Genomic DNA, 49,886 nt, shown 5'->3' with positions numbered 1-49,886 from the left:
CGCGTGTACTTCGGTGCGTCGGGTGCGGACCGCCAAGGTGACGTCGTGCGAGTTCGCGAGGTCTGAGGCGACTTCCACCCCGGCGTTGCCACCGCCGACGATAAGTACCTGACCCGGCGGGATCTGCTCGGGCGTTTGGTAGGCGCTGGTGTGCATCCGAGCCCCTTCCACGTCGGCATCCGCGGCCCATTCCGGTAATCGGGGACGCGCTGCGGCACCGGTGGCGCACACGATGTTGCGGGTCTGCACCTCCCCAACGGTGGTGCTCAAGCGCAGCGTTGGGCCGTTGTTATGGGGGGTCACGGCGAGGGCGCGGACTCCCCAGACGGGTTTTACGCCAAGCTCTGCTTCGTATTCGTGGAGGTAGCTCTCGATGTCTCTCGGCGTGGGGTGCCGGTAAGGATCACCTTCCAGTGGTCGGCGCGGGAAGCTAGAGTGCTCGGCGCTGCTGAGCAACCGCATAAAAGGCCGACGTGCGCTCCACGCGCGTCGAGCCCGCGGGGAGCGATCGATGAGGACGAAGTCGCGTTGCGGCTCCATGCCGCGAGCGATCAGTGCTGCTGCGGTTGCCAGTCCAGCCTGCCCCGCGCCCACGATGATGACTCGTCGGTGTGACAGGCCCGCCATTAGGGGGTGTCATCCAAGCGGGTGGTGATGGCTTCTTCGAGGTCGTTCCATCGTTCGATGACGAGGGGTTCGCCGTCGACGAAGAACGTGGGGGTGCGGTTCACGCCGAGGGCACGTCCGTCGTCGAGGTCGGATCGGACACGCTCGAGAGTGATGGGGTCGGCGACCGCTTCGTCGTAGGCCGCCATGTCCAAGCCCAACTCGGTCGCGTACGAGCGAAATAGTTCCGCTTGGCTTTGCTGAGACTCACCCCATTGGGCCTGCGTCTCGAAGAGGCGTTTGTACATTTCTTCGAAGCGTCCCTGGCGTGCTGCGGCTTCCGCGGCGACCGCTGAGTTCTCGGAGTTGATGTGGCCGGGAAGAGGGAAGTAGCGGACGACGTAGTTGATCTGTCCCTCGTACTTCACACGGAGCTCTTCGACGATGGGGTAGTAGGCGCCGCAGGCTTCGCACTCGAAGTCGAGGAACTCCACGATGGTGATGGCGTCGTCGCCTGAGTCGTCAAGGACGTGGGAGTCGTCTCGTACGACCGCTATCGACCCGCCTCCCCTTTCTTCGGCGGCGACGCGGGTGTTGTTCTGATTAACGAGGACGTAGATGACAGCCCCCGCGACGACGGCGACGGCGGTGGCGGCGGTGATGACCGTCGCCTTCCAGTTGATTTTCATGGGTACTCCAGTACTTGGTGGCACGAGAAGGACCCGGGTTTACCCGGGATGAGTGTCGCCGCGGGGGCGACGTGCCGATGTCAGGTTCTGGAAATCCCGAGTTGCGCAATTGTGAGGGCGTGGCCTCCACTTCTGATGACCACCGCGTGGATGAGAGACGGCGGGAGGGCACGCAAGAGTGTGAGCCCGACACGTCCGCGGCGTACCAGGAGATGAATGACGAGGTACAGCACAAATCCGCAGACGACACCTAGAACGCACAGCGCCATTCCGGGTGACGCGTCGTACGCGCTCGCCTGGACAGCTGACGTAACGACGGATGCGGCCGGTTCTTGCGACGCAGCGTCAGAGGCGGTCGCGACTACACCGCTCGCCGGGCCGTTGTCGCTGTGGCTGAGCGCCACGAATCCAAGCAGCATGAGTGCCCCGAGGGCGATGATGGTAATGAATCGCGTTATCGTGCCGTGCTCGTTCTCTCGCGCGGAGCGCGGTGAGCGAGCGTCATCAGACATCGGTAGCCAGTGTACGTAGCGGTTCTGGGCGAATCGCTGGGAAAGGCTGGCGACGACGCTGGGGTGCGATCGGGACGCCACCGCACCCGTTCGAGCGATTCGACGCCGTTCGCGATCAAGCGTGGCGGACATCCCCGGGTTCCGAATCTTGCAGATCGACTGTCTCAATCTGGAAGGTGGAATGCAACACGGACACTTTGAAGTGCTGGGCCACACAGGCTCTGACGTCCTTGAGGACTGCAGCCGCGTGTCCATCCGTGAAACATTCGTCTTCGACGACGACATGCGCGCTGATCGTCGGTAGGCCGGTAGCGACCGTCGAGGCGTGCAGATCATGGACGTCTACGACGTGGTCGAGTTCGAGAATGTGTGATCGCACATCGTCCAGATCCAAACCGTCGGGGGTGAACTCCATCAACACCCGTGACGTTTCGCGCAGCAGCTTGAACGCACGCGGCACGATGAGTGTGGCGATGAAAAGTCCAGCGATGGCGTCAGCTTGAAGGAAACCCGTGGTCCAGATGAGAACGGCCGCAACAATGACCCCGAGCGACCCCAGCGCGTCGTTCAGCACTTCCAGAAACGCCGCCCGCATGTTGAAATTTGCTCCGCGGCTGGAGGAGAGCACGAAGATAGCGATGATGTTCGCGACTAGCCCAATCACTCCGAACACCAGCAGTTCGGTAGCTGGCACCTCAGGGGGCTCGAAGAGCCTGCGTACTCCCTCGATGGCGGCGTAACCCCCGACCGCCATCAATAGAGCCGCTTGGCCAAAGGCGGCGATGACTTCGATACGACGGAACCCCCAGGTGCGTTGCGCATCAGCGGGGCGCCGCATCAGCGTCGCGGCGATAAGCGCAACAAGAAGTCCGGATGCGTCAGTGAGCGCGTGGGCTGTGTCCGTAAGGAGGGCGAGACTCCCAGTGAAGAAGGATCCAACCGCTTGCGTTACGGCGATGGCCGCGGTGATTCCGAAAGCGATCCATAGACGCGCGCGGTGGTCGGTCGGTTGCCCGGCTATGCCGGTAGACGGTGCGTGCGTGTGACCGGCGCCCATCAGGCTGCGTCCGTTCCGAGGGCGAAGTCTTCGCCAGGCTCATGGAGGTGGGCGCATAACGTGGCGCGCGTGCCGGTGTCTTTCAACAGGAGTTCGGCGGCGTTGATGAGGGTCGCAGTCGCGCCAGGTTGCGCAAGGTCAAACCACGAAGCGCGCCCCTCCGAACGAACAGTGACTAGCCGGCAGTCCCGCAGGAAGCTGAGGTGCTTGCTTACGGTTGATTGCGCCAATCCGAGATGCTGAACGAGATCCCTGACGCGATGCTCACCAGAAGCCAGATGCTGGAGAACCGCCAATCGCGTAGGGTCCCCAAGCGCGTCGAATAGATGTGCATACACGGCGGTCGCGTGAGGGTCGAGCAGACCACTCTCGGGTTTCATCGTCACAGGGCGATGATATCGCCAGCTGCCGTCACGATCGCTTCTGAGACGTAATTAGGAATGATGCTCACCCTCGGTGGGACGTCGCGGGACACACCGCCACCCAGAGGCCGCTTCCTGGAATGGAAGCTCCTTGACCCCGCCGATTGGGCCGCCACTAAGGTGCGCCCACTCCGCGAAGCAGTCACCGCATGCATCCGCCGCGAGATCCTCGACTCAGAGCTGGGGGTCGGTGCAGAACCGATCGGTTTCGCACCACCCCCAGGGCAATCGACGAGGTGCCGAAATGTCGCGGATCGGCGCTGTGAGCTTTGGCGCTCCTCCGCGGCGTTCTGTGATCGCTTTATGTCGGCTGATTGGAGAGAGAAGTGTCCTGCGATGAAGGAAGTCGCTTCTACGGCGGGTTGACCGCGGCCGCCGTCCAAAGGCTTACGCCTCTGGCGATGGAGCGCGCCACGTCTTCACTCCGGTGACGTCGAGTGCAGCGCTTTGATCAGCGCCGCCTTATTGAGGCGGTAGTACTGGGGATTTTCTGCGCCTTGGCGCGCTCACGCAGCTCGGCCAGTGTCGACTCAGTGGGCATGTTCGAGGTCGACATGCGCGACGGCAGCGGCTACCGCAGCTTCTGGATCCACTCCGGCGTCCCGTTACAGTTCCTGTTCTTCGCCACCCAGTACCCACCCATCAACCGGGCCTGGGTGGAGGCGATGTTGACCGCGGCGAGCGGACCCCACGGCCTCACCCTGCTGCCGGAACCACCGGCCGAACAGCCTCCGCCTGCCTGAACATCGCCTCAACGCGGCTTGGCGTTCCAGCGGGGCTCGCCGGAACGGCGGGGACCTCATTGCACGGGTGCGGGGAGGACCGTCAGGTCTCGGAGCCCCCCTGACGACATGCTGCCTGGCCCGGGACCACTGGTTACTGTGACAGTTCGCGGTCGAGCCGGTCCAGGAGCACTTCGAGGGACACTTCGAATTCTTCTTGGCTGCGGTCCTGACTGAGCAGGGGACGCAGCCGCACCACTTCATCGGCGTTGTCCAGCGAGATGCTGCCGTCGTGTTGCGGGATGCTCGCGTCCCCTTCGTCCAGCGGTTCCTCCACCGGGCCCGTCTGAGCCCCACGGACCGCGGATTCCAGAAGGAGTTGTCCGAGCAGGAAGCTGCTGAAGGACCGGTAGGCGCCGACGGCCTGCGCGTCGGTGAACCCTTGGCCGATCAGGGCGGTCAGGAACGTGTTGACGACCTCGACGCTGCGCAGCGGAGGGCGCAGGCAGGGCGCCGCCGGGTGCCGGGTGGCCACCAGGGGGAAGGCCATGGGGTGGTCCATCGCGATCCGGCGGACCTCGTGGGCAACGGTCTGCAAGAAGGCCTGCCAATGCGCCCCGGTCTCTTTCTCGAGCGCGGATGTCAGGTCGCTCATCAGCAGCGCGACCACCGCCTCAAGGAGGTCCTCCTTGCCATGCACGTGCCGATACAGCGACATCGCTTCGGTATCCAGTCGGTGCGCCAGGGTCCGCATCGACAAGCCCTGCGCGCCCGATTCGTCGATCATCTCCAGCGCGTTCTTCACGATCAGCTCGCGGCTGAGTCCTTTGGGCGACGATCCCGCCGCGCTTTTACTCACAAAGCACCTCCATGTCAATCCTCGCCTCACGGTCGCCGCAGGCCGCTTACGGTGTACGCAGGGCGCGGACCCTCCGGAACCCGGCCAGCCGGAACTAGGTGCGAAGAGACGTTCGCACCTAGTTCACACGCATCACAAATGAATCACAACGTCAGCGACGCGCGGTCCTTCCCGGCGTCGTGATCCTCGACAAGGCAGCGTCCGCGTCATCTCGCATGGGCCGCGGAACGAGAAGTGAGAAGAGCTCATGTCAGATAACCGCACGAACGACTCTTACGACCGGCGGGACACGACGTCCCCGTCCGCGACTGCCGCTCATGCGGTCGGTGGCGGGGGCAGCACCCGTGAGGAGGTGCTGGAGAGGGAAAAGGAACAGTTCGGGGGGATGAAGTTCGGTTCCGCGTTCTTCGGCTGGCTGACCGCCACCGGCACCGCCGTCCTCCTCACCGCGCTGCTGGCTGCGACCGGCACCGCCGTCGGATTGGGCAACCAGGTCGACCCGGGCGAGGCCGCCGATGCCGCAGCGGAGAACGCGGCCACGATCGGCATCATCGGCGGGATCGTGATTGCCCTGATCCTGCTGATCGCGTATTTCTGCGGCGGATATGTCGCCGGGCGGATGGCACGTTTCGACGGCGTCAAGCAGGGAATCGCGGTGTGGCTGTGGGCCATCATCATCGCCGTGGTGCTGGCGATCATCACCGCCGTCGCCGGTGCCCAGTTCAACGTGCTCGGCAACCTGAACAGCTTCCCCCGCATCCCCATCGGCGAGGGCGATCTCACCGCGGGCAGCATCATCACCGCCATCGTCGCGGCGCTGATCGCGCTCGGCGGTGCGATCCTCGGCGGCCTCGCCGGGATGCGCTACCACCGCCGTGTCGATAGGGCCGGCCTCGGCCGCTGACCCACCACACCCTGAGCTCCCGGGCGCCCGTATCGGGAAGAAAGAAGAGAACCATCACCATGATTGACACCACCAACATCAACGACCTGATCGGCGCCGACGTGTACGGCTCCGACGACGAGAAGATCGGCTCGGTCGGCCAGGTATATGTCGACGCCGAAGCACAGACCCCGACGTGGGTCACCATCAAGACCGGCCTGTTCGGCACCTCGGAAACCTTCGCCCCGCTGGACGACGCGTCTTTCGATGGTTACCAGGTCCGTGTCGCATACCCGAAAGATACGGTCAAGGACGCCCCGCGAATTGACAGCGACGGGGAGATCAGCCGCGAAGAAGAAGACGCGCTATACACCTACTACGGCAACGGCACCGCCGCCCCTGACGCGGCACTGTATGACCAGGACATCGACCGGGGCAACGCCGCTCCCCGTGACACGGAGGGCTACGACACCTCCGGTCCCACCACCGGCGATGCGATGACCCGGTCTGAGGAGCAGCTGCACGTCGGAACAGAGAAGGTCGAGACCGGCCGAGCCCGGCTGCGCAAGCACATCGTCACCGAGCAGGTCACCAAGACCGTCCCGGTCAGCCACGAAGAGATCACCGTCACCCGCGAACCCATCACCGACGCCAACCTCGGCGACGCGATGGCCGGCGGGGAGCTCACCTCGGAGGAGCACGAAGTGGTCCTCACCGGGGAGCGAGTCGTCACCAGCAAGGAAACCGTCCCGGTCGAGCGCGTCAGACTCGGCACCGAGACGGTCACCGACCAGCAGCAGGTCACCGAAGACGTGTCTCACGAAGAGATCGAGCTGATCGACCCCGACGCGGACAGCACCCCTTCGAAGTAGACCCCCCCTGTCGTGCCGGTCAGTTCAGAGCGGGCTCCTGGCCGGCACGACTTCACCCACCCCTGACCCCGCCGCAACAATCGCAATTCCGTTGACACCCTCGAGCCCACTCGGTGTGCGTCACCAATCCCTCTGAAAGAGAGTCACCACTATGAATATCCCTGTCATCCTGCAGGACGCGTTGGCCGCGGTCATCACGTTCGTCCCGCTCGCCCTGTTGTTCCTGCTGATCCTGATCGTCGGCCTCATCGTCGCGAAGCTCATCTCCAAGGGGCTGGAGAAGCTCCTCGAAAAGGTCGGCTTCGACCGTCTTGTCGAACGCGGCGGAATCAAGAAGGCACTGGCCAAGTCGAAACTGGACGCGTCCGACATCGTCGGGAAGATCGTCTACTACACGCTCGTGCTGTTCGTGCTGCAGTTCGCGTTCGGTGTGTTCGGACCCAACCCGGTCAGCGACCTGCTGGAAGGCATCATCGGGTTCCTGCCGAAGATCATCGTCGCGATCATCATCATCGTGATCGCCGCCGCCATCGCCGCCGGCGCGAAGGGGCTCATCCAGAACACCCTGGGCGGGCTGTCGTACGGGAAGATCCTCGCCAACATCGTCGCGATCTTCATCCTGTTCCTCGGTGTCACCGCCGCGCTGAACCAGATCGAGGTCGCCACGACCGTCACCACCCCGATCCTCATCGCCGTGCTCGCGATCATCGCCGGTGTGATCATCGTCGGCGCCGGTGGTGGACTGATCAAGCCCATGCAGCAGCGTTGGGAAGCGATGCTGACCAAGGCCGAAGAAGAGGCGCCGAAGATCCAGCAGGAAGCCAAGAACGCGCCCAGCGTTACGGAGCAGGCCAAGCAGGCGAAGGACCAGGTCCAGAACGCCACCCGCACCCAGCCGCAGCGTCCCACGCTGCCGCCCCGGGTCTGATCGCCCCGGAACACCGCGTGGTGCTGGTCCCGCTCCCTGGCGGGGCCAGCACCACCCCTCTCTGACAGGAAACCACCCATGCACAAGCTGATCCGCTTACTTCCGATCCTTCTTCCCCTGGCGCTGAAGCTGTTCCGATCGCGGCCGGGTGGTCGCCAGGCCGGCCCGCCCGCACCGCGGCGATGACCCCGACCGACGATCCGGAACTGGTGCGACACGAGGAACACCTTCACGTCAGCACCGAAACAGTCCCCGTCGAGGCGATCCGAATCGAGAAGGTCATCGTCACCGAAACGCGCACGTTCACCGCAGACGTGCGCCGCGAGGAACTCCGCATCACCCGCGCACCCATCACCGGCCAGAACAGTCGGAGCTCGGTATCGTCGAACGCACCGACGCTACCGATCGTGATCGTCTTGCGCGAAGAACAGCTGACCGTCACCACCCGCATCGTTCCGGTCGAGAAGATCACCGTGAACGTCGCCAACGTCATTAGCGAACAGCACGTCAGCGAACCCATCCGACATGAACACGTCGACGTCGTCGAACACCGCCTTCCATGACCGCGGCGTGGGCTAGTGCCGCCGGCCATCAGTCGTCAGCTCCGCCCGGAGACCCGCGGAATCACCATGTCCGGGTGAGGTTCTACGAAGGTTGCAGGCAAGCATGGAACACCACCGGCTGGCACGGACGAGCGCGGGAGGCGAAATGAGTGCGCGCATCTACCAGGTCATGGTTCGTGGCCGGATGAGCCCCGCGCTGACGGACTCGTTCACTGCGTTTGAGATCGACACCGACACGGACGGACTGACACGACTGATTGGCGACGTGCCCGACCAGTCGCACCTCCTGGGGCTGCTTACCGCCTTGAACGACCTCCACATCGAGATCGTCTCCGTCAACCCCGTAGCCCGCTGACACCAAGACCTGCGCTGACAAACACCACCGCCCGCCGGACCCCATCGGTGTCTCGAATATGTACAGCTTTTCAAGACATCGGCCCCCACCTTTCGCCCCGGTCGGCGTCAGCGTGATTCCGCGGCGCGAGTCGTCTCGGAAAGTTGTCTTGCCGTGATCTGTCTTACCCCGCTGCGTTGCTGGGTTTATTGAGGCACACTGGCGGTATGAGGCTTTTGGGATACACGCGAGTGAGCACGTCCAGTCAGGATGCGCAGCTGCAGCTCGACGCGCTCGTCTTAGCCGGCGTGCAAAAGCGCGACGTGTTCGCGGACGTCACGTCGGGAAGTCGGGCGGCGATCGAACGCCCCGGGATGAAGAAGCTTCTCGAGCATGCTGCCGAGGGCGACACGGTGGTCGTCTGGCGGGTTGACCGTCTCGGCCGTTCTCTGATCGACGTGCTGAACACGGTGAACCTGTTGCGCGGGCGGGGCGTGCACGTCCGATCCATCTCGGACGGGATCGACCCTGCGACATCGACCGGGCGGTTGATGTTGAACATGCTGGCCACCCTCGCGGAGTACGAGCGCGAACTGATCGTCGAGCGAGTCACCGCCGGGATAGCGGCCGCCCGACAAAACGGGACACGGTTCGGCCGCCCCGTGTCCGACCCCGCGGTGATTGCGGACAAACTTCAGCTGGCAAGGGAGGCGCGGGCGAAGGGACGCACCGCTGAGGACGCTGCCCGCCTGGTCGGGTGGAGCCGCGCCACTCTCTACCGTCACCAGCAAGCGGACGCTGCGCGCGGAAGCGCCGCGATGTAGGTGAGGCGTGGACGCCGAGGAGCGGTGGCGGGTGCTTCGACTTCATGTCGAAGACCAGGTTCCACTCGCGGCCCTCGCCCGCGACACCGGAATCAGCGCCCGCACACTGCAACGCTGGCACCGCCGCTACCTGGACGGCGGGATCTCCGGACTGGACCTGCAGCCCCGCATCGACGCAGGAACCCGGCGCACAGCTCCCGAGACCGTCGCGTTCATCGAACGGCTCGCGCTGACCAGACCACGGCCGAGCCTCGCGACGCTTCATCGGCTGACCGTTGCGGAAGCGACCCGGGAAGGTAGGCCGGTCCCCAGTTACGCGACGGTGCGAGAAGTCGTGCGCGGGCTTGATCCTGCGCTTGTGACGCTGGCGCTGGAGGGGCCGGCGTCGTACCGCGACCGGCACGAACTTGTCCTTCGCCGTCGTGCTGACCGGCCGAACCAAACCTGGCAGTCCGATCACACCGAGCTAGACATCCTCATCGTCGGCTCCGACGGGAAGCCGGATCGACCATGGCTGACGACGGTAATGGACGACTACTCTCGTGCGATCTGCGGATACACCGTCTTCACCGGGGCACCCTCGGCGCTGAACACGGCACTCGCGCTCCGTCAAGCGATCTGGCGAAAGACCGACCCGGCATGGGCCATGTGCGGTCTCCCCGACATCCTGCACGTCGACCACGGCTCTGACTTCACCAGCCACCATCTTGAGCGCACCGCGATCGCGTTGCACATCCGCATCATTCACTCGATCGTTGGCCGCCCTCAGGGTCGAGGCAAGATCGAACGATTCTTCGGCACGATCAACACCGAACTCCTCGCCACACTCCCCGGCCACCTCGGACCAGGCAGCCGCACCCCTACACCGTCGATGGATCTACCCGCGTTGGATCAAGCGATTGGGGCGTTCATCACCGTCTACAACGACCGACCGCACTCCGAGCTTGGAGTTTCGCCGAGGGACGCATGGGTCGCCGACGGCTGGCTTCCGCGGATGCCCGACAGTCTCGAGTACCTCGACACACTCCTCCTTACTGTGCCGAAGAACCGGATCGTGCAAAGAGACGGGATCCACTTCCAAGGCCAGCGCTACCTCGCTCCCACCCTCGCCCCGTTCGTGGGACACCCGATCACGATCCGGTACGACCCGCGCGACATCTCCGAGATCCGCGTCTACGACCACGACACCTTCATCTGCGTCGCCATCGACGAAGCCCACCCGAACCTCAGACTGAGTCTCCGCGACGTCGAAACCGCCCGACGAGCACGCCGACGCGAACTGCGCAAGATCATCAACGAGCGCATCCCGACTACCGCCGCCCGACCTGAACTCCGCCGCGCACCTCAGCCGGCGCGGCGGAACAGGCTGCGCACCTATGAAGAGGACGAGTGATGGGCCAGGCATTCATCGTGACCAAGGAGCACCGACGCTTCATCGAGTTCGCGAATGCCGTCCGGAAAGAGCGAACCATCGGCATCTGCCACGGCGACGCTGGCGTGGGAAAGACCCAATCCGCCCGTAGATACGCCAACTGGGACACTCTCGAGCCGTACATCGATGAGTGGGGACCGCGCAGCGATGCGGACGATGCGTTTTACGCTCTGGCCAACCGGTCCCGCACTGTCTTCTACACGCCAGAAGTTCTGCCTCGACCAAAGGAACTCGTCCGCGAGATCGGTCATTGGCAGATCAAGGTGGACATCTGCGTGGAGGAACACCAACGCACGATCGGTAACGTCACCGGCCAGCGCTCACACAAGAATTCCTTCGTCGAGCTGCTCATCATCGACGAAGCCGAACGGCTCACCCCGATGGCCCTTGAACTGCTCCGGGACCAGCACGACCGCACCCACCTCGCCATCATCCTGGTCGGCATGCCCGGCATCGACCAACGCTTCAGGCACTACCCGCAGCTGTACAGCCGGCTCGGGTTCTCCCACCACTATCGAGCGCTGGGACGCGACGAACTGCTCTTCGTCCTCGACAGACACTGGAAACGAATCGGACGCACCCTCGACCCTGAAGACTTCACCGACGCCCAGGCCATCGCCGCCATCGAACGAATCACGCGTGGCAACTTCCGGCTTCTCGAGCGCCTCTTCCCCCAGATCGCCCGGATACTCAAGATCAATCAACTCGAAGCCATCACCGACGACGTCGTCGAAGCCGCCGCAAGCATCCTCGTCATCGGCGACTAGACGACACCGAGCAATCAAAATCCGCCGCCACCAAGACCTGAACTCCACAAAGCTGTTGCCGGAAGAACGTGACTGCGTCGTATAGGGGTGCTTATTCGGTACACTCCACCCATGCGTATCGGGTATGCACGGGTATCGACGATCGAGCAGGATGCCGAGCGGCAGGTTGCTCGGCTGCTCGAACTCGGCGTCGCCGAAGACCGGATCTACAAAGATGTCGGCTTCAGCGGCGCAAAGGTGACGCGCACGGGGCTCGACAACGCTCTGGCGGCCGTGCGGGAGGGCGACACGTTCGTCGTACCGGCTCTGGATCGTCTGGCGCGGAACACCGAGGGAGCCCTTGAGGTAATCCGTCGGCTGACGGAGTCCGGGGTGATCTTCCAGAACGGCACGACGCCCTATGACCCGAAGGACCCGATGGCAAAGCTGTTCTTCACGATCCTCGCAGCGGTCGCCGAGGCGGAGGGCGGATGGATCAGCATTCGCACGCGGGAGGCGATGGCCAGGCCCAAGGTGCGGGCGAAGCTGAAGGGCCGGCGCCCGAAGCTGACGGAGCGCCAGGACGCAAGTGTCGCCCAGCACATGGCCGCAGGGGATCTCGCGGTGGCCGAGATCGCGCACATGTTCAACACGTCACGCACCGGCGCCTATCGAGCTGTCGAGCGGCACAACAAGCGCCAGACACCGAAAGCGGGGGAGTGACCGTCCCCGACCTGTGCATGTCAGTAACCTGACATAAGATCCATTATCGGCTTTTCCTCTGTCACCTGCAGGATGTGCTCTCAGTTCCCGATTTTGGGCAGAGCTCTCCCTAGGGAGTGGCGTTTGGGCGAAAAATCGGTTCCTGCGACTACTTCCGCTTGGCGCGCTCCAGCTTCCGAGCGCGCTTGTTCACGCGGTCGGACAGCAGGGGTAGCGCTTTGCAGACGAAGAGGGTCACGGCAGTGACCGTCGCAGGCACCGAGATGTAGACGACAAAGTCCATCTCGCCACCTCCCTCCGGAGTGCCCGGCACGTAGCCGGAGCAGCCCACAAGGTGATGATCCCGGTGGGCATGAAAAAAGCCGGTCCCATGCGGGGCCGGCGTGAACGCTCCAAAAACAAAACCCGGTCTAGGACCGGGTTTTTGGGCGCGCTTCTCTAAGAAGCGAAACTTTACGGGAAAAGAAGGTGCCCGTCAATCCACAAGATCGGATTGGATGGGCCTTCACTGACCATCGGTTTCACCGATCGTCTGCCCTGAACGCGCGCGCTTGAAGAGCTGTGCGTGCGCTCCGGTACGAGGAAGAAGCCGCCGGCCGCTTGGGGCGAACCCGGGTCAGCACCGAAGGGTTATGAGGCGCGCGGTCGGAAGCCACGCAGACCCTCTATTTTCGTGGCCGCCTTTTTGTGGTACTCTTTTCTTGTGTCAGTTGAGTGGCGTAAGAGCGCAGCAAAGCATGGGATCTCGCGCGATGACGCCCTCTGGGCGATGACCCACGCCGAGGTCACAGCTGAGCTGGAAGGGCGTCCCGGGGAGAGCGTGGTTCTCTACATCGGTCACCCTCACGCCCAGACGGATCGATACCTGGAAGTGATCGCCGCGCACCAGCCGCCGCGCACAATCGTCATCTTTCACGTCATGGAACTCAGTGACTTGTACCGGCACCTGTTGAACGAAGGGAACTCGAATGACTGACTACGACGACCTCGCAGCTCGCGCCGAAGCGGGGCAGCTGCAGGTGAAGGCGGGCACCGTCCGCCGCGGACCCGCTGCTGCACAGGAAGCTCAGCAGCTGCTACTGGCCGCAACAGGTGCAGACAACCTCAATGACGCCGTGACAATCGCGCGGGGCCGCCCCCGGCTGGACGGGAGTGGAACAGTCGCCGTGACCTGGAAGGTCCGAGCCACAGAAAGTCTCGACCGCGAAGTGCGAACCGTGGCCAAGGCTCGAGGCGTGACCGTGTCTCAACTCGTACGCGAAGCTGTCGCGAATTACGTGCATCCCACCGAAGCGAACGCACCTGCGCTCCGACCCTGAGACGCATACGTCCCGTCATGACGAACACACCGTCCCCGCTCCGACGCCGCGCCGCGCAGCGGACCGAGGCGGAGCGATTCTGAGCATACGTGGTCAAGGGACCGGAGGCGGATGACTGTTGGCTCTGGACGGGCGCGATCGCCGACGACGGCTACGGCCGGTTCTGGACCGCCGGCGCTGACGGCCGGCAGAAGATCATCCGTCCCCAGCGGTACGCGTACACGGCCATCGTCGGCCGAGATCTCACACCCGATGTGCTGATTCTGCATCGGTGCGACGTACCCCTATGCGTGCATGCCGACCTCGACAGCGAGCGGTCTCACCTCCGGCCAGGGGACACCAGCGAGAACATGCAAGATCGTGCGCGTCGCGGCCGCCATCCGCGGCCGAGCGCGGCGCTGCGCTTTCGCGACCTGCCCCGCGCCGAGCGAGCTCGCCGCTCGAGGGACCTGCGTGACGCCGTTCTCGAGCGGGGATGGGATGCTGCCGCGATCCACGGAGTCCTCAGCGGCGTCAACGCCGAACATCCGACTCTCTTCTGACGAGCCGGAGCAGACCGCCCGCGAACCTAACGCCCACGCAGGGCCGATGAGGATCCACGCGTCCTCCTCATCGGTGCTGACGGCCCGGCGACGCGGCGAATTTTCGATTGAGGAATCCGGACGTGCCGATCGGTTGCCGAGCGAGCACCTTGACGGCGAGGTCGTTCGGGGTCCCCATCGCGGCGCTGTTCCGGTACACAGCCGGGATGCTCGCGAGTGGTTCGAGTTCGTACAGGTATCGCGGGATGTTCCGGCGACCTGCCATCGACTGAGCCCGCGCCTCTTTGCGCGTGGGCCGTGCAGGGAAGAAGTACACGAGGCGGGCGCGTCGGCGGCGCTTTCCCTCCCCTAGAAGCTGCAGGTGGCGACACCGGCTGACTTCGAGGACGACCGTCTCCCCGACCTCCCACAGCGCCCCGCTGATGTGAAATATCGAGTCCACCTGCACGTCGGAAACGAGTCGGTACGGGTACGACAGCCGGAACAGCCATCCCGCTCCGTCGCCTATGACCCGACTCACGTGTCGCTCACGTCCTGAATCCAGACACCACGGCGCAGGGTCCGCTTTCGTCGTTGCGGCCGATCGAACGGAAGGCGAACGCCGGAGTGCGCTGTCCCTGGCCGGCGCCGTCGCTTGACAAATTCCGCGCACCCTCGAAGAATCCTCAGTGAGATTCCAGCACACGCCCTGGCGGCGAGAGCACCTCGGGTCGGCCGCAAGGCTCGACTCCTGTGGCTCGAAAAGGGAATGCAACGCATTTACCGACGCCACCGAGGAGACGTGTCATGACTCATTCGTCCGCTGCAGCATCCGGATCTTCGCCTTACCCGCCCGTCGGCGAGCGGGAGTCGCTCCGCCCCGCCGGGGTGGCGCTGGCGGGGCTCTCGACGGTGTTCCTGTTCGAGATGCTCGACAATTCGATCCTGAACGTCGCGCTCCCCACCATCGGCCGGGAGCTGCACGCCTCCACGACCGTATTGCAGTGGGTCACCGGGGCCTACGCCGTCGTGTTCGGCGGGCTCATGCTGTTCTTCGGTGCGCTCGCCGATCGGGCGGGGCGGCGCCGCGTCATGCTCATCGGGCTCGCGCTGCTCGGGCTCGCCAGCCTCGCCACGGCCTTCGTGACCACGGCCGAAGAGCTGATCGCGGTGCGGGCGGTGATGGGTGTCGCCGCCGCGATGACCACGCCCGGATCCCTCGCTCTCGCCTTCCGGTTGTTCCGCTCCGACGACGCGCGCGTGCGCGCCACGACCCTCATCTCCACCGTCGGTCTGGTCGGACTGGCGATCGGGCCGGCCGTGGGGGGTCTCGTGCTGTCGTGGGCTCCCTGGCAGGTGCTCCTTCTCGTCAACGTCCCGATCGCACTCCTGGCGGGAATCGGCATCCGCGTCGGTATCCCCGCCGACGATCCCGCCGACCTCCACCGGGCCCCGCTCGATGTCGCGGGCGCGTTGACCGGGACCGTCGCGGTGGTCCTGCTGCTCGCCGCGCCGACGATGTTCGTCCAGGACGGCGTTGGTGCGCCGCTGCCGTGGGTGCTCCTCGCGGCGGCGGCCGGCGCGGTCGTGCTCTTCGTGGTGCGTGCCCGCAGGGTCGCCCACCCGATTCTCGATCTGCGTCTCGTGACGTTGCCGCTCGTGTCCAGCGGGCTCCTCTACAAGGCCGCCACCGGTCTCGCGACCGCCGGTCTCGGTTTCTCGGTCACCCTGCAGCTGCAGTCCGACTGGGGGTGGTCGCCGTTCTGGGCGGCGATCGGGATGCTCCCGCAGGTGGTCGTCCTTCTCGCGGGCGGGCTGTTCGTCGGGCCCCTCGTCCGCCGGCTCGGTCTCGATCGCGTCGCCTGGCTCAGTGCGGGAGCGGTCGTGGTCGGCTTGGGGATCTTCGCCGCTTTCGGGCGCGGGGGGTACCCGTGGGTCGCGGCGGCGCTCGTCCTCGTGGCGTTCGGCATCCGTCTGAACGGCGTCGTCGCCGGGACCAACGTCATGAAGGGGATGCCGAGCAATCGCACCACCATCGGCGCCGCCCTCGTGGACACCGCCACCGAGGTCGCGACCGGCGTCGGTGTCGCCGTCACCGGCACCGTCCTGGCCGTCATGTTCACCGGGAGTGTCACGGCCGGCGGCTGGACGCCCGCGCAGGACGCCCAGTTCGAAGCGGCGACCACGACCGGTGGCCTCGTCTTGGCCTTCGTCGCTGCGGGCCTGGTCGTGTGGGGGTACCGGCGATCCCGGGCCACCGATTCCTCCGACGCGACGCCGGCGCACGTCTCGGCGTGAGGGACGGGCGAGCCGGCCCGACGCGGTCGCCCGGCTCGGCCGGTGTCGGCAACACGACCCGCTCCTCCTCACGCACTTCCCAGGAGGTGCTCCCTAAACTGTCTCCGACCTGCGCTTCGTCGCGGTCGTGACGGGCCACCGGTGGCATCCGTCCTCCCGAAAGGACCCGAGTGAGCAAGACCACGACCCCGCGCGGCCGCAGGACCGTCGCGCGTCACGGACGCCTGCGATCGGTCGGACCGCTGGGCCAGCTGTTCCGCGGACTCGCCGTCGCCGTGGCCGTGCTGCTGGTGTCCGGTGCTGCCGTGACCGCGTACGCCGTGTACGACCTGTCGTCGAGCTTCACCGCCGACGCCGTCGAGCTGAAGAACCAGCCGGCCGTTCCGCCGGACCTCGGCGAGCTCAAGGGCGGTGTGAATCTGCTCATGGTCGGCACCGACGAGTGCGAGCCCGACTTCGCGCAGTACTTCGGCGACCGCTGCAGCGGACCCGACGCCGAGGGCAACCTCAACGACGTCAACATGCTCGTCCACATCTCCGACGCGCCCCGTCGGGTCACGGTGGTCTCGTTCCCGCGCGACCTGATGGTCCCGATCCCGTCGTGCACCGACGCGAACGGCAACGAGACCTCGGCGATGTCGAAGCAGCAGATCAACAGCGCGTTCATGTACGGCGGACTGTCGTGCGTGGTCGAGACGGTCTCCGAGCTCAGCGGCCAGGAGATCCCCTTCGCCGCGAAGGTCAGCTTCGGCGGTGTCATCAACATCACGGATGCCATCGGTGGCGTCGACGTCTGCATCGCCAACGGCATCAAGGACTCCTACACCGGCATCGACTGGCCCGCCGGCATGCGCACCATCAAGGGTCTGGACGCGCTCCAGTTCCTCCGCACCCGGCACGGTGTCGGCGACGGCGGCGACCTCGGGCGCATCTCGAACCAGCAGCAGTACATGTCGCGCCTGGCCACGAAGCTCAAGAGCGAAGAGGTGCTGTCGAACCCGGCGACGCTGTACAAGCTCGCCTCGACCGCCCTGCGCAACGTCGACCCGTCGACGTCGCTCACGAACCCCCTGACGCTCGTGCAGATCGCGATGGCCGTCAAGGACGTACCGTTCAACGAGATCGTGTTCGTGCAGTACCCCACGTACACCGACCCGTCCGACCCGAACCGCGTCGTCCCCGATCGAGAGGCGGCCGACGCCCTGTGGTCGGCGCTCGCCGCGAACCAGCCGATCCAGCTGTCGGGCGACCTCAGCGGTGGCGACGGCGTCGTCGTCGACGAGAACGCGACGCCCGCTCCCACCGCGCCCGAGACGCCGGCCCCCACCGAGAGTGCAGCGCCGACCCCGGAGCCCTCGTCGAGCGCGATCACGCTCCCGTCCGAGATCGCCGGTCAGACCGCCGCACAGGCGACCTGCTCGAACGGAAACGTCCGCTGACGCGCGGGGCGTGGCATCCCGATCCCGGATTCGGATGCCACGCCCCGAGCGGTTACTATGGACCGGTGTGCTCGCGCTCCGGCGTCGATCACCTGGAGACGTCGCATAGTCAGGCCTAGTGCACCACCCTGCTAAGGTGGAGTCCCCGTAAGGGGACCGAGGGTTCAAATCCCTCCGTCTCCGCCAAGAATCCCCCGGTAAATCGGGGGATTTTTTTGTGGATCGCGCGCTCGACGACACGGGTTGACGGGCAGCTGACGTGAGTCCAGGGCGCGTGTCAGGATTCGGAGGAAGCGAGTTCGTCGAGGTGGCGCGCGAGTGTCGTGAGCATCTGACCCGATCCGTGCGGATCTCCGCTCCACAGGCCCTGCATGGCGATTCCGTCGAGTAACGCTCGCAACCTCTGCGCCTCGTATTCAGGGTCGCGCCCGGCGTCGAGTTCGCCGACTGCCGCAAGGATCTCGATCGCGATTCGACACGCTCTGCTTACCGCTGCGTTGAGTCTGACGGCGGCCGGGCGAAGACTGCCATCGCTGAGGGAGAGCACGCCGAGTTGCACTTGCGCGATCAGCTCCGAGCGGCGCTCATCGTCCAGGGGAAGCAGCTGCGCGAGCAGCGCATCCGCCAGCGCGCGACCGGTGAGGTCGAGCGAAGTGATCCTGCTCGTCGCTCGTTCTTCGATGAGTTCAAGGCTGTACTCCCGAAGGGCGTGCTGGGAAGGAAATGCTCTCCGCAGCGAAGCGGCTGCGATGCCCGCCTCGGCTGCCACGCCACGCACCGACAAGCCGGTGAGTCCATCGCGTCCGAGGACGCGCAGAGCCGCCGCCGCGATCTCGGCGGTACGTGCCTCTGCATCGATTCTCCGCGGCATGGATTAGGCGGACGGGGCTCTCTGTGCCACGCCGGTGGGTCTCCGGGGCCAGACGGTGTAGCTGAGCGCCCAGACGAGATCGATGGCGAAGATGATCCCGAGTATGCCGAAGTACCCCGAGAGTGCCGCGGTGCGCTCGGGGGCGTTCACGACGAGGATGATCGCTCCGAGGATCGCCGCGGCGATGACGACCGCGAGACCGGTGAGTAGCACGTCCCGCCAACACTTGACGGTGTAGCGAGCCCCGGCGAGACGCTCCGGTGCGGGGCCACCGGCAAAGCGACGCTGGAAGCGCGCGTCAGCCCACGCGACCATTCGCTTGCCGTACGCGACGGAGACGCCGATATAGATCGCGGCCAGGCCGTGCTGCCAGGACGCTGTCCCGCCACCGAGCAGGTCGACGGCGACCAGTGCAAGAAGGACGACATCGATCACGGGGGCGAGAACGAGGAGCGCTGCGCCGAGGCGAGGGCGGTGCAGGAGGTACCGTGACGCGAGCCCCGCGAGAATCGCCACCCAGAATGCGATCTCGCACACCACGATCGCGGCCAGAATCATGCCCCCTCCTCACCCATTCCGTTCGTCTTGTTAGTACGAGCGTACTCAAACGTCCTTGCGTATTCTTCTCGCCGGGCGCGAAACATGATCTTCTCGCCCGGAAAACTGATTGACATCCGGTCGGAACCAACCCGAAACGGGCTGCTCTCGATACTGAGGGCATGAGCCCCGCTGACACGGTATCCACCCGCGTGAACATCGCCCTGCTCGGTGTCCGCAGCGACGCCCCGGTTCGTCGCACCGGCGGCGCCGGCCCGAGCGACGACGGACATTTCGTCATCGGTGGGGAGGGCGCCGCCATTCCCCTGAACCCGGACAGCCCGTACGTCATCCGCTCCGGGCGGTTGACCCTCGGCGGCGCCGACCTGGGCCTCGACGTCCAGCCGGTGCGGAGGCCGAAGTTCTACGACCTCGAGACCGCCGACGGCACCGCCTACGAGAAGATCGCCAAGCTGCACGGCCGGGACATCCTGGCCACGACCGTCGTTCAGACCTGCGTTCGCTACGACGAGAGCGAGCGGTGCCGGTTCTGCGCGATCCAGTCCTCGCTCGAATCCGGCGCGACCATCGCGGTGAAGACGCCGGCGATGCTCGCCGAGGTCGCCGAAGCCGCGGTGCGCTTGGACGGCGTGCGCCAGATGGTGATGACCACCGGCACCTCGAACGGCTGGGACCGTGGGGCCAAGCACCTCGCGCGCTGCGTCGCGGCGGTCAAGGCCGTCGTTCCCGAGCTGGAGATCCAGGTGCAGTGCGAGCCGCCGTCCGACCTACGGGCGATCACTGACCTGTACGACGCGGGTGCCCGCTCGATCGGCATCCATGTCGAATCGATGGATGACGAGGTGCGGCGCCGCTGGATGCCGGGCAAATCGACCGTGTCGATGGACGAGTACCGCGCAGCCTGGCGTGAGGCCGTGCGCGTGTTCGGGTACAACCAGGTCTCGACCTACCTGCTGGTCGGGATGGGTGAGGACCCCGACGAACTCGTCGCCGGGGCGCGCGAGCTGATCGAGATGGGCGTCTACCCGTTCGTGGTTCCGTTCCGCCCGCTCAAGGGCACGCTCGCCACCGACGTCGACAAGGTCCCCGCGCCGGATCGGCGCGTGCTGCACGACGTGACCACGCGGGTGGCCGAGCTCCTCACCGCCGCCGGGATGCGCGGCGAGGATCAGAAAGCCGGGTGCGCCGCGTGCGGTGCCTGCGGCGTGCTGAAGACCGCGGGAGCCTGAGATGCTCGACGTCACAGTGCTCAGCGGCACACGCACCGCGGTGCCCACGACGTGGTCGATCGTGCGGGCGGACGCCGCGCAGGCCGCCGCCTACCGCCGCATCCGCCGTGACGTCTTCGTCGACGAGCAGGAGCTGTTCCGCGGAGACGATCGCGACGCCGTCGACGACGACAGCCGGACGATCGTGCTCGTCGCGGTCGGATCCGACGGCACGGTGCTCGGCGGGGTGCGCCTCTCTCCCGCCGTCGCCGGGCGCGACATCGGTTGGTGGACCGGCAGCCGCCTGGCCGTCGCGCGCGGCGCGCGTCGCGCCGGCGGGATCGGCCCCGCTCTCGTGCGCGAGGCGTGCGCGACAGCCCTGGCCATCGGGGTCTTGCGATTCGAGGCGACCGTGCAGCGCGCGAACGTCGACCTCTTCCGCCGGCTGGGCTGGATCGAGTGGGGGACGCAGATCGTCGCCGGGGTGGACCACGCGCGGATGCGGTGGCCCATCGACCGGATCGCCGCCCTCGTCGCCGCGACGAAGACCCCGCTCGGCGACACCATCGGCATGTTCGCCGCTGACGGTCCGTCAGCGCTCGGCGGCGCCGGCTTCATCGGCGACGACGGCGCCCCGGTGCCCGGCACGGAGGTCATCGCCGCGTGCGACGCGATCCTGCCCGCCCTGCTCATGCGCGACCCCGAGTGGGCGGGGTGGTGCGGCGTGCTGGTCAACGTCAACGACCTCACCGCGATGGGAGCCCTGCCTTCGGGTCTGCTCAACGCCGTCGCCGCTCCCACCGCCTCGTTCGCGCGGCGCGTGCTGAACGGACTCCGCAGCGCGGCGATCGCATGGGACGTGCCCGTCCTCGGCGGTCACACGCAGATGGGTTCGGCCGCGCCGGCCCTGACCGTGACCGCGCTGGGACGGACCGCGCATCCCGTCCCCGGCGGGGGCGGCCGCCCCGGTCACGAGCTCTCCCTGACCGCCGATCTCCGCGGTCGTTGGCGCCGCGGGTTCGAGGGCCGCCAGTGGGATTCGACCTCCACCAGCGCCGGGACGGAGCTGCGCGCGATGGCCCGTTCGGTGCACGACGCACGTCCCGAAGCGGCGAAGGACGTGAGCATGGCCGGCATCGTGGGCACGGCGGCGATGCTCGCCGAGGCCTCCGGTGTCGGGGCGACGATCGACGTCGCCGGCATCCCCGTGCCCGACGGCGCGGCGATGGGCGACTGGCTGACGTGCTTCCCCGGATTCGGGATGCTGACCGCCGACGCGCCCGGCCGGAGCCGCATGCACGCCGGCCCGGCTCACACGGCCGCGATCGGTCGGCTCGACAGCAGGGCAGGCGTCCGCCTGCGCTGGCCCGACGGGGTCGAGACCGACGCCGTCGGCTCTACGGCGACCGGGCTCGGGCCCACCGCCGCCACGATCTCAGGCGCTCGCGCCTGACCACGGAGCGCCCGCACCCCGGGGCGTCCCACCGCCGTTCCGGCACCACCCCGAACCACCGAAACGACAGGAGAACACCATGAGCACCGCACACTTCGACGACGAGATCGCCGCGAACATCGAGAAGTCGCTGAACGAGATCCCGCACCCCTCGCTCCCCAAGGGCAGCAACCTGTACGGCTCCACCAAGGTGTTCCCCGACTACCAGGCGGAGAACGGAGAGGCGTACTTCACGCTGGTGCACGGCATCCCGCACGAGTCGTCGGTGAGCTTCGTCGCCGTTCTGCAGGCCACGCGCGCGCTGCGCAAGGGCTTCGAGTCCGCGATCTACTTCTACGGCCCGGGCACCCTCGCCGCGATGGCCACGCGCGGGTTCCCGACGACGGGCGACTCAGGCTTCCCGGGCGAGCTGAACATGAACGGCTCGATCGAGACGTTCATCAAGGAGGGCGGCACGGTCTTCGCCTGCCGCTTCGGCATGGCCCTGCACGGACTGCGCGAAGAGGACCTCATCGAGGGCGTCATCCCGTGCCACCCGCTGGACGTGCAGGACGCCCTCATCCATTACGCGCGGAAGGGCGCGATCATCAACTCGACCTACAACCTGTGAGGCCCGCCATGCCGGTCACCGTTGCCGCCGTTGCGGCGAATTTCACACGCGATCTCGATCAGAACTATGCGCTCATCGCCGATCTCGTCGCGCAGGCGCGCGACGCCGGGGTGCAGCTGCTCGCCCTCCCCGAGGCGGCGATCGGCGGGTACCTCTCGTCGCTCGGCAACCACGGCGACACCGTGAAGACCACGAGCCGCTCCCTCCCACCCGCGATCCGCCTGGACGGACCGGAGCTCCGGCGCGTGCAGGGGATCGCGGGCGACATGATCGTCGTCGTCGGATTCTGCGAGCTCGACGACGACGGCGAGACGCGGTACAACGCCGCTGCCTGCCTCGACGGCTCGACGATCTACGGGTCGTACCGCAAGGTGCACCAGCCGCTCGGCGAGAATATGTCGTACTCAGCGGGCGACCACTACGCCGCCTTCGATACCCCCATCGGGCGCGTGGGGCTGCAGATCTGCTACGACAAGGCGTTCCCGGAGGCGGCGCGCTCCCTGGCGCTGGACGGGGCCGAGATCATCGTGAGCATCTCGGCGTGGCCGGCGGCGCGCACCGCGACCGCCGAGAACCTCCAGGAGGATCGCTGGACGTACCGGCACAACCTCTTCGACATGTCACGGGCCCTCGACAACCAGGTGTTCTGGATCGCGTCGAACCAGGCCGGGACCTTCGGTTCGCTCCGCTACGTCGCGAACGCCAAGGTCGTCGACCCCGGCGGCAACGTGCTCGCAACGACGCTGCTCGAGGCGGGCCTCGCCGTGGCGGAGATCGACATCGCGGGGACGTTCCAGGCGATGCGCGGCGGAATGTTCCACCTGCGCGACCGCCGGCCCGACGCGTACGCGCCCGATCTCGTCACCGCTCGGGGGGTGCTCGTCGATGCCTGAGATGCGTTTCGCGGTGCGCTGGCCCGACGGGTCGGAGACCGACCACTACTCTCCGAGCCTGGTCATGCACGACCACCTCGCCGTCGGGGAGACCTACGCCGTCGACGACTTCCTCGCTCGCACGACCAGGGCGCTGGGCGAGGCGAGCGAGCGCGTGCGTGCCCGCTACGGGTTCGCGTGCACGTCGGCGATGGCCGAGGAGGCGGCGATCACCGAGGCGGCGAAGAACCGGGGCGACGGGGCGGTGCTGGTGCTGCGGATGGAGCCGCCGCTGGCGAGTTCGGGGGCGGCCTCGTGATCCCCGTCACCCTGAGCCCGGGGGATTCCTTCGACACCGTCATCGTCGGCGGCGGCCAGGCCGGCCTCTCGGTCAGCAAACACCTCGTCGAGCGCGGCATCCGGCACGTCGTGATCGAGCGGGACACCGTCGCGCACGAGTGGCGCGACGGCCGGTGGGACAACTTCACCCTGGTGACGCCCAATTGGCACTGCACGCTGCCGGGCTTCCCGTACGACGGGGACGAACCCGACGGCTTCATGAAGCGCGACGAGGTCTACGCCTGGGTGCGGCGCTTCGCCGACTCGTTCGACGCGCCCGTGGCCGAGGGGGTCGCGGTCACCGCGGTGCGACGGGAGGCCTCGGGGCGCTTCACGGTGGAGACCTCCCGCGGCGTCCTCACCGCGACCACCGTCGTCGCGGCGGTCGGCGGCTACCACGACCCCGTGGTGCCGGCTTGGGCGGAGGCCATCCCCGCGCACGTGCACCAGGTGCACTCGCACGAGTACCGGAACGCCGCGGCGCTGCCCCCGGGCCCCGTGCTCGTGGTCGGCACCGGTCAGTCGGGCACCCAGATCGCGGAGGACCTGCACCTCGAGGGCCGCGACGTGCATCTGGCGGTGGGTCGAGCGCCGCGCGTGGCGCGGTTCTACCGGGGCCGGGACTGCATGACGTGGCTGGCCGACATGGGCGTCTACGACGTGCCCGTCAGCACGGTGGGTCTGGCCAAGCGCGAATCGACCAACCACTACGTCACGGGCCGCGACGGGGGTCGCGACATCGACCTGCGCGCGTTCGCGGCGGCGGGCATGCGGCTGCACGGGCGTGCGCTCGGGGCCGATGGCGACGGCATCCGTTTCGGTGACAACCTCGCCGCCGATCTCGACCACGCCGACTCGGTCGCCGAATCGATCAAGAACGACATCGACGCGTACATCGCGAGGGAAGGGATCGACGCACCCGTCGAGGAGAGATACCGGCCCGTGTGGCTTCCGGCGGGGGGCGAGGATGCCGTGGCGTTCGACGACATCCGGACCATCGTGTGGGCCATCGGCTTCCGCGCCGACTGGTCGTGGGTCGGGGTCGACGTCTTCGACGTCGAGGGACACCCCGCGCACGTGCGCGGGACGACGACCGAGCCCGGCTTCGCGTTCATCGGACTGCCGTGGATGCACACGTGGGGCTCGGGGCGATTCCTCGCCGTGGCCGACGACGCGGAGCACGTCGCCGCCACGGTCGCCGCCCACGTCGGCGAGCAGTCGCTCGCTCGGTTGGCGGGGTGACCGGCCTACGCTGGACGGCATGTCCAGCCTGACGATGGGTGCGGTCGCGGCGCACTTCGGTCGCGACGTGGGCCGCACCCTCGTCAAGCTCCCCGGCATCCTCGAACACGCCCGCGCGGCGGGTGTCGAACTGCTCGTCCTGCCCGACGCCACGATCGGCGGGTATCTCCTCGACCTGCACCACCCGGCCGACAGTGCCGACGGCATCCCGCCGGCCATCGACCTCGAGGGGCCGGAGGTGCAGACGATCGCGGATGCCGCGGGTGACATGGTCGTCTGCTTCGGTATCGCCGAGCGTGCGCGCGACGATGCCGGTGAGCACCGGTACAACACCGCCGTGTGCGTGAGCGGCGGCGAGGTGCTCGGCACGCATCGCAAGGTGCACCTCCCGCTCGGCGAGTCCGAGGCCTATCGGGCGGGCGACGGGTTCGCGGCGTTCGACACCCCCAAGGGACGCGTCGGCATGCTCATCGACTTCGACAAGACGTTCCCCGAGAGTGCACGGTCGCTCGCGCTGGACGGCGCCGACATCCTCGCGTGCCTCAATGCGTGGCCCGCGAGCGTGACCGACCGCTCCGATCGCATGCGCAACGACCGGCAGGCGCACCTGTTCGACCTCTACGACTGCGCGCGGGCGGCCGAGAACCAGGTCTTCGTCGTGTCGGCGAACCAGACGGGCGTGCTCGGCGGCCTGCGCTTCCTCGGTCAGGCGAAGGTCGTCGATCCCGCCGGCGAGATCATCGCGAAGACCTGGGCCAAGGGTGGGCTGGCCGTCGCGACGGCCGACGTCTCGGCCGACGTCGCGCGTGCCCGGCGATCGCTGAACCACCTGAGCCAACGACGGCCCTCGGCCTACCGCGGGAGCTGAGCGTGCGCATCGAGCTGATCACCTACTCGACGAAGCCGCGCGGCGGCGTCGTGCACACGCTCTCGCTCGCCGAAGCGCTCGCCCGCCGCGGTCATGACGTCACCGTCTGGACGCTCGGTCGCGGCGGCGACCAGGCGTTCTTCCGCCCCGTCGACCCCGCCGTGCGCGTCCGGGTCGTGCCCTTCGCGCCGCGAGACGACGAGAGCGTGGGCGACCGGATCGAGCGTTCGATCGTCACGATGCGCGCGGAGTTCGCGGCACCGGCCGGCGCCGTCGTGCACGCCCAGGACTGCATCTCCGCCAACGCCGTGGGTCCCGCCATCCGCACCATCCACCATCTCGACGCCTTCGAGACGCCGCGGCTGATCGAGTGCCACGAGCGCGCCGTCGTCGAGCCGATCGCCCGCATCTGCGTGTCGCGAGCCGTCGCCGCCGAGGTACGCGAGAAGTACGGACTCGGCGTCACCGTCATCTCGAACGGCGTGGATGCCACCCGCTTCGCGGCCGCCGCGTCGCCCGGCGCAGCGGCGCTCCGCGACCGGTGGCGCGAGCGGCTCGGTCGCTACGTGCTGGCCGTGGGCGGCATCGAACCGCGGAAGGGGAGCATCGACCTGCTCGAAGCCTTCGCACGGGTGCGGGACCGGCATCCGGATACGTCACTCGTCTTCTGCGGGGGCGAGACGCTGTTCGACTACCGGGACTACCGCGCGCGGTTCGATGACCGCGCCGAGGAACTCGGCATCCGTCCCGTCGTGCTCGGCGCCCTCGCGCACGAGGAGGTGCCGCCGCTGGTCGCCGCCGCCGGGGTGATGGCGTTCGTCTCGACCAAGGAGGGGTTCGGGCTCGCCGCGATGGAGGCGCTCGCCGCGGGGACCCCGGTCGTGGCGCGCGACCTTCCGGTGCTGCGCGAGGTCTTCCGCGACGCCGTCCGATTCGCCGACGGAACCGACCCGATCGCCGCGGAGTTGTCGGCGGCGCTGGAGGGCGATCACGTCCCGGCGGAGGCCGGCGTCGCGCTGGCGCGCTCGTATTCGTGGGATGCCGCGGCGGAGCGCCACGAGCGTTTCTACGGTGCCGTCCTGCGAAACGGGGGTGATGGCGGTGCGCCGATCGATCTCGCGGATCTTCGCTGACGCGGCGGCCGACGATCCCTCGCGCGTCCTGCTCGTCGACGCCGACGGGGAGGTGACGGCCGCGGCGCTGGATGCGGCGGCGAGTCGTCTGTCGGCGACGCTGCGCGCGAGTGGGGTGGGTCGCGATGACCTCGTGGCGATCTCGCTCCCGAACGACCGCTCGTTCGTCGTTGCGGCCGTCGCCGTCTGGCGGGCGGGCGCCACCCCGTTGCCGATCGCGCCGCACCGGTCGGACGAAGAGCGCGCTGCGCTCGTGCGTGCCGCCGGGCCGACGGCGTTCGTCGGTGACGGTGCGGTCGACGCCTCGGTCTCGACGGTGCCGTCGGCCCGGGTCGCCGCCGCCTGGGTGGGGGCGCCGGTGCCGCCGACGGAAGACGTGTGGGCTGCGCACTGGAAGGCCGTGCCGTCGTCGGGAAGCACGGGCGAGCCCAAGATCGTGCTGGCCGCCGGACCCGCGCTCTTCGATCCGACCCGCCCGGTGGCCGATTTCCTCCCGCGTGAGGCGGTGCAGCTGGTGTCGGGGCCGCTGTGGCATTCCGCGGTCTTCACCTACGCGATGCGGGGCCTCATGACCGGGCACCGCCTCATCGTGCTGCCCCGTTTCGAGGAGCGCGCCTGGCTCGAGGCCGTCGCGCGTCACGGTGTGACGTGGGCGCTGCTGGTGCCCACGATGATGCACCGGCTGCTGCGGGAGCCCGCCCACGCCACCGCGGACGTCTCGAGCCTCGAGACCATCGTCCACATGGGCGCGCCGTGCCCCGTGGTGCTCAAGACCCGGTTCCTCGAATGGCTCGGTCCGCAGCGGGTCATCGAGGTGTATGCCGGCAGCGAGTCCAACGGCCTGACGATGATCGGCGGCGAGGAATGGCTGCGCCACCCCGGCAGCGTCGGCAGGCCGATCGGCGGGACCGAGGTGCAGATCCGGCGCGTGGACGGGACTCGCGCCGTTGTGGGCGAGGTCGGCGAAGTGTGGATGCGGCGCGGCGCCGACCCCGCGTACCGCTACCTGAACGCCCCGAGTCGCCGAGACGCCGAGGGCTGGGACACCCTGCGCGACCTGGGCACACTCGATGCCGACGGCAGGCTCTTCCTGCGGGACAGGGTCGACGACGTCATCGTGTGCGGGGGAGTGCGCATTCCTCCCGCCAAGGTGGAGGCGGTCCTCGAGAGCCACCCGTCCGTCCGCAGCGCTCTCGCGTTCGGGCTTCCCGACGGGCGAGGAGGCGAGCTCGTCGCCGCGGTCGTCGACGTCGCTGAGTCCTCGGTGGACGCGGAAGAGCTGGACCGCTGGGCGGAGGAGGAGTTCGACCCGGCCCACCGGCCGGTGCGGATCCACGTCGTTCGGGAACCTCTGCGCAACGACGCGGGGAAAGCCAGCCGGGGCGCGTGGGCGCGGAGGCTGCGCGAGGCGTGAGGGTGACGTCCGTGAGGCATCCGGTGCTACACCGCCCGCGGCGGCGCCGTCGACTCCCGCACGACGAGCTCGGCCGAGAGCTGCACACGGCGGTTGGCGATCGTCTCGCCGCGCGACATGGCCAGGGCCAGGCGCGCGGCTTCGGATGCCATGCCGGCGAGTGGCTGATGGACGGTGGTGAGCTGCGGGTTGACCCAGCGGCACAGGTCGACGTCGTCGAAGCCGACGACGGAGAGATCCTCGGGCACGCTCAGACCTCGCTCGCGCGCGGCCAGGTAGATGCCGTAGGCCTGCTCGTCGGAGCCGCTGATGATCGCGGTCGGACGGTCGGGGGCGTCGAGCAGTTCCCCACCGAACCGGATGCCGCCCGAGGTGAGCGAGTCACCGATGCGCACCAGTGACGGATCGGGGACGATGCCCCGGCGTCCGAGCGCCGACATGTAGCCATCGAGCCGGTCCTGATGACACTCGAGGTTCAGGGGACCGGTCACGAACCCGATGCGCGTGTGTCCGAGATCGAGCAAGTGGTCGGTGGCATCCCGTGCCCCGGACCAGTCGGCGGCAGACACCGTGACGAACGACTCGGTGTCGGTGCCCACGGGGTCGACCAGCACGACGGGCACGTTCAGCCGGGCGAGCTCGTCGCGCCCGACCGGGTCGATCTCGGTGACGACGATGACGATCCCGTCGGTGCCGCGTCCGGCGACGCGCTGCAGCCACTCGGGGGAGCCGGCCGGTGAGCCGTCGGTGGCGGTGACGACGAGATCGGCCCCCGCGCGGGCCGCCTCGGCCTGCGCCCCGCGCAAGAGCTCGGTGGCCCACTGCGTCTCGAGGCTCACGATCACGAAATCGAGCAGAGAAGTTTCGCGACGGGCTTTGCGTCGTTCGTAACCGCGCTCCTCGAGCAGCTTCTCGATCTCTTCGCGCTTGGGGGCGGAGATGCCCGGGCGCCCGTTGAGGACGCGCGAGACGGTCGGCACCGAGACCCCGGCGACATGGGCGATCTCCGCCAACGTGGCGGTGCGCTGCGACATGTGGTCCCTCTTCCCATCCGAGGCCCCCCGGGGCTCTTGACCGCGATGCGGCAATGGATCTACTATAACCATCACGCAAGTTGTGCAACAAGTTGCTTCCAGCGTCGGTAAAACTTGCGATGCAAAACGTGCACCACGCGACGATCGCTGGTGCACCTGCCCTGCAGCACAAGAGGAGAGAAGTCCATGTCAAAGAAGACATCCCCGTGGCGCCGTGTCGGCGCGACGGCTGTCGCAGGAATCGCCCTGCTGTCGCTCGTCGCCTGTTCGGGCGGCGGTTCGGGCGGCGGGAGCGACTCGGGTTCGGCGACCGAGGGAGATCTGGTGTGGTGGGGGTGGACGCCGGACAAGCCCGTGGCCGATCAGCTGATCGCGGCGTTCAACGAGGAGTACCCCGACATCAAGGTCGAGTTCGTCTCGAAGCCGATCGACAACTACGACTCGGTCATGGGACCCGCCATCACCTCGGCGGACGGCCCTGACATCTTCAACGTCGCTCCCGGTTCGGCCAACGGCGGCGTCGAGACCTTCCAGGCCGGTGCGATCGACCTCGGTCCCGTGGTCGAGGAGTCGCTCGGCGCGGATTGGCGCGAGAAGCTGTCGGCATCCGGAGTCGAGGGACTCGTGGTCGACGACAAGGTCGTCGGGCTCTCGGCGGGTTCGGTGTACTCGGGCAGCATCTGGATCAACAAGGACATGTTCGACGCTCAGGGGCTGACGCCCCCGACGACGCTGGACGAGTGGAAGAAGGTCTGCGCGACGTTCCAGGCCGCGGGCCAGGGCTGCTTCGTCCAGGGCGCGGGACAGTGGGCGTTCGACATGGACACCTTCGAGGCGATCATGGAGAACGTCGAGCCCGGTGCGTACATCGAGGCCTCGCTCGGCCAGCGGTCCTACACCGACCCGGCGTTCACCGAGGGCATGGAGATCTGGAAGTCGCTCTTCGACGACGGGATCATGCAGGAAGGCGCCGTCGGGCTCCAGCAGTACCCTGACGCCAGCAACGCCTTCATGTCGGGCCAGTACGCGATGGTCATGATGGGCACCTGGTACACGCAGTACACCGTGCGCGACACGATGATCGGCGCGATGGAGGCCGCGGGCGTGTCCAACCCCGAACCCTTCACGATGATCCCGATCCAGTTCCCCGACGTGGCCGGCACCGGCAACACCGGCAACATGTTCGGTGACGCCGACTACGGTCTCGCCATCAGCGCCCAGTCCGACCAGCAGGCCGCGGCCAAGACCTTCGTCACGTGGCTGACCACGACCGAAGCCGGTCAGCAGACGGTCGCCAACACGCTCAACGACATCCCGTCGCTGCTCGGCATCCAGCCCCAGTGGGACCAGATCGACCTGGTCACCCCCGCGGTCCAGCTCGAGGCGCTCCAGAAGTACACCGACGTCGCGGCCTCGTCGTCGCAGCCGCGGTTCGCCACGGTCTCGGCCGACTTGAACAGCGCCTTCCGGGACGCTCTCATCGGCGTCGCCACGGGTGACGTCACCATCGACGCCGCACTGGCCGGCCTGCAGTCCGTCGTGGACTCGCAGAAGTAACCAGTGCTGCCACCCCTCCGTGGGCGGGACGTCTCCCGCCCACGGAGGGGACCCCTGCCCGACTCAAGGAAGAGCACATGAGCACCCTCACAGAAACCCTCGTCACCGCGGGTCGGTCGCGACGCGACGCGAGACGCGGCCCGCGCAGCGGGCGGAAGTCCCCCTACCCCGGCGGTCTTCCCTGGATCCTCCCGGCTCTCGCCCTGGTCGTCGGGATGATCTACTTCTCGATCGGCTACACCGGATACGTCTCCACGCTGGACTGGAACGGCTTCATCCTCAGCCCGTCGGAGTCCGTCGGAGGCGACAACTACGTCGCGATGTTCGGCGACACCGTCTTCTGGCAGGCCATCTGGCACACCGCGATCTTCTTCGTGGTCACCTTCACCGCGCAGACCGTCATCGGCTTCGTGTTCGCGGCGATCATGCACTCGCGCATCCACCTGGCGCCCGTGTACAAGGTCATCATCTTCGTCCCCACCGTCCTCGCACCCGCGACGATGGCCCCCGTCTTCCGCCTGATCTTCGACGCGAACGGGTCGTTCAACGGCATCCTCTCGGCGATCGGCCTCGGCTCGCTCACCCAGCCCTGGCTGGCCGGCAACGTCACCGCGATGGCGGTCGTCATGCTCGTCACGATCTGGCAATGGACGGGTCTGACCTTCATCCTCTTCTACGCCGCGATGAGCCAGATCGAGCCCGAGATCCTCGAGGCCGCGCGGGTCGACGGGGCCGGCAACATCCGCACGCTCTGGTCGATCGTCTGGCCGATGTGCCGCGGCACCGCCGTCGCCCTCGCCGTGCTCGGCGTGATCGGCGCGCTGAAGACGTTCGACGTGCCGTACCTGGTGACCAAGGCCGGGCCCAACCACGCCACGGAGTTCCTCGGCACCTACATCTTCCAGACCATGGTCCAGGAGAAGCACTTCGGTTACGCCGCGGCGATCTCGATCGCCCTGCTCGTGCTGGCGGTCGGCGGCGGTCTGCTGATGAACCGGATCAACCGACAGTCCGAAGGAGCCTGATCCATGTTCGACATCCGCTCCCGATCCTCGCGCTGGGGCCTGCAGCTCCTCGCGACACTGATCGTGCTGCCGTATCTGTTCCCGCTCATCGCGATGGTGCAGGGGTCGCTCGCCGGCCAGGGCTTCGGCAACTACGCCAAGGTCTTCGCCACCGGCATCGTCCACGTCTACTTCCTGAACAGCATCATCATCGCCGCCTCGACGATCGTTCTCGTCTACGTGTGCACGATGCTCGCCGCGTTCGGCTTCGCGAAGCTGCGGATCGCCGGCAAGGAGATCTGGTTCTGGCTCCTTCTCGTCGCGCTGACGATGCCCGAGGCGGTCCTTCTGACGCCGCTGTTCGTCACCGCATCAAAGTTCGACATGTACAACGAGCTCATCGCCGTGATCCTGCCGCTCGCGGCCCTGCAGGTGCCCTTCACGGTGCTCCTCGCGCGCAGCTTCTTCAATGGCATCCCGACCGAGCTGATGGAGGCGGGCCGCATCGACGGCGCGAACATCGTGCGGGTGTTCTGGCACATCGTTCTCCCCCTCACCCGCCCGATCGCCGGCGCCATCGTCGTGCTGACACTCATCAACAGCTGGAACGCGTACCTGCTGCCCCTGCTGATGCTGAACGACCCGAACAAGCAGGTGGTGACGTTGCTTCCGACCTTCTTCATGAGCCAGTACACCAACGACCAGACGGGCGTCCTGGCGGCGGCGGTCATCACGGCCGTGCCGGTGATCGCGGCCTACCTGCTCCTCCAGCGCTCCTTCGAGCGTGGCCTCGCGGCGGGAGCGCTCAAGTGACGCGCGGGCTGCTCGCGGGGCAGTTCGCCGTGGTCACGGCCGGGACGTCCGGGATCGGTCGCGCCATCGTCGAACGCTTCGTGGCCGAGGGGGCCGACGTCCTCACGACCGGGCTCACCCCGGCGCGCATCGCCGAGGCGCGCGAGGCGTGGGGAGACCGTGTCCGGGTGCTGCAGGCCGACGCCAGCAGCCTCGACGGCCTCGACGAGCTCGCGGCGGCGGCGCGGGAGCGCAGCGGCGGCGTCGACGTCCTGGTCGCCAACGCCGGGCGCGACGTCGCGTCGACCCCGATCGCCGAGACGGATGCCACGACTTTCGACCACGTCAGCGACCTCAACTTCCGAGGGACGTTCTTCACGGCCCAGCGGTTCTCGCCCCTGCTGAACGACCACGCGCGCATCGTGCTGGTGTCCTCGATCGCGGGCACCAACGGCGGTCCCGGCCACGCCGTCTACAACGCGACCAAGGCGGCGGTCCGTTCGCTCGCCCGCACGCTGACGGCGGAGCTGGGGGAGCGCGGCATCCGGGCCAACTCGGTGAGCCCCGGGCCGACCGCGACCGCGGGCTTCGATCAGTTCACCGGAGGCTCCGAGGCCGTGGCGGCCGCGGTGGCCGAGATGGTGCCGCTCCGGCGGATCGGGCGTCCGGACGAGGTCGCCGCGGCCGTGGCGTTCCTCGCCAGCGCCGAATCGAGCTTCGTGGCCGGTGTCGACCTCGTCGTCGACGGCGGCATGAGCCAGGTCTGACCCTTCCCCCGTTCCCATTTCGTTCTCTCGTTCATCCCCCAAGAAGAAGGACTTCTTTTGAGCACTCCCCTGAAATTTGCCGTCATCGGCACCGGCTGGCGGTCCGATTTCCACATCCGCATGGCCGCCACCTCTCCCGAGCGCCTGGAGGCCGTCGGCGTCCTGGCCCGCAGCGATGAGGCCGCCGAGCGCATGGCTCAGCGGTGGGGGATCCCCGTCGTCCGCACGATCGACGAGATCCTCGCGCTCGAGCCGGACTTCGTGATCGCCTCCGTCTCGTGGCCGTCGATGCCCGGTGTCGTGACCGAGCTCGTCGAGCGCGGCGCCAAGGTCCTGGCCGAGACCCCGCCGGCTCCGACGGCGGACGGGCTGCGCGAGCTGTGGGCGGCGGTCGGTGCCTCCGGTCGAGTGCAGGTCGCCGAGCAGTACATGCTCATGCCGGGTCACGCGGCGCGGCTCGAGGTCGTGCGGTCGGGCGCCATCGGCCAGCCGACCGCGGTCGAGGTCGCCTCGACGCACCTGTACCACGCGACGTCGATCATGCGCGCCTACCTCGGTGCGGGCATGGAGGATGCCGTCGTCTCGGCGCGCACGTTCACGGCCCCGCTGGCCGACCCCCTCACGTTCGACGGCTGGGTCGAGAACCCGCAGCCGCAGCCGCGCACGACGACGATCGGCACGATCGACTTCGGCGACGGCCGGATGGGGCTGTACGACTTCGTCGACAACCAGTGGTGGAATCCGCTGCTGGCCCGGCGCCTCGTGGTCCGCGGATCGCTCGGCGAGATCGTCGACGACTCCGTCACCCGTCTGTCGAGCGAGGGCGTGCTGACCTCGCCCATCACGTACCGCCGCACCGGGGTCGACATGAACCTCGAGGGCAACGAGGTCGTCTCGGCCGCGTTCGAGGGGCGCATCGTCTACCGGAACCCCTGGGTCGGCACGCGCCTGTCGGAGGACGACATCGCGGTCGCGTCGTTCCTCGAGCTCACCGGGCGCTGGGCGCGCGGCGAAGCCGAGGGCCCCTACTCCCTGGCGGACGCCTGCCAGGACCATCTGCTCGGGCTCGCCATCGAAGAGTCCGCTCGTAACCGCGCCGACGTGCGCGTCACCAAGGAGGTGTGGGCCTGATGCCCCTCATCACGATCGAAGTTTCCGAGACCGTCCCCGTCGCCACGCGCCTGGCGTATGCCGAGGCCGTGCACCAGGGTCTCGCCGAAGGCCTGGGCATGGACATCGAGGACCGTTTCCAGGTGATCCACCCGCTGCCCGCGGATCACATCATCGCCGACCCCCACTACCTCGGCGGCGAGCGTCGGGACGTCCTCTACGTTCGCATCCTCATGGTCAGCATGTACGACGACGAGACCAAGGCTCGGGCGTTCCGCGCTGTCGCGCGCCGCTTGGAGGCGGAGGGTGTGCGGCCCGACGACGTCTTCATCGCGGTGACCGAGAACACGATTCCCGACTGGTACCCGGGCGCGCGCGGGGAGTCCACGCCCGATGCCTGATCTCTCGCAGCGCCGCGTCGGTGGACGCGTGCGTCTCGTCGACCCGTCCGGGCGTCCCCTTGCGGGCGCCCGGGCGCGGGTCGAGCAGACCGCGCACGCCTTCGGGTTCGGCAACATCGGTTTCGACTTCCTCGAGTGGATCGGAGGCGCGCCCGATCTCGAGGGTGCGCGCGAACTCGAGCACTTCGGGGGAGCGCTCTCGCCGGACCCCGAACGCCTGGCCGCCGACTACCTCGATCTCTTCAACGCGGTCACCCTGCCCTTCTACTGGCGCGGGTACGAGCCCCAGCGGGGGCAGACCGACGAGGTCCGCCTGAAGCGCACCGCCGAGTGGTTCGCCGCGCGCGACGTCCAGATCAAGGGCCACCCCCTCGTCTGGCACACGCTCACGCCGTCGTGGCTGCTCGACCTGAGCGACACCGAGGTCGAGGACGTCCTACGCGACCGCGTCCGCACGACCGTGGCGAACTTCGCCGGGGTGATCGACCTGTGGGATGCCATCAACGAAGCGGTGATCCTCCCGGTGTTCACCGCCGAAGAGAACGCCGTCACGCGCTTGGCACAGTCCAAGGGGCGCGTCGAGATGGTGAAGCTCGCGTTCGAGTCCGCCCGCGAGGCGAACCCCGACGCCCGCCTCGTGCTCAACGACTTCGACCTGTCGGCGGACTACGAGCGCCTCATCGCGGACTGCCTGGATGCCGGCATCCAGATCGATGCGCTCGGGGTGCAGACCCACATGCATCAGGGGTTCCGCGGCGAGGAGCAGATCGCGCAGATCCTGGAGCGCTTCGCCGCGTTCGGGCTGCCGCTGCAGATGACCGAGACCACGCTGCTCTCGGGGGACATCATGCCTCCCGAGATCGTCGACCTCAACGACTACATCGTCGACGAGTGGCCGAGCACCCCCGAGGGGGAGGCGCGGCAGGCCGACGAGATCGTGCGCCACTACCGCACGGTCCTCGCGAACCCGGCGGTCGAGTCGCTCACCTATTGGGGCATCACCGACCACGGTTCCTGGCTCGGCGCTCCCGCCGGAATCCTCCGCGCCGACGGCAGCCGCAAGCCGGCCTACGACGCGCTGCACGCGCTCATCCGCGGCGAGTGGTGGATGGGGTCGACCGACCTCACCGCCGACGCCGACGGGATCGTCGCCGTCGACGGGTTCGCGGGCCGGTACCGCGTCGACAGCGGCGCGGCATCCGCTGTCGTCGAGGTGTCGGACTCCACGCCGATCGAGATCGTGGTGGACCCCGATGCCCGGTGAGGCAGCAGAAACAGGCGTCGGCGGCGGGGTGAGCGACGTCGTCGCCCTCGCCGCCGGCGCGGCCCCGGCCGTCCGCGCCGCGAGCCGCGAGGTCCGGGCCGGGTGGCTGCGCGCCATCGCGGGGGCTCTGGATGCCGATGCGGACGCGCTCGTCGAGATCGCCGACCGCGAGACGCACCTGGGCGCTGAGCGCCTGCGCGGCGAGGTGGCCCGCACCACCGGGCAGCTGCGCCTGTTCGCCGGTGTGCTCGAGGAGGGTTCGTACCTCGAGGCGATCGTCGACGCCGCCGACCCCGCCGCGGTTCCGCCGCGTCCGGAGTTGCGCCGCTTCTTGAGGCCGCTCGGGACGGTCGCCGTCTTCTCGGCGTCGAACTTCCCGTTCGCGTTCTCGGTCGCCGGCGGCGACACCGCCGCGGCCCTCGCGGCGGGATGCCCCGTCGTGGTGAAGGGGCACTCCGGCCACCCGGAGCTGTCGCGGGCGACCGCGCGGATCGTGACCGACGCGCTCGCCGCGGCCGGTGCGCCGGCGGGAGCTTTCGGTCTCGTCGAGGGTCGCCAGGCGGGCCTGGATCTCGTGCGGGCACCGGTCGTCCGGGCCGCGGCCTTCACCGGGTCGCTCGCGGGGGCACAGGGGTTGATGGACGAGATCGCCCGGCGCTCCGACCCGATCCCGTTCTTCGGCGAGCTCGGGAGCACGAACCCGGTCGTCGTCACCCCCGGCGCCGTCGCGGCTCGTGGCGACGCGATCATCGACGGGCTCGTCGCGTCCTTCACCCTCGGCGGGGGACAGTTCTGCACGAAGCCGGGACTGGTGTTCGTACCCCGCGGGGTCGCGGACGACCCGCGCCTGCGCGCGCGCGTCGCGGAGCGCCCCGAGTTCACCCTGCTCACCGATCGCATCGCGGCGGCGTTCGCGCCCGGTGTGGATCGTCTGCGTGAGGAGGGAGCGGCGCGCGTCGTCGCGGGCGAGACCTCCGGGGCGTCCGGGCCCGTGCACGCGGTGATCGTCGCGACCGACGTCGCCACGTTCGTGGAGCGCTCCGACGCGCTCCTGGAGGAGTGCTTCGGCCCCGTCACGGTGCTCGTGGAGTACGACGAGATCGCCGAGGTCGTCGCGGCTCTCGCCCTCGTGGGTGGGTCGCTCACGGGCACGCTCCACGCGCAGCCGGGCGAGGCGATCGATGCGGTCGTCGCGGCCCTGGAAGAGCGCGTGGGTCGCGTCGTCTTCGACGGCTGGCCCACGGGCGTCGCCGTCACCTGGAGTCAGCACCACGGGGGTCCCTGGCCGGCGACGACGAACACGTCCACCTCGGTGGGAGCCACCTCGATCCGTCGGTTCCTGCGCCCCGTCGCCTACCAGCAGGCGCCGTCCGAGACTCTCCCCGCCGATCTGCGCGACGAGGCTTTGGCGGGCATCCCGCACCGTCGCGACGGCGAGCTCGTGCTGCCGTCCCCGAACAGAGGAACCACCCCATGACCGACCACGCACCCGAGGGCGGCAGGCGCAGCGCCGAGTTCTACGGCGGCGACGACCGCAACGCCTACCTCCACCGCGCGTGGATGCGCCGCGGGGTGCCGGATCACGCCTTCGACGGGCGTCCGAACATCGCGATCGCCAACACCGCGTCGGAGCTCACGCCGTGCAATGCGCACCTCGACGAGGTCGCGCAGAGCGTCAAGAACGGTGTGTACGAGGCCGGCGGCATCCCCTACAACCTGCCGATGGTCTCGATCGGCGAGACGACCGTCCGCACCACCGCGATGCTGTGGCGCAACATGGCCGCGATGGCGGCGGAAGAACTCCTCCGCGCGAACCCGGTGGATGCCGTGGTGCTGCTCGGCGGGTGCGACAAGACCATCCCCGCCCTGCTCATGGCCGCCGCGTCCGTCGGCATCCCGGCCATCGTCGTGCCCGGCGGGCCGATGCTCAACGGCACGTTCCACGGAAAGCCCCTCGGGTGCGGAACCGACGTGTGGAAGCTCAGCGAAGAGGTGCGCGCGGGAGGTCTCGCGAGCGACGTCTTCCGCTCGACGGAGTCGTCGATGATCCGCAGCCGCGGGCACTGCAACACGATGGGCACCGCCTCGACGATGGCGTTCATGGCCGAGGCCCTGGGCATGACGCTGCCCGGGATCGCCGGCATCCCGGCCCCCGACAGCCGCCTGCTGGAGTACTCGCACGCGACCGGCCGCCGCATCGTCGAGCTCGCGCGCGAGGGCCTGACCCCCGCGGATGTCATGACGAAGGCGTCGTTCCACAACGCGATCGTCGCGCTCGCCGCGATCGGTGGATCGACCAACGCCGTCGTGCACCTGCTCGCGATCGCCGGTCGCGTGGGCGTCGACCTCACGCTCGACGACTTCGACGCGATCGGCGAGGGCGTACCGCTGCTGGTGAACCTCCAGCCCGCGGGCGCCTACCTCATGGAAGACCTCTTCCGCGCCGGCGGCTACCTCGCGGTCCTCCGGGAGGTGCGCGACCGCCTCGATCCCACGGCGATCACCGTCGCCGGTCGTCCGCTCGTCGACGAGCTCGACGCGCACGAGGTCTGGGACCGCACCGTGATCCGCACGGCGGAGGAACCGCTGCTGCCGGATGCCGGAATCGTGGTGCTGCGCGGAAACCTCGCGCCGTCGGGAGCGATCATCAAGCCCGCCGCGGCCACTCCGGCGCTGCTGAAGCATCGCGGGCCGGCCGTCGTGTTCGACTCCGTCGAGGACATGCGGGCCCGCATCGACGACCCCGACCTCGTCGTCGACGAGGACTCCGTGCTCGTGCTGCGCGGGTGCGGGCCACGGGGATACCCCGGGATGCCCGAGGTGGCGAACATGCCCCTTCCGCGGAAGCTCCTCGAGCGCGGGGTGCGCGACATGGTCCGCATCTGCGACGGCCGCATGAGCGGCACCGCGTACGGCACCGTCGTGCTGCACGTGGCCCCCGAAGCCGCCGCCGGCGGCCCCCTCGCCCTCGTGCGCGCCGGTGACCTGATCGAACTCGACGTGGCGGGCCGGAGCCTGCGGATGCTGGTCTCCGACGAGGAGTTGCGCACCCGCGAGCCGGCGTCATCGGCGACCGCGGCGTACGCCGCGCCCCGGCGTGGCTGGGAGCAGCTCTACGTCGACCACGTCCAGCAGGCCGACACCGGCGCCGACCTCGACTTCCTCGTCGGGGCGACCGGGCCGGCCGTGATGCGCGAGTCCCACTGACCATGAAGGAGCCCCGATGTCGTCCCTGATCCACGCCGCCGTGCTGCGAGAGCCCGGCGAACCCCCGCGGATCGAGCAGATCGAACTCGCCGACCCCGGTCCGGAGGAGATCCTCGTCGAGATCGAGGCGGCGGGCGTCTGCCACTCCGACCTCCACTACCTCCGGGGAGAGCTGCGCTGCCCGCTCCCCGTCGTGCCGGGGCACGAGGGCGCCGGCCGCGTGCGGGCGGTCGGCGAGCGCACGAGCGGCGCGATCCGCGTCGGTGACCGGGTGGCCCTGCTGTGGCGGCCCAACTGCGGGCGGTGCCGCCAGTGCATGGTCGGCGCCCCCATCATGTGCGAGATGGGTGCGGTCCAGGCCCAATCCGGTGGCCTGCTCGACGGCACCACGCGCATGAGCGACACCGACGGGCCCGTGCACCACCTGCTCGGGGCGTCGAGCTTCGCCGAGCGGGTCGTCGTCCACGAGCGCAGCGTCGTGCCCGTGCCCGACGACATCCCGGCCGAGATCGCCGCGATCGCGGGGTGCGCCGTGATCACCGGTGTCGGGGTCGCACGCAACGTCATCGGGCGGTGCCTGGGCGACCCGGTCGTCGTGATCGGGGCGGGCGGTGTGGGGCTCGCGGCCATCATGGGCGCGAAGCTCTCCGGCGCCTACCCCCTCATCGCCGTCGACGTCGACGCGGACAAGCTCGAGCTCGCCCGCCGTCTCGGGGCGACGCACACCGTGCTCGCGGGGGAGGGCGACCCGGTCGATGACGTGCTCGCGATCGCGCCCGGCGGGGTGGCGTGGGCCATCGAGGCCGTCGGCCGCCCGCAGACCCTCACCACCGCGGTGCGGATGCTCCGGCCGCTCGGCACCGCGGTCGCGGTCGGGCTCGGCGCCGTCGGGCAGACGTTCGACGTGCCGATCAACGAGCTGGTGCAGCGGCAGAAGAAGATCGTCGGGTCGCTGTACGGCTCCTCGGTTCCGGCGCTGGATCTCCCCGCGATCTTCGAGCTGTACCGTGCGGGGCTCCTTCCCCTCGACGAGCTCATCGGCACCCGCTACCCGCTCGACGGGGTGAACGAGGCGTTCGCCGCGCTCGCTGCGGGTGCGGTCGGGCGCGCGGTGATCCTGCCGGGCGGTGTTCCGGCATGACGTACGCGAGCTACCCGAGCCTGGCGGGACGTGTCGCCGTCGTGAGTGGCGGCGCGACCGGTCTCGGCGAGGAGATCGTTCGCCAGCTCGTCGCGCAGGGCGCCCGTGTCGGGTTCGTCGACATCGACGTTCCCGCGGCGGAGGCGCTCGCCGCCGAGCTCGGCGAGGCCGCCCGATTCCTCCAGTGCGACGTGCGCGACATCCCCGCGCTGGAGGACGCGATCGCGCGGTTCGCCGCCGAACTGGGTCCCGTGCAGATCCTCGTCAACAACGCCGCGCACGACCTGCGGCACACGATCGACGAGCTCGACGCGGCGTACTGGGACGACCGGCAGGCGGTGAACCTCCGGCACCACTTCTTCGCCGCGCGGGCCGTCGCCCCGCTGATGCGGGCGGCGGGCGGCGGCTCGATCATCAACATGGGGTCGATCAGCGCGCACATCGATCTGCAAGACCTGGTCGGCTACATCACGGCCAAAGCCGGCATCGAGGGACTCACGCGTACGCTCGCTCGCGAGCTCGGCCCGGATCGCATCCGCGTGAACTGCGTCATCCCGGGCTGGGTCATGACGTCGCGGCAGGTGCGGGACTGGGTGACTCCCGAGGCGGAGGAGCACATCCGGCGCAGCCAGAGCCTGGAGGACAAGGTGTACCCGGCCGACGTGGCACGCATGGTGCTGTGGCTGGCCGCCGACGATTCGGCGATGTGCACGGCGCAGAAGTGGGTGGTCGACGGTGGGTGGCTCTGACCTGACACGTCCGGTTGAGGTCCGCTGGATCGGTGATCCCGCGGTCGACCACGGCGAGGGCGCCTTCTGGGATGCCACGACGGGCACGCTGCGCCACGTCGACATGCTCGCCGGTGACCTCATCACGGTCGCCGAAGAGGTGGCATCCGTCGATCGCACGCACGTCGCGGACGTGCTGAGCGTGATCCGGCGTCGTCGGGGCGGCGGGTTCGTCGCTGCGGTGGAGCGCGGTTTCGCGCTGCTCGACGACGACCTCGCCGTCGTCCAGCGGATCCCGGTGTTCGACGACCCCGGGGTGCGCATGAACGAGGGCGCGTGCGACGCCGCAGGGCGCTTTTTCTGCGGCTCGATGGCCTACGACATGCGTCCGGGCGGCGGTCGGCTCTACCGCCTCGACCCCGACCTGAGCGTCCACGTCGTCCTCGAGGGGGTGTCAATCCCGAACGGACTGGTGTGGACGGATGCCGGGACCACGGCGCTCCACGCCGACACGCTCTCGCGCGAGATCCGGGCCTACGACTACGACCTCGATCGCGGCACGTTCGGCGCCTCGCGGGTGTTCGTGCGGATGGAGGACGACGCTCCGGGGTCTCCCGACGGCATGGCCCTCGACGAGGAGGGCGGCCTGTGGGTGGCCATGTGGGGCGGCGGTGCCGTGCACCGCTACGACCCCGAGGGGCGACTCGACCAGGTGCTGCCGCTCCCGGTGACGAACCCGACGTCGTGCGCGTTCGGTGGGGGCGATGACCCGGTCCTGTACGTCACGACCTCGCGTCAGGGGATCGCCGCGGGGGCGGAGCCGCTCGCGGGCCGGGTCGCGGCGGTTCCGTCGAGCGTGCGCGGGGCGCCGGTCTTCGCGTTCGGCGGCTGACGACGGCGCGGCCGGACGGAGCACCATGCCTGCTGTCCGGTTCGGTGTACGGACGGTGACGCTACGCCCGCCGCACCTCGAGGGCGCTGATTCCCGGCATCCCGACCCACGAGCGCCCATCCGCGGCGTCGACCAGGGTGAGCAGCACGGCGTCGCACGCGCGACAGCGGGCGACCAGGCCCATCGCGGTGGCGTAGACGGCGGTCGCGGCGACGGCGCCCAGCGACCCGCAGGCCCGACAGCGGACGAGGGAGTCGGTGGCATCCCACCCGAGCAGGTCGGCCAGGCGGCCGGCGAGCGCGTTGCCGTCGAGAACGTCCATCACGAGCCTCCGAATCGCTCGGTGCGGATGTCGCCGGGGCGGTGCCCGGCATCCAGGAGCCAGCGCGAGACGGCCTCGACGAACGGGGTCGGACCGCACACGTACACGCGGGGCGCGCGTTCGGCCCCGACGACCGCGTCGCGGAGGCGATCCGCGGTGAGGCGCCCCGGTGGCACCGTTGCCCCCGGAGGAGCGGTGCGGGTGTAGACGGGGTCGTACCGGAGGGTTCCGGATGCCGCGAGGGCGGCGAGCTCGTCGGCGAAGAACACGTCCTGCGGCGTGCGCACCGAATACAACAGCCGGAATTCGCTCGCGTCGCCGCTGTCGGCGTGCGCCTGCGCCATCGCGAACAGGGGCACGACGCCCGAGCCGCCGGCGATCAGCTGTACCGGGCGGGGGTCGGGTGTCGGTGTCCAGACGAAGAACGCCCCGAGGGGGCCGTGCACCTCGATCTCGTCGCCGGACCGCAGGTCGTGCACGAGGAAGGGCGATACTTCGCCCTCGGGCACCTCGTCCACGGCGAGCGTGACGCGCGTGCCCTCGCCCGCCGAGGCGATCGAGTACGACCGCGAGGCCTGGTAGCCGTCGGGCGCGGTCAGGCGCAGGTCGAGGTGTGCTCCGGCGTCGTTGCCCGGCCACGTCGGGATGTCGAGCTCGATGCGGCGCGCGGTCGGCGTCTCGGGGCGCACGTCGGCGACCGTCGCGGTGTGCCAGGCGGTCGGGCGGCGCGTCACCAGTACCGTTCCTCCTGCCACGGGTCGCCGTGCAGGTGGTAGCCGTTCTGCTCCCAGAAGCCGGGATCGTCGTCGGGCATGGTCACGAGGCCCCGCACCCACTTGGCGCTCTTCCAGAAGTACAAGTGCGGGACGAGCAGGCGCGCGGGACCGCCGTGCTCGGGGGTGAGCGGCTCGCCGTCGGCCTCGAACGCGATCCAGCTCTTGCCGTCGAGCAGGTCTTCCAGCGGGACGTTCGTGGTGTAGCCACCGTACGAGTGCGCCATGACGAAGTCGTGCGCGGTCTCGACCTCGTCGAAGATGCGGTCGAGCGACACCCCGCGCCACGGCATGTCGAGCTTGGTCCAGTGCGTGACGCAGTGGATGTCGACGGTGATGTCCTCCATGCCGAGAGCCTGCAACTGCGCCGTGTTCCACCGGTGGTCGCCGTTCTCGGTGCGGACGACGAACTCCCAGGCGTCGGCCTCGATCTCAGGCGTCGGACCGGCCGAGAGCATCGGCCAGTCTCCGACGAGGGTCTGTCCGGGAGGGAGGCGCGGATCGCGCTCGGCGCGGCGACCCGAGAAGCCTCGAGTGATGAACGACATGGATGCCTCTTTCCTCCCGGAGCCCGACGAGTTTCACCCTAGCCAGGTCGGTGGAGAGGCGACAGGGACGATTGTCGAGGCGCGCACGCGCGGTGTGCTCAGCTCGTCGAGGTCCCCTCGGTGGGTCGCGCGTCGGCGGCGGCCGCGAGCACGGTGTCGACGAGGGACGCCGTCTCCTCTCCGCCCACGGCGATCGGGAGCAGGAGATCCCCCGCGGTGGTCAGCAGCACCCCCGCCGGTCGATTGCCCGGGATGCCGAGGGCGACGGCGAACTCCCCGGACGGGTCGACGTGGAGTCCGTCGGCGTCGTCGAGTGCCGAACCGTCGCCGACCGGCACGATCAGCCGCACGTCCACGAGCGTCTCGAGTAGGTCGCGGTCCCACGTCATCCGGTCGATGAGGTTCTCGCACGAGCTGCACCCCCGGCGGACGAACAACAGCAACTGCGCGCGCCCCCGCAAGGCGCGCTGCCGGGGCACGACGACGCCACCGTCCGGAGTGATCAGGGCGGCGTCGGGCACGGCGTCGACCGCAGCCGAGCGCCGTCCCGCGGGGCGCAGAGACGCCCCGATCACCGCGAGTGCGAGAGCGGCCACGGCGAGCGCCGCGCTCGCGACCGGCTGCGCGGCCGCCTGCGCGGCGACGGGCCAAGCGGCGGGCATCGTGAAAGCTCCGACCGCGACGATCGCGCTCACGATGACGAGCGCTGTGTTCCGCGCGGTCATCCACGGTCCGACCCGGGTGGATGCCACGCGCCCGAAGCACCCGCACTCGTCGGTCGAGTGCCGCGCTTGCGCTCGAAGCCCCACGGCGAGGAAGACGAGCGAGAGCGCCAGCGCGGCGACGGCCGCGGCGGCGGCGACGGGTCCGGTGCCCAGGAGCAACCCGACCGCCGTGAGGACCTCGGTCGCCGCGACCGCGACGACCGTGGCACGCGCCGGCAGGTGCTCGATGCGCAGGGCGCGGAGCGTCGCGGGGGCCGAGTCACGGTCGAGCAGTTTGCTCGTGCCGCTGACGGCGAAGGTGGTGATGACGACGAAGGCGAGGAGCAGGACGAGCCCGGGCATCCCCCCAGGATCCCCCCGCGCGTCCGCTTCGTCCGGGGCGCGCGGGGCGGGTGAAGCCAGTCAGGACACGTCGGCTGACCGGTGGTGGCAGCAGGCGGGAACGCCGAGCATCCGCAGGGCGGCGAAGCCCGCGGCATCCACTTGACGAGACGCGGTCGCGAACGCGTCGAGGTCGATGCGCTCGCCTCCCAGCCACGTTCCCCGGATGCCGATCGCGCCGATGCGGGCCGGATCGACGGCGGCGGGGTCGGCGTCGAGCGCGACGAGGTCGGCGAGCTTGCCCGGAACCAGCGACCCCACGTCCGAGTCGGTCCCGAGGGCGTAGGCGCCGTTGATCGTCTGCGCGGCGATCGCCTCGTCGAGGGTCGTCGCCTGCGCCTCCCCGCGCACGGTGCCGCTAGAGGTCCGCCGTGTCACCGCGGTCTGGATGTTCAGCAGCGGTGTGGGCGGGCTGACGCTGCCGTCGTTGTGGAACGACGGCTTCAGCCCGGCGTCGAACGCGTCGCGGAAGCGCTGCCATTCGGCGCCGATCGCGGACTCGAACATCTGGCCGTCCAGCAGATCGCCCCAGTAGCAGAACTGGAACGGTCCCATCGAGGGGACGACGCCGAGATCCGCCATGCGGCGGAACTGGTCGTGGCGCGCGCCGCCGATGTGCTCGACGCGCCACCGGTGGTCGGTCCCGGTGAGGCTGTGCTTATCGAGTGCCCGGCTGAAGGCGTCCAGGACGATGTCCAGACCGATGTCGCCGTTGACATGGAACGCCATCTGCCACCCCTCCGACGCGTGCGCGTCGAGGAGCGCGTCGAGCTGGGAGCGGGAGTAGTTCATCGGCTTCTCGCCGGTGACCCCGGCCGGGATGCCGGCGGCCCGCGTCGCGGCGGTGTCGAGGTACGGCTCCGACATCGCGACGTTCCCGACCCACGGCGATCCGTCGGCCCAGAGCTTGATGCCCTGCTTGTGCAGCATCGTGGCCGGGACGTCCGAGACGAAGGGTTCGCCGCAGTCGGCCTCGGTGGACATGTGGTACAGCGTGATGCGCAAGGGGGCGCTCGGCAGGGTCGCGAGCGTCTCATACGCGCCCTTAAGGGGCGTCTTGTAGGTGAGCTCCGACGTCGAGGTGATCCCCGCGCTCGCCATGAGCATGTAGTACTCGACGGCGCCCTGCAGCGGCGTGGCGCTCGCGGCGATGGCGCTCAGGACGGGAGCGGCGAGGGCCATGGCAGCGGGCACCTCGGTGGCGCGGCCGTCGAGGGCGCCGTCGGGCGTGCGACCGAAGAATCCGCCCACCGGGTCGGCCGGGGGAGCGTCCACCCAGCCGAGCGCGCGGATCACCGCCGTGGTCACGTACGAGGTGTGGCCGGAGTTGCCGAAGACGAGCACGAGGCGGTCGCCGAAGATCTCGTCGAGCACCGCGGCGGTGGGTTCTTCGTGCTGCTGCAGCAGACCGTCGAAGCCGAAGAACGACAGGGGCGACCCGGGCTCCGTCTCGGCGATCGCCTTCCGGAAGACCTCGACCACGTCGTCCCAGGTCGGCGCGAACCACGGGGCGATCCAATACGCCGGGTACATCGTCGCCATGCCGCTGAGGACCGGATGCGAGTGCGAGTCGATGAACCCGGGCAGAAGACACGCGGCTCCGGTGTCCTCGACGGTGGCCCCCGGGAGCGCCGCACGGCAGTCGTCGAGCGACCCCACCGCCACGATGCGGTCGTCGCGAATCGCGATGGCCGAGGCCCGGGGCTGTGCGGGATCCATGGTGATGATCGTCTCGGCGGTGAGAATTCGCTCCATGGCCCGATTCTGCTGCCCCGCGCCGGGGCGGCGATAGTCCCGAGTCCCGGTCGCGTCGTGCGGGTGTGTGAAGATGGCGTTCTGCTTACCCATCCAGAGGAGCACGCATGTCGGTCGGTCTGCTCGCCGTCGTCGATGACATTCTGAGCGCCGCCCTCAAGGCGAGCGCGAAGACCGCGGGTGTCGTGATCGACGACGCCGCGGTGACGCCCCAGTACGTCCAGGGGATCACTCCGGCGCGCGAACTGCCGGTGGTCTGGAAGATCGCGCTCGGCAGCATCATCAACAAGTACGTCATCATCATCCCGATCGCGCTGCTGCTGACGGCGTTCGCGCCGTGGGTGCTGCCGTTCCTCCTCATCATCGGTGGCGGATTCCTGTGCTTCGAGGGTGCCGAGAAGGTGCTCGAGTGGTTCGGCGTGCATCACGGCGAAGAGGACGACGGTCCGCGCGACGAGCGCAAGCTCGTGCTCGGCGCCGTGCGGACGGACCTCATTCTCAGCACCGAGATCATGCTCATCGCGCTGTCGAGCCTCGACCCGGGTTTCGGTATCTGGATGACGCTCGGTGCGCTCCTCGTGATCGGCTTGGCGATGACGATCGTCGTCTACGGTGCCGTCGCGCTCCTGGTGAAGATCGACGACGTCGGTCTGCGGCTGATGAAGAGCCCGTCGCGCGGGGTGCGGCGCTTCGGCGTGCGGGTCGTGGCATCCATGCCCGCCGTGTTCCGGGTCATCAGCGTCATCGGCACCGTCGCGATGCTCTGGGTCGGCGGGCACCTCGTGGTGCAGAACCTCGCCGAGACGCTCTGGTCCGGGCCGTACGACCTTCTCCACGTCGTCGAGCACGCGATCGAGGCGGCCGGGCCGGTCGTCGTGTGGATCGTGGACTCCGCGATCTCTGCGGTGTTCGGGCTGATCCTCGGCCTGATCATCATCGCCGTGATCACCGGCATCCGTCGCGTCTTCGCGCGTGGGAAGGCGGACACCGCGCACTGACCGGGGTGCGCCAGCTCACGTGATGTGGTCGAACGCACGCCCTATGGCGCGGTGGTTCGCGTGGTCTCGTTCAGATCGCGTGATCTGGCGGCCAGGGGCCGGACTCAGTCCAGGCGGGAGTGCTCGCCGAGGCGGTGCCAGGTGCGGTTGTGGTACACCAGCGCGGCGCCGGGCTCACCGGGCTCGAGGTCGCGCTCGACGTTGACCTGCAGGGCCTGAGCGGCGATGACGGTCGAGCCGCCGGCATCCATCCGGCTGACGACGGCGCATCGCAGCCACGCGCGGACCCCGTGATAGACCGGCTCCCCGGTCGAGAGGCGCGTCCACGTCGTGGTGTCGGCGAAACGGTCGAGGCCGCTCGTGGCGCCGGCGCGGGCGAGGCCGATGTCTTCGGCGTCGAGCAGGTGGACCACGATCGTGGACGCGGACACGATCGTCGGGGTCGCCGACGACAGGCTCGACACCGAGAAGATCAGCAGCGGCGGGTCGGCCGAGACCGACGAGACCGAGGACGCGGTCAGGGCCACGGGGCCGTGCTCGCCGTAGGCGGTGATGACCGCGATCCCCCCGGGGTGACCGCGGAACGCGCGCTTGAAGTCGTCGGCGGACACGGACGTGCCGATCGCGGGGGTGCTCTCGGATCGCTCCTGCGGGAGGGAAGTCATACCTCGACGGTAACTCTCGTTGGCCGGTCCGGCGCGAAAATCCGCAACGCGGCGACACACAGGTGGGTCGGCGCGCGGTGCGGTCAGCCGTCGAGGACCGCCCAGCCGCGCGGCGGGAGGGTGACGCGGCCGTCGTGCAGCGCGCCGTCGCCGGTGACGACCGAGGCCGCGTCGGCGGCGGGGAGCGTGACGGGCGCGTCGTCGAGGCTCAGGGCCACGACGATCGCGTCGTCATCGACCGCGGTGCGCAGCACGAGCGTCGTGTTGGTCACCTCGACGACGTCGGTGCGGGCGCGCCAGAGCCACGGATGCCGCCGGCGCAGAGCGATGAGCGCGCGATGCGCGTCGAGGATACGGTCGTCGACGTGCGCGACCTCGCCGGGGGTCGGGGGGAACTCCGGCCGCACCGCGTCGTCGCCGCCCTCGCGCTCCTCTTTCACCGCGGTCCAGCCGAACTCGTCGCCGGCGTACACCGAGGGGGTGCCGGCGACGGTGAACAGCACGGCGAGGGCGTGCGGGACGAGCTCGGGGCCGACCGCCGAGGCGATGCGCGTGACGTCGTGGTTTCCGACGAAAGTCTGCGGCACGAACGTCGCGAGCAGCTCGTCGTGCCGCTCGATCGCGTGGCTCAGCTCGAAGAAATTGCCGTCGGAGATGCCGTGCCAGATCCCCTGCCAGAGCTCGTACTGCGTGAGCGCATCCATCGTGGAGGCGTCGACGATCGCCGGCCCGTCGCCGTGGATGACCTCGCCGACGAACCACGCCTCGGGGAACCGCTCGCGCACGCGCCGGAGCACGCGGGCCCAGAACTCCGACGGCACCGCGTAGGCGGCATCCAGTCTCCAACCGTCGATCCCGCGATCGAGCCAGTGGCACATGACGTCGACGACGAGGTCGACGGTCGCGTCGGAGGAGTGGTCGAGCGCGACGAGCGCGCCGTGCCCCTCGAACACGTCGGGCTCGAAGCGGCCGTCGACCCAGCGACCGCGGAAGAGGTCCGCGTCGTCGCCGCCGTCGCGCAGAGCGCGGAACGCGGGGTGGCCCCGGCCGACGTGGTTGAACACCCCGTCGAAGAGCACGCGGATGCCGCGCTCCCGCGCCGCGTGCAGCAACCGGTCGATGTCGGCGTCGTCGCCGAGCCGCGGGTCGATGCGGAAGTGGTCGACGGTGTCGTACCCGTGGGTCTCGGACGCGAAGACCGGCCCCAGGAGGAGACCGTTCAGGCCCAGCTCGATGACGTGGTCGAGCCACGGCTCGAGGCGATCGAGGCGGTGCGTGGGCGCGGCATCCGGGTCGACGCCGTCGCGGATCGGGGCGCCGACGAACCCGAGCGGGTACACGTGCCACCAGAAGACATGTTCGGGCCAGCTGGGCATGCGCCGAGGCTATCCCGCGGTGCCGTCGCGCGGCGACGGGTTGCGCGGGACCTCTGGTTCGCGTGAGGAGTCAAGATTTGTCGCTTGCGGTGAGCCGAAGCGACAAAAATCGACCCCTCACGCCACGAG

The 49,886-nt window shown here is 68.8% G+C and carries 52 protein-coding genes and 1 tRNA gene; 37 read left to right on the top strand and 16 right to left on the bottom strand.

The window, feature by feature from the left end:
- The 4 genes from FE256_RS05425 to FE256_RS05410 all read right to left on the bottom strand — a co-directional run.
- Positions 1–627: NAD(P)-binding domain-containing protein (locus FE256_RS05425; RefSeq protein WP_138173535.1), on the bottom strand; the 627-nt coding region annotated here is incomplete at its 3' end.
- Positions 627–1,295: a DsbA family protein gene (locus FE256_RS05420; protein WP_138173533.1), complete on the bottom strand. Its 669-nt coding sequence runs from the start codon at positions 1,293–1,295 to the stop codon at positions 627–629. The genes FE256_RS05420 and FE256_RS05425, both read right to left, overlap by 1 nt.
- A gap of 627 nt (positions 1,296–1,922) precedes the next feature.
- On the bottom strand, positions 1,923–2,864 hold the full coding sequence (locus tag FE256_RS05415; RefSeq protein WP_138173531.1) for a cation diffusion facilitator family transporter: 942 nt from the start codon (positions 2,862–2,864) through the stop codon (positions 1,923–1,925).
- A complete protein-coding gene (locus tag FE256_RS05410) occupies positions 2,864–3,244 on the bottom strand; it encodes an ArsR/SmtB family transcription factor (RefSeq protein ID WP_138173545.1) in 381 nt (126 codons plus the stop codon). Before FE256_RS05410 ends, FE256_RS05415 begins: the two co-directional genes overlap by 1 nt.
- Positions 3,245–3,825: 581 nt before the next feature.
- Here FE256_RS05410 and FE256_RS05405 point away from each other — a divergent pair.
- Positions 3,826–4,029: a DUF7882 family protein gene (locus tag FE256_RS05405; protein ID WP_138173529.1), complete on the top strand. Its 204-nt coding sequence runs from the start codon at positions 3,826–3,828 to the stop codon at positions 4,027–4,029.
- A gap of 133 nt (positions 4,030–4,162) precedes the next feature.
- Here FE256_RS05405 and FE256_RS05400 read toward each other — a convergent pair whose 3' ends face one another.
- Positions 4,163–4,867: a TetR/AcrR family transcriptional regulator C-terminal domain-containing protein gene (locus tag FE256_RS05400; RefSeq protein WP_252370907.1), complete on the bottom strand. Its 705-nt coding sequence runs from the start codon at positions 4,865–4,867 to the stop codon at positions 4,163–4,165.
- A gap of 385 nt (positions 4,868–5,252) precedes the next feature.
- Between FE256_RS05400 and FE256_RS05395 the strand changes: the two genes are divergently transcribed.
- From FE256_RS05395 to FE256_RS05345, 11 genes are all read left to right on the top strand, one after another.
- The gene (locus FE256_RS05395; protein WP_308192659.1) at positions 5,253–5,771 is read left to right on the top strand and encodes a hypothetical protein; all 519 of its coding nucleotides are present in this window, start codon (positions 5,253–5,255) and stop codon (positions 5,769–5,771) included.
- 59 nt (positions 5,772–5,830) lie between these two features.
- The gene (locus tag FE256_RS05390) at positions 5,831–6,622 is read left to right on the top strand and encodes a DUF2382 domain-containing protein (protein ID WP_138173527.1); all 792 of its coding nucleotides are present in this window, start codon (positions 5,831–5,833) and stop codon (positions 6,620–6,622) included.
- A 151-nt stretch (positions 6,623–6,773) separates the two neighbouring features.
- Positions 6,774–7,550 carry a mechanosensitive ion channel family protein gene (locus FE256_RS05385; protein ID WP_138173525.1) on the top strand — a complete coding sequence of 259 codons (777 nt, stop codon included), beginning with the start codon at positions 6,774–6,776 and terminating at the stop codon, positions 7,548–7,550.
- 182 nt (positions 7,551–7,732) lie between these two features.
- The gene (locus tag FE256_RS05380; RefSeq protein ID WP_138173523.1) at positions 7,733–8,113 is read left to right on the top strand and encodes a DUF2382 domain-containing protein; all 381 of its coding nucleotides are present in this window, start codon (positions 7,733–7,735) and stop codon (positions 8,111–8,113) included.
- A 145-nt stretch (positions 8,114–8,258) separates the two neighbouring features.
- On the top strand, positions 8,259–8,468 hold the full coding sequence (locus FE256_RS05375; RefSeq protein WP_138173521.1) for a DUF8691 family protein: 210 nt from the start codon (positions 8,259–8,261) through the stop codon (positions 8,466–8,468).
- A gap of 206 nt (positions 8,469–8,674) precedes the next feature.
- A complete protein-coding gene (locus FE256_RS05370; RefSeq protein WP_128217851.1) occupies positions 8,675–9,271 on the top strand; it encodes a recombinase family protein in 597 nt (198 codons plus the stop codon).
- 7 nt (positions 9,272–9,278) lie between these two features.
- Complete coding sequence (locus FE256_RS05365) at positions 9,279–10,664, top strand: TnsB C-terminal domain-containing protein (protein ID WP_128217844.1); 1,386 nt, start codon at positions 9,279–9,281, stop codon at positions 10,662–10,664.
- A complete protein-coding gene (locus FE256_RS05360; RefSeq protein ID WP_138173519.1) occupies positions 10,664–11,470 on the top strand; it encodes an AAA family ATPase in 807 nt (268 codons plus the stop codon). The genes FE256_RS05365 and FE256_RS05360 overlap by 1 nt, the downstream gene beginning before the upstream one ends.
- Positions 11,471–11,581: 111 nt before the next feature.
- Positions 11,582–12,172 carry a recombinase family protein gene (locus FE256_RS05355; RefSeq protein ID WP_138173517.1) on the top strand — a complete coding sequence of 197 codons (591 nt, stop codon included), beginning with the start codon at positions 11,582–11,584 and terminating at the stop codon, positions 12,170–12,172.
- 703 nt (positions 12,173–12,875) lie between these two features.
- Positions 12,876–13,148, top strand: a complete 273-nt coding sequence (locus FE256_RS05350) for a hypothetical protein (protein WP_212743481.1) — start codon at positions 12,876–12,878, stop codon at positions 13,146–13,148.
- Positions 13,141–13,491, top strand: a complete 351-nt coding sequence (locus FE256_RS05345) for a pseudouridine synthase family protein (RefSeq protein ID WP_138173515.1) — start codon at positions 13,141–13,143, stop codon at positions 13,489–13,491. Before FE256_RS05350 ends, FE256_RS05345 begins: the two co-directional genes overlap by 8 nt.
- Positions 13,492–14,100: 609 nt before the next feature.
- On the opposite strand, the gene FE256_RS05335 is transcribed toward FE256_RS05345, so the two are convergent.
- On the bottom strand, positions 14,101–14,553 hold the full coding sequence (locus tag FE256_RS05335) for a hypothetical protein (protein ID WP_138173513.1): 453 nt from the start codon (positions 14,551–14,553) through the stop codon (positions 14,101–14,103).
- Between the two features lie 266 nt (positions 14,554–14,819).
- On the opposite strand from FE256_RS05335, the gene FE256_RS05330 reads away from it, so the two are divergent.
- The 3 genes from FE256_RS05330 to FE256_RS05320 all read left to right on the top strand — a co-directional run bounded on the left by FE256_RS05330 (position 14,820) and on the right by FE256_RS05320 (position 17,935).
- Complete coding sequence (locus FE256_RS05330; RefSeq protein WP_138173511.1) at positions 14,820–16,310, top strand: MFS transporter; 1,491 nt, start codon at positions 14,820–14,822, stop codon at positions 16,308–16,310.
- A gap of 170 nt (positions 16,311–16,480) precedes the next feature.
- Positions 16,481–17,749, top strand: a complete 1,269-nt coding sequence (locus FE256_RS05325; RefSeq protein ID WP_138173509.1) for an LCP family glycopolymer transferase — start codon at positions 16,481–16,483, stop codon at positions 17,747–17,749.
- 94 nt (positions 17,750–17,843) lie between these two features.
- Positions 17,844–17,935: transfer RNA gene (locus FE256_RS05320), tRNA-Ser, on the top strand.
- A 91-nt stretch (positions 17,936–18,026) separates the two neighbouring features.
- Here the strand turns inward: FE256_RS05320 and FE256_RS05315 are convergent.
- On the bottom strand, positions 18,027–18,620 hold the full coding sequence (locus FE256_RS05315; protein WP_138173507.1) for a TetR family transcriptional regulator C-terminal domain-containing protein: 594 nt from the start codon (positions 18,618–18,620) through the stop codon (positions 18,027–18,029).
- Between the two features lie 3 nt (positions 18,621–18,623).
- On the bottom strand, positions 18,624–19,178 hold the full coding sequence (locus FE256_RS05310; protein ID WP_138173505.1) for a hypothetical protein: 555 nt from the start codon (positions 19,176–19,178) through the stop codon (positions 18,624–18,626).
- A gap of 161 nt (positions 19,179–19,339) precedes the next feature.
- Here FE256_RS05310 and FE256_RS05305 point away from each other — a divergent pair, with 161 nt between their 5' ends.
- The 9 genes from FE256_RS05305 to FE256_RS05265 all read left to right on the top strand — a co-directional run bounded on the left by FE256_RS05305 (position 19,340) and on the right by FE256_RS05265 (position 28,317).
- Positions 19,340–20,407 (top strand): MSMEG_0568 family radical SAM protein, encoded by a 1,068-nt coding sequence (locus tag FE256_RS05305; protein WP_138173503.1) that lies wholly within the window; start codon positions 19,340–19,342, stop codon positions 20,405–20,407.
- Between the two features lies 1 nt (position 20,408).
- Positions 20,409–21,839 (top strand): MSMEG_0567/sll0787 family protein, encoded by a 1,431-nt coding sequence (locus FE256_RS05300; RefSeq protein ID WP_138173501.1) that lies wholly within the window; start codon positions 20,409–20,411, stop codon positions 21,837–21,839.
- A gap of 79 nt (positions 21,840–21,918) precedes the next feature.
- The gene (locus FE256_RS05295; RefSeq protein WP_138173499.1) at positions 21,919–22,449 is read left to right on the top strand and encodes an MSMEG_0572/Sll0783 family nitrogen starvation response protein; all 531 of its coding nucleotides are present in this window, start codon (positions 21,919–21,921) and stop codon (positions 22,447–22,449) included.
- A gap of 8 nt (positions 22,450–22,457) precedes the next feature.
- A complete protein-coding gene (locus FE256_RS05290) occupies positions 22,458–23,342 on the top strand; it encodes a carbon-nitrogen hydrolase family protein (protein WP_138173497.1) in 885 nt (294 codons plus the stop codon).
- Positions 23,335–23,640: an MSMEG_0570 family nitrogen starvation response protein gene (locus FE256_RS05285; RefSeq protein WP_138173495.1), complete on the top strand. Its 306-nt coding sequence runs from the start codon at positions 23,335–23,337 to the stop codon at positions 23,638–23,640. Before FE256_RS05290 ends, FE256_RS05285 begins: the two co-directional genes overlap by 8 nt.
- Positions 23,637–24,902, top strand: coding sequence for an MSMEG_0569 family flavin-dependent oxidoreductase (locus FE256_RS05280; protein WP_138173493.1), 1,266 nt, complete (start codon positions 23,637–23,639; stop codon positions 24,900–24,902). Before FE256_RS05285 ends, FE256_RS05280 begins: the two co-directional genes overlap by 4 nt.
- 19 nt (positions 24,903–24,921) lie before the next feature.
- The gene (locus FE256_RS05275; protein WP_138173491.1) at positions 24,922–25,770 is read left to right on the top strand and encodes a carbon-nitrogen hydrolase family protein; all 849 of its coding nucleotides are present in this window, start codon (positions 24,922–24,924) and stop codon (positions 25,768–25,770) included.
- 2 nt (positions 25,771–25,772) lie between these two features.
- A complete protein-coding gene (locus FE256_RS05270) occupies positions 25,773–26,903 on the top strand; it encodes an MSMEG_0565 family glycosyltransferase (protein ID WP_138173489.1) in 1,131 nt (376 codons plus the stop codon).
- A complete protein-coding gene (locus FE256_RS05265) occupies positions 26,866–28,317 on the top strand; it encodes an AMP-binding protein (RefSeq protein WP_171024217.1) in 1,452 nt (483 codons plus the stop codon). The genes FE256_RS05270 and FE256_RS05265 overlap by 38 nt, the downstream gene beginning before the upstream one ends.
- Before the next feature lie 26 nt (positions 28,318–28,343).
- Here the strand turns inward: FE256_RS05265 and FE256_RS05260 are convergent, their stop codons facing one another.
- Positions 28,344–29,351 carry a LacI family DNA-binding transcriptional regulator gene (locus tag FE256_RS05260; protein ID WP_171024216.1) on the bottom strand — a complete coding sequence of 336 codons (1,008 nt, stop codon included), beginning with the start codon at positions 29,349–29,351 and terminating at the stop codon, positions 28,344–28,346.
- A 186-nt stretch (positions 29,352–29,537) separates the two neighbouring features.
- On the opposite strand from FE256_RS05260, the gene FE256_RS05255 reads away from it, so the two are divergent.
- The 12 genes from FE256_RS05255 (at position 29,538) to FE256_RS05200 (ending at position 42,214) form a co-directional block, all read left to right on the top strand.
- Positions 29,538–30,908 (top strand): extracellular solute-binding protein, encoded by a 1,371-nt coding sequence (locus FE256_RS05255; RefSeq protein WP_138173483.1) that lies wholly within the window; start codon positions 29,538–29,540, stop codon positions 30,906–30,908.
- Positions 30,909–30,985: 77 nt separating this feature from the next.
- Positions 30,986–31,933: a carbohydrate ABC transporter permease gene (locus tag FE256_RS05250; protein ID WP_138173481.1), complete on the top strand. Its 948-nt coding sequence runs from the start codon at positions 30,986–30,988 to the stop codon at positions 31,931–31,933.
- Positions 31,934–31,936: 3 nt separating this feature from the next.
- On the top strand, positions 31,937–32,725 hold the full coding sequence (locus FE256_RS05245; RefSeq protein WP_138173479.1) for a carbohydrate ABC transporter permease: 789 nt from the start codon (positions 31,937–31,939) through the stop codon (positions 32,723–32,725).
- On the top strand, positions 32,722–33,471 hold the full coding sequence (locus FE256_RS05240; protein ID WP_138173477.1) for an SDR family oxidoreductase: 750 nt from the start codon (positions 32,722–32,724) through the stop codon (positions 33,469–33,471). The genes FE256_RS05245 and FE256_RS05240 overlap by 4 nt, the downstream gene beginning before the upstream one ends.
- A 57-nt stretch (positions 33,472–33,528) precedes the next feature.
- Positions 33,529–34,602 (top strand): Gfo/Idh/MocA family protein, encoded by a 1,074-nt coding sequence (locus FE256_RS05235; protein ID WP_138173475.1) that lies wholly within the window; start codon positions 33,529–33,531, stop codon positions 34,600–34,602.
- Positions 34,602–34,982, top strand: coding sequence for a tautomerase family protein (locus FE256_RS05230; RefSeq protein WP_138173473.1), 381 nt, complete (start codon positions 34,602–34,604; stop codon positions 34,980–34,982). The genes FE256_RS05235 and FE256_RS05230 overlap by 1 nt, the downstream gene beginning before the upstream one ends.
- On the top strand, positions 34,975–36,246 hold the full coding sequence (locus FE256_RS05225) for an endo-1,4-beta-xylanase (protein ID WP_138173471.1): 1,272 nt from the start codon (positions 34,975–34,977) through the stop codon (positions 36,244–36,246). Before FE256_RS05230 ends, FE256_RS05225 begins: the two co-directional genes overlap by 8 nt.
- Before the next feature lie 28 nt (positions 36,247–36,274).
- Positions 36,275–37,723: an aldehyde dehydrogenase family protein gene (locus FE256_RS05220; protein ID WP_252370906.1), complete on the top strand. Its 1,449-nt coding sequence runs from the start codon at positions 36,275–36,277 to the stop codon at positions 37,721–37,723.
- Positions 37,720–39,453, top strand: a complete 1,734-nt coding sequence (locus FE256_RS05215; RefSeq protein WP_138173467.1) for an IlvD/Edd family dehydratase — start codon at positions 37,720–37,722, stop codon at positions 39,451–39,453. Before FE256_RS05220 ends, FE256_RS05215 begins: the two co-directional genes overlap by 4 nt.
- Before the next feature lie 16 nt (positions 39,454–39,469).
- On the top strand, positions 39,470–40,594 hold the full coding sequence (locus tag FE256_RS05210; RefSeq protein WP_138173465.1) for a zinc-binding dehydrogenase: 1,125 nt from the start codon (positions 39,470–39,472) through the stop codon (positions 40,592–40,594).
- Positions 40,591–41,343 (top strand): SDR family NAD(P)-dependent oxidoreductase, encoded by a 753-nt coding sequence (locus tag FE256_RS05205; protein ID WP_138173463.1) that lies wholly within the window; start codon positions 40,591–40,593, stop codon positions 41,341–41,343. The genes FE256_RS05210 and FE256_RS05205 overlap by 4 nt, the downstream gene beginning before the upstream one ends.
- Entirely contained in the window at positions 41,330–42,214 is an 885-nt protein-coding gene (locus tag FE256_RS05200; RefSeq protein WP_212743480.1) for an SMP-30/gluconolactonase/LRE family protein, read from the top strand. Before FE256_RS05205 ends, FE256_RS05200 begins: the two co-directional genes overlap by 14 nt.
- 61 nt (positions 42,215–42,275) lie before the next feature.
- Here the strand turns inward: FE256_RS05200 and FE256_RS05195 are convergent, their stop codons facing one another.
- The 5 genes from FE256_RS05195 to FE256_RS05175 form a co-directional block, all read right to left on the bottom strand.
- Entirely contained in the window at positions 42,276–42,536 is a 261-nt protein-coding gene (locus FE256_RS05195; protein ID WP_138173461.1) for a DUF6510 family protein, read from the bottom strand.
- Complete coding sequence (locus FE256_RS05190; protein WP_252370905.1) at positions 42,536–43,270, bottom strand: FAD-binding oxidoreductase; 735 nt, start codon at positions 43,268–43,270, stop codon at positions 42,536–42,538. Before FE256_RS05190 ends, FE256_RS05195 begins: the two co-directional genes overlap by 1 nt.
- Positions 43,267–43,857 carry a molybdopterin-dependent oxidoreductase gene (locus FE256_RS05185; RefSeq protein ID WP_138173459.1) on the bottom strand — a complete coding sequence of 197 codons (591 nt, stop codon included), beginning with the start codon at positions 43,855–43,857 and terminating at the stop codon, positions 43,267–43,269. Before FE256_RS05185 ends, FE256_RS05190 begins: the two co-directional genes overlap by 4 nt.
- 98 nt (positions 43,858–43,955) lie before the next feature.
- Entirely contained in the window at positions 43,956–44,924 is a 969-nt protein-coding gene (locus tag FE256_RS05180; protein WP_138173457.1) for a MauE/DoxX family redox-associated membrane protein, read from the bottom strand.
- A gap of 60 nt (positions 44,925–44,984) precedes the next feature.
- Positions 44,985–46,718: an amidohydrolase gene (locus tag FE256_RS05175; protein WP_171024215.1), complete on the bottom strand. Its 1,734-nt coding sequence runs from the start codon at positions 46,716–46,718 to the stop codon at positions 44,985–44,987.
- 107 nt (positions 46,719–46,825) lie between these two features.
- On the opposite strand from FE256_RS05175, the gene FE256_RS05170 reads away from it, so the two are divergent.
- Complete coding sequence (locus tag FE256_RS05170; protein WP_138173453.1) at positions 46,826–47,716, top strand: DUF808 domain-containing protein; 891 nt, start codon at positions 46,826–46,828, stop codon at positions 47,714–47,716.
- A 104-nt stretch (positions 47,717–47,820) separates the two neighbouring features.
- Here FE256_RS05170 and FE256_RS05165 read toward each other — a convergent pair whose 3' ends face one another.
- Complete coding sequence (locus FE256_RS05165) at positions 47,821–48,381, bottom strand: flavin reductase family protein (RefSeq protein WP_138173451.1); 561 nt, start codon at positions 48,379–48,381, stop codon at positions 47,821–47,823.
- A gap of 83 nt (positions 48,382–48,464) precedes the next feature.
- Positions 48,465–49,757, bottom strand: coding sequence for an alpha-amylase family glycosyl hydrolase (locus tag FE256_RS05160; RefSeq protein ID WP_138173449.1), 1,293 nt, complete (start codon positions 49,755–49,757; stop codon positions 48,465–48,467).
- Positions 49,758–49,886: the final 129 nt, after the last annotated feature.

Origin of the sequence: Microbacterium sp. 5K110 (genome assembly GCF_005774735.1) — a bacterium.
In the GTDB taxonomy this organism is placed as follows: Bacteria; Actinomycetota; Actinomycetes; order Actinomycetales; family Microbacteriaceae; genus Microbacterium.
Note: the sequence above shows the minus strand (reverse complement) of the source record. Positions and strands in the feature narration are given on the sequence as shown.

Coding starts and splice junctions, on each gene's coding strand:
- FE256_RS05420 (WP_138173533.1), bottom strand. CDS start 1,295: ATGAAAATCAACTGGAAGGCGACGGTCATCACCGCCGCCACCGCCGTC.
- FE256_RS05415 (WP_138173531.1), bottom strand. CDS start 2,864: ATGGGCGCCGGTCACACGCACGCACCGTCTACCGGCATAGCCGGGCAA.
- FE256_RS05410 (WP_138173545.1), bottom strand. CDS start 3,244: ATGAAACCCGAGAGTGGTCTGCTCGACCCTCACGCGACCGCCGTGTAT.
- FE256_RS05405 (WP_138173529.1), top strand. CDS start 3,826: ATGTTCGAGGTCGACATGCGCGACGGCAGCGGCTACCGCAGCTTCTGG.
- FE256_RS05395 (WP_308192659.1), top strand. CDS start 5,253: ATGAAGTTCGGTTCCGCGTTCTTCGGCTGGCTGACCGCCACCGGCACC.
- FE256_RS05390 (WP_138173527.1), top strand. CDS start 5,831: ATGATTGACACCACCAACATCAACGACCTGATCGGCGCCGACGTGTAC.
- FE256_RS05385 (WP_138173525.1), top strand. CDS start 6,774: ATGAATATCCCTGTCATCCTGCAGGACGCGTTGGCCGCGGTCATCACG.
- FE256_RS05380 (WP_138173523.1), top strand. CDS start 7,733: ATGACCCCGACCGACGATCCGGAACTGGTGCGACACGAGGAACACCTT.
- FE256_RS05375 (WP_138173521.1), top strand. CDS start 8,259: ATGAGTGCGCGCATCTACCAGGTCATGGTTCGTGGCCGGATGAGCCCC.
- FE256_RS05370 (WP_128217851.1), top strand. CDS start 8,675: ATGAGGCTTTTGGGATACACGCGAGTGAGCACGTCCAGTCAGGATGCG.
- FE256_RS05360 (WP_138173519.1), top strand. CDS start 10,664: ATGGGCCAGGCATTCATCGTGACCAAGGAGCACCGACGCTTCATCGAG.
- FE256_RS05355 (WP_138173517.1), top strand. CDS start 11,582: ATGCGTATCGGGTATGCACGGGTATCGACGATCGAGCAGGATGCCGAG.
- FE256_RS05345 (WP_138173515.1), top strand. CDS start 13,141: ATGACTGACTACGACGACCTCGCAGCTCGCGCCGAAGCGGGGCAGCTG.
- FE256_RS05330 (WP_138173511.1), top strand. CDS start 14,820: ATGACTCATTCGTCCGCTGCAGCATCCGGATCTTCGCCTTACCCGCCC.
- FE256_RS05315 (WP_138173507.1), bottom strand. CDS start 18,620: ATGCCGCGGAGAATCGATGCAGAGGCACGTACCGCCGAGATCGCGGCG.
- FE256_RS05310 (WP_138173505.1), bottom strand. CDS start 19,178: ATGATTCTGGCCGCGATCGTGGTGTGCGAGATCGCATTCTGGGTGGCG.
- FE256_RS05305 (WP_138173503.1), top strand. CDS start 19,340: ATGAGCCCCGCTGACACGGTATCCACCCGCGTGAACATCGCCCTGCTC.
- FE256_RS05300 (WP_138173501.1), top strand. CDS start 20,409: ATGCTCGACGTCACAGTGCTCAGCGGCACACGCACCGCGGTGCCCACG.
- FE256_RS05295 (WP_138173499.1), top strand. CDS start 21,919: ATGAGCACCGCACACTTCGACGACGAGATCGCCGCGAACATCGAGAAG.
- FE256_RS05290 (WP_138173497.1), top strand. CDS start 22,458: ATGCCGGTCACCGTTGCCGCCGTTGCGGCGAATTTCACACGCGATCTC.
- FE256_RS05285 (WP_138173495.1), top strand. CDS start 23,335: ATGCCTGAGATGCGTTTCGCGGTGCGCTGGCCCGACGGGTCGGAGACC.
- FE256_RS05275 (WP_138173491.1), top strand. CDS start 24,922: ATGTCCAGCCTGACGATGGGTGCGGTCGCGGCGCACTTCGGTCGCGAC.
- FE256_RS05265 (WP_171024217.1), top strand. CDS start 26,866: ATGGCGGTGCGCCGATCGATCTCGCGGATCTTCGCTGACGCGGCGGCC.
- FE256_RS05260 (WP_171024216.1), bottom strand. CDS start 29,351: ATGTCGCAGCGCACCGCCACGTTGGCGGAGATCGCCCATGTCGCCGGG.
- FE256_RS05255 (WP_138173483.1), top strand. CDS start 29,538: ATGTCAAAGAAGACATCCCCGTGGCGCCGTGTCGGCGCGACGGCTGTC.
- FE256_RS05250 (WP_138173481.1), top strand. CDS start 30,986: ATGAGCACCCTCACAGAAACCCTCGTCACCGCGGGTCGGTCGCGACGC.
- FE256_RS05245 (WP_138173479.1), top strand. CDS start 31,937: ATGTTCGACATCCGCTCCCGATCCTCGCGCTGGGGCCTGCAGCTCCTC.
- FE256_RS05230 (WP_138173473.1), top strand. CDS start 34,602: ATGCCCCTCATCACGATCGAAGTTTCCGAGACCGTCCCCGTCGCCACG.
- FE256_RS05225 (WP_138173471.1), top strand. CDS start 34,975: ATGCCTGATCTCTCGCAGCGCCGCGTCGGTGGACGCGTGCGTCTCGTC.
- FE256_RS05215 (WP_138173467.1), top strand. CDS start 37,720: ATGACCGACCACGCACCCGAGGGCGGCAGGCGCAGCGCCGAGTTCTAC.
- FE256_RS05210 (WP_138173465.1), top strand. CDS start 39,470: ATGTCGTCCCTGATCCACGCCGCCGTGCTGCGAGAGCCCGGCGAACCC.
- FE256_RS05205 (WP_138173463.1), top strand. CDS start 40,591: ATGACGTACGCGAGCTACCCGAGCCTGGCGGGACGTGTCGCCGTCGTG.
- FE256_RS05195 (WP_138173461.1), bottom strand. CDS start 42,536: ATGGACGTTCTCGACGGCAACGCGCTCGCCGGCCGCCTGGCCGACCTG.
- FE256_RS05185 (WP_138173459.1), bottom strand. CDS start 43,857: ATGTCGTTCATCACTCGAGGCTTCTCGGGTCGCCGCGCCGAGCGCGAT.
- FE256_RS05180 (WP_138173457.1), bottom strand. CDS start 44,924: ATGCCCGGGCTCGTCCTGCTCCTCGCCTTCGTCGTCATCACCACCTTC.
- FE256_RS05175 (WP_171024215.1), bottom strand. CDS start 46,718: ATGGAGCGAATTCTCACCGCCGAGACGATCATCACCATGGATCCCGCA.
- FE256_RS05170 (WP_138173453.1), top strand. CDS start 46,826: ATGTCGGTCGGTCTGCTCGCCGTCGTCGATGACATTCTGAGCGCCGCC.
- FE256_RS05165 (WP_138173451.1), bottom strand. CDS start 48,381: ATGACTTCCCTCCCGCAGGAGCGATCCGAGAGCACCCCCGCGATCGGC.
- FE256_RS05160 (WP_138173449.1), bottom strand. CDS start 49,757: ATGCCCAGCTGGCCCGAACATGTCTTCTGGTGGCACGTGTACCCGCTC.